Annotated in this window: 60 protein-coding genes (1 of these 60 running past the window's edge); 18 read left to right on the top strand and 42 right to left on the bottom strand. The window is 50.7% G+C overall.

The window, feature by feature from the left end; genetic code table 11:
- A protein-coding gene (locus IKQ95_05725) for an aquaporin family protein (GenBank protein ID MBR4196196.1) crosses the window boundary here: on the bottom strand, positions 1–196 show its 5' end (the start). It extends 560 nt beyond the left edge of the window; the window shows 196 of its 756 coding nt (coding positions 1–196); the start codon lies at positions 194–196; its stop codon lies off the left edge, out of view.
- Between the two features lie 37 nt (positions 197–233).
- Here IKQ95_05725 and IKQ95_05720 point away from each other — a divergent pair, with 37 nt between their 5' ends.
- Positions 234–377: a hypothetical protein gene (locus tag IKQ95_05720; protein MBR4196195.1), complete on the top strand. Its 144-nt coding sequence runs from the start codon at positions 234–236 to the stop codon at positions 375–377.
- A gap of 71 nt (positions 378–448) precedes the next feature.
- On the opposite strand, the gene IKQ95_05715 is transcribed toward IKQ95_05720, so the two are convergent.
- The 14 genes from IKQ95_05715 to IKQ95_05650 all read right to left on the bottom strand — a co-directional run bounded on the left by IKQ95_05715 (position 449) and on the right by IKQ95_05650 (position 15,108).
- Positions 449–2,068, bottom strand: a complete 1,620-nt coding sequence (locus IKQ95_05715) for a bifunctional metallophosphatase/5'-nucleotidase (protein ID MBR4196194.1) — start codon at positions 2,066–2,068, stop codon at positions 449–451.
- Positions 2,069–2,149: 81 nt separating this feature from the next.
- Entirely contained in the window at positions 2,150–2,593 is a 444-nt protein-coding gene (gene dut, locus IKQ95_05710; GenBank protein MBR4196193.1) for a dUTP diphosphatase, read from the bottom strand.
- Entirely contained in the window at positions 2,593–4,932 is a 2,340-nt protein-coding gene (locus tag IKQ95_05705; GenBank protein ID MBR4196192.1) for a polyribonucleotide nucleotidyltransferase, read from the bottom strand. The genes dut and IKQ95_05705 overlap by 1 nt, the downstream gene beginning before the upstream one ends.
- A 61-nt stretch (positions 4,933–4,993) precedes the next feature.
- Entirely contained in the window at positions 4,994–5,812 is an 819-nt protein-coding gene (gene rsmI / locus IKQ95_05700) for a 16S rRNA (cytidine(1402)-2'-O)-methyltransferase (GenBank protein MBR4196191.1), read from the bottom strand.
- Positions 5,812–6,879, bottom strand: a complete 1,068-nt coding sequence (locus IKQ95_05695; protein ID MBR4196190.1) for a metallophosphoesterase — start codon at positions 6,877–6,879, stop codon at positions 5,812–5,814. Before IKQ95_05695 ends, rsmI begins: the two co-directional genes overlap by 1 nt.
- An 18-nt stretch (positions 6,880–6,897) precedes the next feature.
- Complete coding sequence (locus IKQ95_05690) at positions 6,898–7,662, bottom strand: methyltransferase domain-containing protein (protein ID MBR4196189.1); 765 nt, start codon at positions 7,660–7,662, stop codon at positions 6,898–6,900.
- Positions 7,646–8,239 (bottom strand): RdgB/HAM1 family non-canonical purine NTP pyrophosphatase, encoded by a 594-nt coding sequence (rdgB, locus tag IKQ95_05685; GenBank protein ID MBR4196188.1) that lies wholly within the window; start codon positions 8,237–8,239, stop codon positions 7,646–7,648. The genes IKQ95_05690 and rdgB overlap by 17 nt, the downstream gene beginning before the upstream one ends.
- A complete protein-coding gene (locus IKQ95_05680; GenBank protein MBR4196187.1) occupies positions 8,236–8,997 on the bottom strand; it encodes a GerMN domain-containing protein in 762 nt (253 codons plus the stop codon). Before IKQ95_05680 ends, rdgB begins: the two co-directional genes overlap by 4 nt.
- A gap of 19 nt (positions 8,998–9,016) precedes the next feature.
- Positions 9,017–11,173, bottom strand: coding sequence for an N-acetylmuramoyl-L-alanine amidase (locus IKQ95_05675; GenBank protein MBR4196186.1), 2,157 nt, complete (start codon positions 11,171–11,173; stop codon positions 9,017–9,019).
- A 5-nt stretch (positions 11,174–11,178) separates the two neighbouring features.
- Positions 11,179–11,697 carry a purine-binding chemotaxis protein CheW gene (locus tag IKQ95_05670; GenBank protein MBR4196185.1) on the bottom strand — a complete coding sequence of 173 codons (519 nt, stop codon included), beginning with the start codon at positions 11,695–11,697 and terminating at the stop codon, positions 11,179–11,181.
- Between the two features lie 96 nt (positions 11,698–11,793).
- A complete protein-coding gene (locus IKQ95_05665; protein ID MBR4196184.1) occupies positions 11,794–12,693 on the bottom strand; it encodes an ROK family protein in 900 nt (299 codons plus the stop codon).
- Positions 12,694–14,406, bottom strand: a complete 1,713-nt coding sequence (gene ptsP, locus IKQ95_05660; protein MBR4196183.1) for a phosphoenolpyruvate--protein phosphotransferase — start codon at positions 14,404–14,406, stop codon at positions 12,694–12,696.
- A gap of 4 nt (positions 14,407–14,410) precedes the next feature.
- Entirely contained in the window at positions 14,411–14,668 is a 258-nt protein-coding gene (locus IKQ95_05655) for an HPr family phosphocarrier protein (protein MBR4196182.1), read from the bottom strand.
- A 107-nt stretch (positions 14,669–14,775) separates the two neighbouring features.
- Positions 14,776–15,108 (bottom strand): hypothetical protein, encoded by a 333-nt coding sequence (locus tag IKQ95_05650; GenBank protein ID MBR4196181.1) that lies wholly within the window; start codon positions 15,106–15,108, stop codon positions 14,776–14,778.
- Between the two features lie 171 nt (positions 15,109–15,279).
- Between IKQ95_05650 and IKQ95_05645 the strand changes: the two genes are divergently transcribed.
- Entirely contained in the window at positions 15,280–16,245 is a 966-nt protein-coding gene (locus IKQ95_05645; protein MBR4196180.1) for a Gfo/Idh/MocA family oxidoreductase, read from the top strand.
- Between the two features lie 263 nt (positions 16,246–16,508).
- Here IKQ95_05645 and dnaK read toward each other — a convergent pair whose 3' ends face one another.
- Genes dnaK through hrcA form a run of 5 tightly spaced genes read right to left on the bottom strand, consistent with a single transcriptional unit; the run spans position 16,509 to position 20,598 of the window.
- On the bottom strand, positions 16,509–18,335 hold the full coding sequence (dnaK, locus tag IKQ95_05640) for a molecular chaperone DnaK (protein MBR4196179.1): 1,827 nt from the start codon (positions 18,333–18,335) through the stop codon (positions 16,509–16,511).
- A 17-nt stretch (positions 18,336–18,352) separates the two neighbouring features.
- Positions 18,353–18,631 carry a hypothetical protein gene (locus tag IKQ95_05635; protein ID MBR4196178.1) on the bottom strand — a complete coding sequence of 93 codons (279 nt, stop codon included), beginning with the start codon at positions 18,629–18,631 and terminating at the stop codon, positions 18,353–18,355.
- Positions 18,628–19,050 carry a 5'-methylthioadenosine/S-adenosylhomocysteine nucleosidase gene (gene mtnN / locus IKQ95_05630; GenBank protein ID MBR4196177.1) on the bottom strand — a complete coding sequence of 141 codons (423 nt, stop codon included), beginning with the start codon at positions 19,048–19,050 and terminating at the stop codon, positions 18,628–18,630. The genes IKQ95_05635 and mtnN overlap by 4 nt, the downstream gene beginning before the upstream one ends.
- A 1-nt stretch (position 19,051) precedes the next feature.
- The gene (locus IKQ95_05625) at positions 19,052–19,579 is read right to left on the bottom strand and encodes a nucleotide exchange factor GrpE (GenBank protein MBR4196176.1); all 528 of its coding nucleotides are present in this window, start codon (positions 19,577–19,579) and stop codon (positions 19,052–19,054) included.
- A gap of 5 nt (positions 19,580–19,584) precedes the next feature.
- Entirely contained in the window at positions 19,585–20,598 is a 1,014-nt protein-coding gene (hrcA, locus tag IKQ95_05620) for a heat-inducible transcription repressor HrcA (GenBank protein ID MBR4196175.1), read from the bottom strand.
- A gap of 152 nt (positions 20,599–20,750) precedes the next feature.
- Here hrcA and IKQ95_05615 point away from each other — a divergent pair, with 152 nt between their 5' ends.
- Complete coding sequence (locus IKQ95_05615; GenBank protein MBR4196174.1) at positions 20,751–21,500, top strand: glycosyltransferase; 750 nt, start codon at positions 20,751–20,753, stop codon at positions 21,498–21,500.
- A gap of 60 nt (positions 21,501–21,560) precedes the next feature.
- Here the strand turns inward: IKQ95_05615 and IKQ95_05610 are convergent, their stop codons facing one another.
- The 9 genes from IKQ95_05610 to IKQ95_05570 form a co-directional block, all read right to left on the bottom strand.
- Positions 21,561–21,698, bottom strand: a complete 138-nt coding sequence (locus IKQ95_05610; GenBank protein MBR4196173.1) for a hypothetical protein — start codon at positions 21,696–21,698, stop codon at positions 21,561–21,563.
- A gap of 104 nt (positions 21,699–21,802) precedes the next feature.
- A complete protein-coding gene (gene trxB, locus IKQ95_05605; protein MBR4196172.1) occupies positions 21,803–23,005 on the bottom strand; it encodes a thioredoxin-disulfide reductase in 1,203 nt (400 codons plus the stop codon).
- 19 nt (positions 23,006–23,024) lie between these two features.
- The gene (gene budA, locus IKQ95_05600) at positions 23,025–23,798 is read right to left on the bottom strand and encodes an acetolactate decarboxylase (GenBank protein ID MBR4196171.1); all 774 of its coding nucleotides are present in this window, start codon (positions 23,796–23,798) and stop codon (positions 23,025–23,027) included.
- Between the two features lies 1 nt (position 23,799).
- Positions 23,800–24,900, bottom strand: coding sequence for a selenide, water dikinase SelD (selD, locus tag IKQ95_05595; GenBank protein ID MBR4196170.1), 1,101 nt, complete (start codon positions 24,898–24,900; stop codon positions 23,800–23,802).
- An 88-nt stretch (positions 24,901–24,988) separates the two neighbouring features.
- Positions 24,989–26,869 (bottom strand): selenocysteine-specific translation elongation factor, encoded by a 1,881-nt coding sequence (gene selB / locus IKQ95_05590; protein MBR4196169.1) that lies wholly within the window; start codon positions 26,867–26,869, stop codon positions 24,989–24,991.
- A complete protein-coding gene (locus IKQ95_05585; GenBank protein MBR4196168.1) occupies positions 26,862–28,256 on the bottom strand; it encodes an L-seryl-tRNA(Sec) selenium transferase in 1,395 nt (464 codons plus the stop codon). Before IKQ95_05585 ends, selB begins: the two co-directional genes overlap by 8 nt.
- A 133-nt stretch (positions 28,257–28,389) precedes the next feature.
- Positions 28,390–29,961 carry a BCCT family transporter gene (locus IKQ95_05580; GenBank protein MBR4196167.1) on the bottom strand — a complete coding sequence of 524 codons (1,572 nt, stop codon included), beginning with the start codon at positions 29,959–29,961 and terminating at the stop codon, positions 28,390–28,392.
- A gap of 86 nt (positions 29,962–30,047) precedes the next feature.
- A complete protein-coding gene (locus IKQ95_05575; protein ID MBR4196166.1) occupies positions 30,048–31,364 on the bottom strand; it encodes a glycine/betaine/sarcosine/D-proline family reductase selenoprotein B in 1,317 nt (438 codons plus the stop codon).
- A 20-nt stretch (positions 31,365–31,384) separates the two neighbouring features.
- Positions 31,385–32,695 (bottom strand): glycine/sarcosine/betaine reductase component B subunit, encoded by a 1,311-nt coding sequence (locus IKQ95_05570; GenBank protein MBR4196165.1) that lies wholly within the window; start codon positions 32,693–32,695, stop codon positions 31,385–31,387.
- A 389-nt stretch (positions 32,696–33,084) separates the two neighbouring features.
- Between IKQ95_05570 and IKQ95_05565 the strand changes: the two genes are divergently transcribed.
- The 5 genes from IKQ95_05565 to IKQ95_05545 all read left to right on the top strand — a co-directional run bounded on the left by IKQ95_05565 (position 33,085) and on the right by IKQ95_05545 (position 37,117).
- Entirely contained in the window at positions 33,085–33,423 is a 339-nt protein-coding gene (locus IKQ95_05565) for a thioredoxin (protein ID MBR4196164.1), read from the top strand.
- 211 nt (positions 33,424–33,634) lie between these two features.
- Positions 33,635–34,111 (top strand): glycine/sarcosine/betaine reductase complex selenoprotein A, encoded by a 477-nt coding sequence (locus tag IKQ95_05560; protein MBR4196163.1) that lies wholly within the window; start codon positions 33,635–33,637, stop codon positions 34,109–34,111.
- A gap of 83 nt (positions 34,112–34,194) precedes the next feature.
- Positions 34,195–35,739 carry a glycine reductase gene (locus IKQ95_05555; GenBank protein MBR4196162.1) on the top strand — a complete coding sequence of 515 codons (1,545 nt, stop codon included), beginning with the start codon at positions 34,195–34,197 and terminating at the stop codon, positions 35,737–35,739.
- A 1-nt stretch (position 35,740) separates the two neighbouring features.
- On the top strand, positions 35,741–36,889 hold the full coding sequence (locus tag IKQ95_05550; GenBank protein MBR4196161.1) for a glycine reductase: 1,149 nt from the start codon (positions 35,741–35,743) through the stop codon (positions 36,887–36,889).
- Positions 36,890–37,117, top strand: a complete 228-nt coding sequence (locus tag IKQ95_05545) for a DUF3343 domain-containing protein (GenBank protein ID MBR4196160.1) — start codon at positions 36,890–36,892, stop codon at positions 37,115–37,117.
- A 45-nt stretch (positions 37,118–37,162) separates the two neighbouring features.
- On the opposite strand, the gene IKQ95_05540 is transcribed toward IKQ95_05545, so the two are convergent.
- Positions 37,163–37,837 (bottom strand): lipid-binding SYLF domain-containing protein, encoded by a 675-nt coding sequence (locus IKQ95_05540; protein ID MBR4196159.1) that lies wholly within the window; start codon positions 37,835–37,837, stop codon positions 37,163–37,165.
- 186 nt (positions 37,838–38,023) lie between these two features.
- On the opposite strand from IKQ95_05540, the gene ilvC reads away from it, so the two are divergent.
- From ilvC to IKQ95_05500, 8 genes are all read left to right on the top strand, one after another.
- Positions 38,024–39,043: a ketol-acid reductoisomerase gene (gene ilvC, locus IKQ95_05535; GenBank protein MBR4196158.1), complete on the top strand. Its 1,020-nt coding sequence runs from the start codon at positions 38,024–38,026 to the stop codon at positions 39,041–39,043.
- On the top strand, positions 39,027–40,694 hold the full coding sequence (gene ilvD, locus IKQ95_05530; protein ID MBR4196157.1) for a dihydroxy-acid dehydratase: 1,668 nt from the start codon (positions 39,027–39,029) through the stop codon (positions 40,692–40,694). Before ilvC ends, ilvD begins: the two co-directional genes overlap by 17 nt.
- Before the next feature lie 106 nt (positions 40,695–40,800).
- Positions 40,801–43,200 (top strand): hypothetical protein, encoded by a 2,400-nt coding sequence (locus IKQ95_05525; protein MBR4196156.1) that lies wholly within the window; start codon positions 40,801–40,803, stop codon positions 43,198–43,200.
- A gap of 106 nt (positions 43,201–43,306) precedes the next feature.
- Positions 43,307–43,519: a 50S ribosomal protein L28 gene (locus IKQ95_05520; protein ID MBR4196155.1), complete on the top strand. Its 213-nt coding sequence runs from the start codon at positions 43,307–43,309 to the stop codon at positions 43,517–43,519.
- Positions 43,509–44,948 (top strand): leucyl aminopeptidase, encoded by a 1,440-nt coding sequence (locus tag IKQ95_05515; GenBank protein ID MBR4196154.1) that lies wholly within the window; start codon positions 43,509–43,511, stop codon positions 44,946–44,948. The genes IKQ95_05520 and IKQ95_05515 overlap by 11 nt, the downstream gene beginning before the upstream one ends.
- Positions 44,949–45,046: 98 nt before the next feature.
- A complete protein-coding gene (locus tag IKQ95_05510) occupies positions 45,047–45,760 on the top strand; it encodes a 2-C-methyl-D-erythritol 4-phosphate cytidylyltransferase (protein MBR4196153.1) in 714 nt (237 codons plus the stop codon).
- Positions 45,748–46,812, top strand: coding sequence for an NAD-dependent epimerase/dehydratase family protein (locus tag IKQ95_05505; protein ID MBR4196152.1), 1,065 nt, complete (start codon positions 45,748–45,750; stop codon positions 46,810–46,812). The genes IKQ95_05510 and IKQ95_05505 overlap by 13 nt, the downstream gene beginning before the upstream one ends.
- The gene (locus IKQ95_05500) at positions 46,809–47,363 is read left to right on the top strand and encodes a hypothetical protein (protein ID MBR4196151.1); all 555 of its coding nucleotides are present in this window, start codon (positions 46,809–46,811) and stop codon (positions 47,361–47,363) included. The genes IKQ95_05505 and IKQ95_05500 overlap by 4 nt, the downstream gene beginning before the upstream one ends.
- A 44-nt stretch (positions 47,364–47,407) precedes the next feature.
- Here the strand turns inward: IKQ95_05500 and IKQ95_05495 are convergent, their stop codons facing one another.
- From IKQ95_05495 to IKQ95_05445, 11 genes are read right to left on the bottom strand one after another with little or no spacing between them, the layout of a single operon-like run.
- Positions 47,408–48,901 carry a hypothetical protein gene (locus tag IKQ95_05495; GenBank protein ID MBR4196150.1) on the bottom strand — a complete coding sequence of 498 codons (1,494 nt, stop codon included), beginning with the start codon at positions 48,899–48,901 and terminating at the stop codon, positions 47,408–47,410.
- A complete protein-coding gene (locus IKQ95_05490; protein ID MBR4196149.1) occupies positions 48,898–50,403 on the bottom strand; it encodes a hypothetical protein in 1,506 nt (501 codons plus the stop codon). The genes IKQ95_05495 and IKQ95_05490 overlap by 4 nt, the downstream gene beginning before the upstream one ends.
- On the bottom strand, positions 50,400–50,834 hold the full coding sequence (locus IKQ95_05485; GenBank protein MBR4196148.1) for a cation:proton antiporter subunit C: 435 nt from the start codon (positions 50,832–50,834) through the stop codon (positions 50,400–50,402). The genes IKQ95_05490 and IKQ95_05485 overlap by 4 nt, the downstream gene beginning before the upstream one ends.
- 2 nt (positions 50,835–50,836) lie before the next feature.
- Positions 50,837–51,871, bottom strand: coding sequence for a hypothetical protein (locus tag IKQ95_05480; protein MBR4196147.1), 1,035 nt, complete (start codon positions 51,869–51,871; stop codon positions 50,837–50,839).
- A gap of 22 nt (positions 51,872–51,893) precedes the next feature.
- On the bottom strand, positions 51,894–52,298 hold the full coding sequence (locus tag IKQ95_05475; protein MBR4196146.1) for a putative toxin-antitoxin system toxin component, PIN family: 405 nt from the start codon (positions 52,296–52,298) through the stop codon (positions 51,894–51,896).
- The gene (locus IKQ95_05470) at positions 52,295–52,564 is read right to left on the bottom strand and encodes an AbrB/MazE/SpoVT family DNA-binding domain-containing protein (protein MBR4196145.1); all 270 of its coding nucleotides are present in this window, start codon (positions 52,562–52,564) and stop codon (positions 52,295–52,297) included. Before IKQ95_05470 ends, IKQ95_05475 begins: the two co-directional genes overlap by 4 nt.
- Before the next feature lie 56 nt (positions 52,565–52,620).
- Positions 52,621–53,415: a sel1 repeat family protein gene (locus IKQ95_05465; protein MBR4196144.1), complete on the bottom strand. Its 795-nt coding sequence runs from the start codon at positions 53,413–53,415 to the stop codon at positions 52,621–52,623.
- An 18-nt stretch (positions 53,416–53,433) separates the two neighbouring features.
- Entirely contained in the window at positions 53,434–53,691 is a 258-nt protein-coding gene (locus IKQ95_05460) for a DUF4040 domain-containing protein (protein MBR4196143.1), read from the bottom strand.
- Complete coding sequence (locus tag IKQ95_05455) at positions 53,688–54,095, bottom strand: monovalent cation/H(+) antiporter subunit G (GenBank protein MBR4196142.1); 408 nt, start codon at positions 54,093–54,095, stop codon at positions 53,688–53,690. The genes IKQ95_05460 and IKQ95_05455 overlap by 4 nt, the downstream gene beginning before the upstream one ends.
- Positions 54,092–54,385 (bottom strand): sodium:proton antiporter, encoded by a 294-nt coding sequence (locus IKQ95_05450; GenBank protein ID MBR4196141.1) that lies wholly within the window; start codon positions 54,383–54,385, stop codon positions 54,092–54,094. Before IKQ95_05450 ends, IKQ95_05455 begins: the two co-directional genes overlap by 4 nt.
- Entirely contained in the window at positions 54,378–54,854 is a 477-nt protein-coding gene (locus tag IKQ95_05445) for a Na+/H+ antiporter subunit E (GenBank protein ID MBR4196140.1), read from the bottom strand. Before IKQ95_05445 ends, IKQ95_05450 begins: the two co-directional genes overlap by 8 nt.
- 114 nt (positions 54,855–54,968) lie before the next feature.
- Between IKQ95_05445 and IKQ95_05440 the strand changes: the two genes are divergently transcribed.
- A complete protein-coding gene (locus IKQ95_05440; protein ID MBR4196139.1) occupies positions 54,969–55,418 on the top strand; it encodes an ACT domain-containing protein in 450 nt (149 codons plus the stop codon).
- Positions 55,419–55,499: 81 nt separating this feature from the next.
- Positions 55,500–56,069 (top strand): hypothetical protein, encoded by a 570-nt coding sequence (locus tag IKQ95_05435; protein MBR4196138.1) that lies wholly within the window; start codon positions 55,500–55,502, stop codon positions 56,067–56,069.
- Positions 56,070–56,158: 89 nt separating this feature from the next.
- Here IKQ95_05435 and IKQ95_05430 read toward each other — a convergent pair whose 3' ends face one another.
- Positions 56,159–57,415 (bottom strand): sugar transferase, encoded by a 1,257-nt coding sequence (locus tag IKQ95_05430; protein MBR4196137.1) that lies wholly within the window; start codon positions 57,413–57,415, stop codon positions 56,159–56,161.
- Positions 57,416–57,671 lie beyond the last annotated feature (256 nt).

Genomic DNA, 57,671 nt, shown 5'->3' with positions numbered 1-57,671 from the left:
CCTGAGGTGAGCCGAGACCATTGGCCGCGAAAACTCCGAGTCCTACTGCCCAAGCCCAGCCCCAGCAGATATGTACCCAGTTTGAGCCGTTAGCCTTTGAGTCTTTGAGTACGAGGTTTGCTACATTGCCGTCTCCGAATACCACAAGGACGAGCGTCCCGAAAAACTCGCCTAATATCGGTCCAGGTGTAAACATGTCAAATGATTCCTCCTGTGTGTGAAAGTTTTTGCTGATGACTCTTCCTGCAAACATGGCCGGAATTTTCACGGAGCCTCAAGCCCCCGCTGAGAGTCTCACGGAAAAATCGCAGTCAGAATTTGCAGTGGTAATTTGTGGATTGATGGGTAATATTTTAGTGCATTCAGGCAAGGTATGAATGAGAAATTTTGCGGTTGTTGCTGAAAAAAAAATCCCCCTCACATTTTCTGCAAGGGGGGAAAAGTTTTCTTACTTCACGAATTTGATTCGCCCTTCTGCGTTTCTGTATTTCTCCGGGAGAGTCTCAAACTGTTTCACGTAGTTTGCTAATGTCTGGTCATAGGCTATGTAGTCAGGCTCGATTACTTTTGCGCCCCTGAACATATGCCCGTCGCCATTCATGTAAAGAACGTAGCTTGTTGATACGACCTTGTACATTTTCGCGGGGTCAAGCGGTTCGCCGTTCACTTTCACGTCTCTGACTCTCCTGTCGCCCGAAACCGCAACGAGCATATTTTTGTCGTCAACGATAACAGGAGTCGGGATTGATGAGTCGACCGTGTATGTCATTCCCGAAACGTGAAGAAATCCGCCGTTATTGTCGGGAAGAGACTGCGCTCCGAGTTCGAGTTCGTCAAGAAGACTCTGCCCCGGCACTTCGCAGATGCACACGGTGTTGTTGAAGGGGAGAACGCCCAACACATCGCTGTACGTTATCTCGCCTGCTTTGATGTCCGTCCGGAAGCCTCCTGCATTATTGACAGCTATATCCGCTTTTCCTGTCTTTGTCTTCTTTGCTGAATCGAGGAAGGCATCTGTTATGAGGTTGCATAAATTCGTCTCGCTGTTCCTCACAAGCCAGTTTCCTTTTTCGTCCTTTGCAAGAAGATCAAAGCTCGTATGACTGAGACGTTTGCTCAATGTACTTTCGAGGATGGCTTTTTTCTCGTTGATGAGCGCGGTGATTTTCGCGTCTTTTCCGTCAACTTTGTTAATAAGCTCTGTAGTGATTCTGCCTTCTTTGCTGATTGTGAGCTTTCCGACATTGTTTAATTTCGTTCCTGTCTGAGTAACTATTACGTCTTTGCTTTCTGCGTTCTTGAAGACAAGAGACGGCGTAATCTCATGCGAATGACCGTCAATGAACACATCGATTCCCTTTGTTCGCGGCGCAATAAACGGAACAGCCCATACATCTACAACGTCGTCATACTCGCCGAGATGCCCGACAACAATAACGTAGTCAGCACCTTCAGCCCTGGCTGAGTCAACGGCTTTCTGTATCGAGGCTATGAGCTTCTGCCCGGTATGCTCGCCGTCAAAATCGTAGATGTATTTCCCATTCTCGTCCATGAAGTAATAGGGAGTTGATGTAGTAATTGACTCAGGAGTAGCGACTCCGACAAAAGCGACTTTCACATCGCCGTACGTTAAAATCCTGTAGGGCTTGAAGACTAATTCACCCGTCCGCAGGTCTCTCAGGTTGCAGCAAATGAATCCGCACTTGAGATTCTTTGCGAAATTCTCGAACTGACTCCAGTTGTAATCAAACTCATGATTTCCCGGCACCGCTATGTCATACCCGACTGCGTTCATGATTTCGAGGATGTAACGCCCCTGCGAGATCGCGCCGATTGTACCGCCCTGCGCCCAGTCTCCCGCGTCAACAAGAGTAACATACGGGGATTCTTTCCGCACCTCGTCAGCACAAAACGCAAAGCCTGCATAGCCGATATTCTCATCGACTCCGCAATGAACATCGTTTGTGTACAGGATGATGATGTCCTTGTCCGGTGCTTTTGCGAATGAAGGCTCACCAAAAACGCACATAACCGCCAATAACATGACCAGCGTAAAAAGTTTTTTCATGTAAAATATCACCTCACGCGGAATTATAGCGCAAAAAAACTCAACAAAAATCCCCCTCACGTTCTCATGAAGGGGAAAAATTTATCTCGTTCCTGTACTGCCGAAACCGCCTGCCCCGCGTTTTGTCGCTGACAGTTCTTTGACTTCCTGAAATTTTGCCCGCGCTACAGGCACAAACACAAGCTGCGCTATCCTGTCGCCGAATCTCAATGTGAACGGATCCTCGCCCATGTTCAGCAGCAGGACTCGAATCTCCCCGCGGTAATCGGAGTCGATTGTTCCCGGGCTGTTCGGGATGATTATTCGGCTGTTCATGGCAAGGCCACTGCGGGGGCGTATCTGACCCTCGTAGCCTTCAGGGATTTCGAGATATATCCCCGTTGAGATTAACGCCATTTCGCCCGGCTTAATCATGCAGTACTTCATAGAGCAAAGGTCAACACCCGCAGACCCCGGAGTCGCGTATTCGGGTATGGCTATCGTGTTGGCCTCGCGCTTTATCTTCACGGTGATTTCGTCCGGCATCAATAATCCCTCCTGCCCCTGTCGCGCCTTCCGCGCCCCTCGCGGTCGTAATCGTTCCTTGTGGCGCGGTTGGAGGAGTAGCCCCGCTCAAGATATTTTGTCGCTGAGGAAACACCGCCCATTCTGTCGCGCATGGAGAAGCTGCCGTAGCCCCTTTCACGGGAGGCAAGAGTCGTGATGAGATTGTCGCGCTCTCGTTCGTCAGGGAGGGCATAAGCGAGTCCGGCTGACCTGATTTTGTCCTCATTCGCCATAATCCTGCGCCTTGTGAGATTCGCCCGGCCCTGCTCGTCAATTTCCTTCACCATGACTAGCACCCTGTCGCCAGGCTTGAATACGTCCTCGACTCTTGGGACTCTGGCTGTGCTTACCTCGCTGATGTGGAGGAGTCCTTCTTTCCCCGGCAGGCATTCCACGAACACGCCGAAATTCACCATCCGCGTAACAGTCCCGTAATACACCTCGCCCGGCGCAAGCTCCCGCGTTAATGCCATGACGATTGCGTGAGCGTCCTCAACCTGCGCCATTGTCGGCCCGGAAATCGTGATTACTCCGTCATCCTCGATATTCATTTTCACGCCCGTGCGCTGTGTAATGCTCCGTACAACCTTGCCGCCTGAGCCGATTACGTCGCGTATCTTGTCCGGGTCAATCTCGAACGATATTATTCTCGGTGCGTCAGGTGAAATCTTGTTCGGAACCGGGATAACGGCTTCCATTTCTTCAAGTATCTGGAATCTTGCCCGCCTTGCCTGCCCTAATGCCTTTTCGAGAATCTCGCGGGTAATTCCTCCGGCTTTGTTGTCCATCTGAAGAGCCGTAACCCCTGCCCTTGTCCCGGCTACCTTGAAATCCATATCCCCGTAATGATCCTCTAGTCCCTGTATGTCTGTGAGAATCTGAACTTTGTCGCCCTCTTTGATGAGTCCCATTGCGATTCCGGCAACGTGGCAGCGAATCGGGACTCCTGCGTGCATCATTGACAGACTTCCGCCGCAGATACTTGCCTGTGAGCTTGAGCCGTTCGACTCTAATATGTCCGACACAACGCGGATAACATACGGAAATTCCTCCTCAGACGGTATCACGGGCAATAATGCTCTCTCCGCTAATGCCCCGTGCCCGATTTCACGCCGTCCAGGTCCGCGAATCGCTCTGACTTCTCCGACAGAATACGGCGGGAAGTTGTAGTGTAGCAGGAATCTTTTCGCAGGCTCATTCAGCTTTATGCCGTCCTGAATCTGGTCATCCTCGCCGATCATGCCGAGCGTTGTTGTGGCCAATGACTGAGTCTCGCCGCGTGTGAATATCGCAGAGCCGTGTACTTTCGGGAGGACTCCAATCTCACACGTTATCGGGCGAATCTGATCCATCTTCCTGCCGTCAACCCGTATATGCTCATTGATGATTATCCCGCGCATTATGGCCTTCACTCTGCTGTCAATGTACGCGCTTATGTATTCTTCTTTCGCTGGGTCTTCTTTGATTAGTTCGCTGAAATGTTCGTTGGCCGTGTCTTTCACTGAATTGATTTTCTTCTCGCGGGGCTTCTTCTCATGGATTCTGACTGCTGAGTCTATTTCGCCGTCTAAATTCTCGCGTATCCATTCGTCTATCTCCGGCAGTTTTTCGGGCAGTTCTATTTCAAGCTGAGGCTTCCCGATTTCGTCCTTCATTCTGCGGAAGAGGGCTATAATCTTCCGTATCTCATTGTGTGCAAGCTCTAAAGCGTCAACAAGTAATTCCTCTGAGACTTCATACGACCCTGACTCTACCATTGTTATGCCGTCATCATGGCCGGCGACAATAAGATTCAGCATGGAGTTAAGCATCTGCTTTTCTGTCGGGTTGACGACTAAATTTCCGCCGATGAGTCCGATTCTGACAGCTCCAACGGGGCCACCCCAGGGGATTCCTGAGATTGAGAGAGCCGCGCTTGCCGCGTTTATGCCGAGAATGTTCGGGGGGTACACCTGATCCATAGCAAGCACGGTGTTCACTATCTGCACATCGTTCCGCATTTCGTCAGCAAAAAGAGAGCGTATAGCCCTGTCAGCGACTCTTGAGCCTAATATAGCCGAGTCCGCCGGTTTCCCCTCACGCTTAATGAACCCTCCCGGAACTTTCCCTGCCGCGTAATATCTCTCTTCATAGTCGACTACGAGCGGGAAGAAGTCTATTCCTGTCCTTGCTGTGTCAGACATGCAGGCCGTTGAGAGCATGACCGTATCACCGTGAGAAGCTATGACGGCTCCGTTTGCCTGCTTTGCCGCGTGTCCTGTCCTGAACACGAGTTCTTCCGCTCCGATTCTTACCGAGTATACTTTTTCCTGATCCAAAATCTATTTTTCCTTCCTGTAATTTTTACGGGGTATATTTTACTCATATATACGCAAAAAATCACGTTAAGCGCGACTCTGACAATATATATTTCTTTATGTCATTCTTAGGGACTCCGAATCTTTCTGAGACTGACGAGGCAATATCCTTCACGCTTAGGCCGGACTCATACATTGAGCGGGCTTCTTCCTTCCATGAGTCATTAATGCCCTCAGAATTACAGCCCGAAATCACAAGCACTAATTCACCTTTCACGCCGTCATTAATTTTCGCGAGAATGTCATTCAGAGTCCCGCGTATAGTCTCCTGGTACACCTTGCTGATTTCCCGCACTAACGCCGAGTCCCTGTCCCCGAAAACTTGAAGCATGTCGGCAATGTCCCTCGCTATTTTGTGCGGTGAGACGTAAAAGCATAATGTCCCGGCAAAATCCTTCACGCCCTCAAAGAGTCTGACTCTCTCCCCGTGTTTCTCAGGCGGGAATCCCATGAACATGAACGGCTGAGGATTGAGTCCCGACAGAAGCACGGCAGGTATTACGGCGTTCGGGCCGGGGAGAACATCGGCGGGGAGTCCCTCATCTATCGCCCGGCGCAATAATATCCATCCCGGATCGGAGATTCCCGGAGTCCCTGCGTCAGAAATCACCGCGATATTTGCCCCCTCCCGGAGTTTTTGCAGGAGGAAGGGAAGTTTGTCGTTCTCGTTGTGAATGTGAAATGATGTCAGCGGCCTGTGAATGTCGTAGTGCTGAAGAAAGATTGATGAAGTCCGCGTGTCCTCGCAGGCTATAATGTCGGCCTCACGAAGGACACGGAGCGCACGCAAAGTTATATCTTCAAGATTCCCGATCGGGGTCGGGACTAGAGTCAGCGGCATTATTTTTCCCGCACAATATCAACAATCGTAACTTCAGGCGGAACAAACAATCTCATTGCGGCCTGGTTGAACCCGGCACCGTTGCTGACGTAGACATATCCCCCGGCTTTCTGTGTGAGACCCTGCCGGCTGTGGAGTGCCATGTTCTTGAAGTAGCCCAGCGGCCAGAACTGCCCCCCGTGAGTATGCCCCGAAAGCATGAGGTCAAAATTTCCGTCCGCGTCATTCGGGACTCCGGGGCGGTGTTTCAGGAGGAGGACGAATCTTTCTTTGTCTTCCGGCTTGAGGTATGGCCGAATCCAGCCGTATTTGACATCATCGAGTCCCAAAACCGTAATGCCGTGAGTCTCCCTGCGCTCGTTTATGAGAAGGTCATAGCCGCATTCACGGATAACGCCTTCAACATTCACATCAAGAATAATATAATGCTCGTGATTCCCGTTGACCGCAAAAGCTCCGTAACGCGCATTTTTCGCCGCCTCACGCAGTAATTCAAGCTCCTGCTTCCTGCATGACATATCCCCGTCAAGAATATCACCGCCAAGCATCACTATATCCGGGCTTGCGTCTGAGACAATTTTCATGACCCGCTCAAGATGATTCAGAGTCGATACTCCGCCTATATGAACGTCAACAAGGAACGCGACTCTGATTCTGTCCGTGCCTGCGGGAAGTTTCTTTGTCGGGACTGTAATATATCTCGGCTGAATGTTATACGCCTCCCACATGCTGTAGACCGTAACAATAATCATAAGAATGACGGAGCATAATGCTTTCTGTTTCGTGAACGGCGCGAATCTCGCAGCAATGCACACAAGAAGGAACGCAATAAAACCGTAAAGCGTAATGATAATGACATTCATATTCAGGGCGCGTACAATCTCCGCAAAATGATAGGGGAAAAAGTCATATTCCGCGTTTCTGAAATCAAATCCCGCAGCGAATCCCAGCGCAAGCCACAAAATCAGAATCACCGCAAAAATATTCAGCGCGGTTTTCGGGACTCCCGCCTCATTAAGTTTGCGTAAAATAAATAACAGTGCGCCTAATGCTAATGCCTCGTACATAATGTAAATAGAGCCTCCCTATATATTTCCGTCAGGCTGGTACGCCTTCAGGATTTCGGATGTATAATTCCCGCTCCCGTCCCTCACATAAAGCGGGGGAAGCAGGCTGAGTCCTTCTCCGCCGTCCTTCACGCACTCAAGTAGGAATATCCCGGAATTGTGATTTATATCCGGGTAAACGGGGCGCAGTCTCTTGGGTATTATGCGGTGATTTCTCATTGCCGACAAAAATCCGTCAAGCCTCAAACTTGCGAACACCGCAAAGAGTCTCCCCCGGCTCTTGAGGACTCTCCGCGCTAATTCTCCGACATCATCAGGGGCGCATGAGACTTCAAGACGGGCTGACGTTCGTGACTCATCGGGGCTTTCACGCCCGGCCATGACGGACGAATACGGCGGATTAATCACGAGAGCGTCAAATTTCCCGGAAGGCAGAAGACTCTTCACGCGGAAATCTCCCGCAATGAATTTCACCCTGCCTGAAAGATTATTATTCTCCGCGTTGATTTCGGCTATCCTCACTAATTCCGGCTGAATGTCGACTCCTGTAACATGAATATTCCCGTAACGCTGTGCGAGTATCAGAGACACCGCCCCGGACGCGCACCCGGCCTCTAATATCTCGTGCGTCCCTGAGCGGACTTTCACCCACGCCGACAATAAAACCGTGTCCATGTTCACACGCGGGCCTGTGAGGGGCTGTATCATTCTCACGCTCCCGAAAAGAACATCATCGAACGTTGTCTCACTCATAAATTTCTTGGGATTATTTCTGAACGGCAAGCTGTATTTTCCTGAATGCGTCTGCCCTGTGGGAGATATTATTCTTGACATGGCCGGACAATTCCGCGAATGTCTGATTGTAGCCGTCCGGCAAAAATACAGGGTCATAGCCGAATCCGTCATAGCCTCTTGCTGACTCGGTGATATTCCCCCGGCATTCTCCTTCCGTGATGAGCGTATATTCTCCCGGAACGCACAAGCATAATGCCGCGGCGAATCTTGCCGACCTTTTCGCGACTCCTTCAAGCTGACCGAGAAGCCACGAAACTTTATCCGAGTCCCCGCCCTGAATCACTCTTGCGGAATACAGACCCGGCGCACCGTCAAGCGCGTCAACCTCAAGCCCGGAGTCATCAGCAAGGCACGGAAGCCCGGAATATTCAGCCCATGCGCGAGCCTTCAGCATAGCGTTTTCGGCGTAAGTCTTCCCGGTCTCGTCAACAATCATCCGCGAAATTTCAGGGGCAAAAATTATCTCATCAGCAAAATTTTCACCCGCTACTCCGCGTATTATCTCGGTGAACTCCCTGTACTTGTTCTGATTTCCTGTCGCTATGATTAATTTTGTGAATGTCATGATTTTTGCGGGAGCTTCCATACTGATGAGAGGTCTACAATTCCGCCGTTGCTGGGAGACTTTGAGTCGAGCAGGAATCTTACTTCCGATACGGGCGAAAAGTTTTCCTGCAGTGTCCGCACTATGCTTGTGATAAGGAGAAGTGATTTCTGCTTGCCTATAACGTTAAGGGAGGAGGCAAACTGCCCCGGCATGTCAAGAAATGCTGTATCCTCATTCCTGAACACGTGAAGCAGCCTTATCCTGTCGGCGTTCGGGACACCGCTTAATGAAATTATTTCGTTGACGGCATCCCGCATGTTATCTTCTCTTGTCTGTACGAGGAAATTCCGCCTGACCTCAGCTATAGTGTCATCTTTGACGTGATATATATTGATTGAGACCTGCTGAACGTCAGCCCCGGACATAAGAGCTTTGCGGGCGGCCTGTTCTCTTTCTGACTCTTCAAAGCGCGACAAGTCTTCCTGATTCTCGATTCTGTTTTCGGGCTTGAGGAATAATTTTTTGTTGAGGAAATCCACAACCCACGACGTTCCCAGATAGCCAAGCACAAAGCAAAGCAGTATCACTCCCAGTAATGACAATATCCGCAGGAGGAGCGGAGTCGGTTTTTCCTCGTCATAATCCTGCGGGAGCGGTCTCGGCTTTTTGTGCTGAAGAATGCGCCTGCGTGCTTCCGCTTCTGCCATAGCCTGCTGTGCCTGCCTGCGCCTGTTGGGAATCGGTCTTCCTGTGTCATTTCGTCTTAAAGGCGGCATGAATTATCACCTTCCTGTATCACTTTATGTAGTTTGCGATTCCTTCAGACATCGCGGCCGCTATTCTCTGCTGGTATTGCGGTGTCGTAAGAATCCGGGACTCGTTTGCGTTTGTTACGAATCCTATCTCAAGCAAGACCGCCGGCATTCCCGCGCCACGTAACACAAAGAAAGGAGCCTGCGCGACTCGTCTCATCGGGAGTCCGCTTCTCACTCCGGCATTGTAGAGCATGGCCGCAAAATCTGTACTCTCGGAAATTTTGTTGTTCTGCTGAAGGTCGCCCAATATACGCAGGAGCATTTCTGTTTTCCTGTCTACGTTCTCTGTGTCCATTCCTTTGCCCTCGACATATTCGCGGTTCTCGGCTTTCGCGAGGTTCATTGCGTCCTTGTCTGTAGGAAGAGCCATGATATAAATCTCGAATCCCGTCATTGATTTCTTGTTTGGCAGGGCGTTTACGTGAACGCTTACGAACAAATCAGCTCCGACATTATTGGCTATGTCTGTGCGTTCCTGTAGCTTGAGATAAATATCTGTGTCCCTTGTCATTACGACGTTGTAGCCTTTTTCGGTTAAAGCGCGTTTCAGTTCGAGTCCGACAGCGAGATTCACATCTTTTTCGCGGACTCCGTTGTCCATTGCGCCGGGGTCTTTTCCTCCGTGCCCTGGATCAATTACGACAGTTTTCCTGCCGTTGTTGATTCGGCCTAACCTTTGAGCGGCCTGCGGGCTTGTGGGAATTGTGATAGTGCTGGGAGGGGTCATGACCGCGGGGAGTTTGGCGGGGGGTTCGGGCTTAGGGTCAGCGGTAATTTCCGGGTCAGGCGCGGAAGGAGTCTGCGCTGTCTGAGTCTCTGACACCTGCCCGGGAAGGCGTATATTTTCGGGTGCTGGCTTTGGTGCAGTGCCGATTATGTTCGCGTCCTCCGGGTAAAAGAAATCGAACACTATACGGCGGGGATTATTCAGCACGAGCTTTTCGGCCTTAGTGATTCCCTTTGGCGTGAACACTAAATCAACGCCATCGGAGGCGGATTTGATTTCGGCTTTGATATTTTCGGCAAACGGAGAAGCGATGCTCTTTGAGTTTTCGAGGCTTGACTCAAACAGCGCGTGAAGTTTCCCGTTATCCATATAGACCTGCGGATCTGACTCTTCACCGGCCATGATTACGGCGCGGATTTTCTTGTTTGTGCCTTCCTGTGATGTCCATCGTATGCCCTGAATCACTCCGCTGTAGTTGCTGCCTCTCTCTGATTTCGAGTCGCCCGGCTCAAATATCTGCATACGGGGCTGAGGCTTTCCGGCGTGTTTCTTGGGTGATGATTTTTCCGGGAGCTTTTCGGGCTGTTCTGTCTGTGAAGGCTCTGTGATTGTCTGCTGTGATGATTTTTCCGGGAGCTTTGCTGTCTGCGGCTGTGAGGGCTGTATGTCCTGCGAGGCAGTCTGGGCTGATTCGGCCTGAGTCCTTTCGCGCAGTGCCTCCAATAATATCGCGTCAAGGTCTATGTCATCTTCAGCCTTTGCGGGAGTCTCAGGTTCTTTTGCGACAGTTTCGGACGGCTCCGGGACAGAAGGAGTCTGCGGTGTGGCTGTCGGGACTGCCGGAGTCGCTGCGGGGACTCTTGCGGCTTGCGGAGTCGGAGTCGGTGATGATGGCACTTGCGGAGTCTGCGCTGTGGGTGATTGCGGGGTTACTGTAGGAGTCTGCGCGGTAGTCTGAGTCCCGCTGAACTGCCCGAAATCGCCGGGGCGCGAGGCGGTGTAGCCTGAAATTTTCGCGAACCTGAGACGGTTTTCGACTCCTCTCCCCGCTAAAGCCTGAAACAATGCCGCGACACTATGAGAGTCCAGCCAGAATTTTCCGTCCTTCTCGAACGGCGCAGAGTATAACGGGACAATCGCATACCCTCTCCACCCCGCCGCAGAGCCAAGCGCGACACGGATAACCGCATTTCCCCGCGTCAGTGTAAGCTCGTCATCCTTGCGCTTTGACTTGAACCCGAAAATCCGCCCGGTGTCCTCAACAGAAACACACAGCTGCGAATTGTTGTCGACAGAAGGAACAGCCCCGATATTGTCCTGCCCCCTGTAGAGAACCGCATCAGCAAATGCGGACGCGCATAACGTCATCACGAAAATCACGAAAAACGCGCCCAGTAAAATTTTACGCATATGAATTACTCGCTGTCCTCTAAAATCTGGTCAAGCTCAAACAGGTTAGACACGTCAAGAAGCAATATTAGCCTGTCATCAGCAGGCTTGGCCACCCATAAGACATAGCGGCGATCTATCGCTGATGACAATTTCGTTGCTACTTCAAGCTGTGAGTCATATATCGTCAGCACTTCCCGCACAGAATTTACTATCATTCCGAATGTTACTTCATTGACGGAGATAACGACTATACGCGCCTCATCTGTGAGGGGATGTCCGGCCATGCCTATTTTCATGTGCATGTCGAAAACCGGCACAATCGTCCCGCGCAGATTAATGACTCCGCGTATATATGCGGGTGCGTTCGGGACTCTAGTGATGAATGACGGAACGCGCACAATCTCGCGCACCATGTTCACATCAACGCCGAAATTCTCAAGTCCCAGCTTGAACACAAGATTGATATGCTCCTCGCCGAGCGACTCTACGTCAATATCTCTGAAATCCTGATTTACTTCTTTTTTCACTGGTTCGTCAGCCATAAGAATTTTCCTCTCTGTAAGAATTGCCCTGTGCTGAATGGAGAATCCCCGCCCCGTGTCAGCAAAAAGGGCAGGGATTGTATTTTGTCCGGGATATTATTCTTCCGCCGCCATTGCAGCGAGCTTCAATGCGCCCATTATGCCCTGATTTCCGTTGAGGGCTGCGGGCGACACGTAAGCGTTCATGTTGCGGAGTTCCTTTGTGTCGATGTAATTGTTGATGTATTCCGCAAGATATTTCCTGATGAGCGGGAACAATTGAGTCTGGCTCATGATTCCGCCTCCGAGTATGATTTTCTGCGGGCTTAACACCATAGTGATGTCCGTCAATGCCTGTGCGATATATTTCGCTTCAAGCTCCCAGACCTCCGGCATGTCGGCGAGTTCCTTGCCCGGTTTGCCCCAGCGTTCCTGAACAGCAGGGCCGCTTGCCATTCCCTCAAAGCAGGCTCCGTGCGAGGGGCAGTGTCCCTTGTAGTCGTCGCCGTCAACCCTCACCATGAAGAGATGACCTGCCTCCGGGTGAAGCATTCCGTGAATGAGATTTCCGCCTGACATCGCGCCCATTCCGATCCCTGTGCCGATGGTGAAATATACCGCGTCCGTGAGTCCCTGAGCGCAGCCCCATGTAGCCTCGCCGAGAAGTGAGCCGTTCACGTCCGTGTCAATGCTGACGGGAATATTCAGCGCGTCTTTCAGCGTTGTGAGGATGGGATAATTGCGCCACGGAATTTTGGGTGTGTTGAGGATGTTGCCGTAAGTTTTCGATTTCGGCCTCACGTCAACAGGCCCGAAGCAGGCGATTCCGAGAGCTGTAATTCTGTCTTCCTCCGGGAGATCTGGCGATACTTTTGCTTTGAAGTACTCGATGATTTTCGGCATAGTCTCGTCAGGTGTCGTTGTAGGAATTGACTCCTGATCTAATATTTGTCCGTTTTCGTTGCCGACAGCGCAAAGCATTTTTGTTCCGCCGGCCTCTAATGCTCCGTATAACATCTAGCTAAACAACCTCCCAAAAAATCCCTTCTGCTTGGGTGCCTGTACTGTTTCGGGCTTTTCCTCAGCTTTCGGGGATTCAGTTTTGTATTTCGACAGGTCAACATTCCGCACATTTCCGCGCAGGGGTAAAATGCTTTTCGGGTTGACTGAAAGCTCATCGACTCCCCATTTCAGGAAATCTTCCGTCAATGTCGGGTCAGCTCCCAATTCACCGCAGATTCCCACCCATGTGTTATGGCGGTGTCCTGCCTCTATTGTTTCGCGTATGAGCCTGAGAACAGCGGGGTGATGTGTGTTGGCGAAAGGCTCAAGACTCGCGCTCTGTCGGTCAATAGCGCACGTGTACTGCGTCAAGTCGTTCGTTCCGAGCGAGAAGAAGTCAACCTCCTCGGCTAATTCGTCAGCGCACAAAGCCGCGGCGGGTGTCTCTATCATTATACCGATTTGGTACTCGCCAATCTTCACGCCCTCCGACTCAAGCTCCTTTTTGCACTCGTTCAGAATCTCCTTGCATTTCACGACTTCCCAGCGGGATATTATCATCGGGAACATGATACCGAGATTGCCGAACGCTGAAGCCCGGAGCAGTGCGCGTAACTGACGCTTGAAGAAATCCGGCCGGGTAAGGCAGATTCGCACAGCCCTGAAACCGAGCGCGGGATTCTCTTCTTTGTCGAGATTCATATAGTCGATTGTCTTATCCGCGCCAATGTCGCACGTTCTTATGATTACCATACGGGGCGCGAGTCCCTCAAGCACCTGCTTGTACGCTTTGAACTGCTCTTCCTCTGTCGGGTCTGTCTTGCTGTTGAGGTAAACGAACTCCGAGCGGAACAAGCCGACTCCCTCTGCGTCATTCTCGATTACGGCTTTAACGTCTTTCGGCCCGCCTATGTTGGCGTAAAGTTTGACTTTCCTGCCGTCTTTTGTAACGCTGGGCTGTCCTTTGAGCTTCTGCAATTCCTCTTCTTTGCGCTTGTCCTCGGCCTGCTTTGCTGAAAGCTCGTCAATGATTTTCTGCTCCGGCTCAATGTAAATGCAGGAGTTGTAGCCGTCAAGAATGGCAAATTTTCCGTCCCAATCGTCTGCTATATCATGGCACTGAATCAGAGTCGGCCAGTTCATAGAGCGGGCTAAAATTGCGGTGTGGCTGTTGGAGCTTCCGAGACGTGTAACGAGTCCAAGAAGTAAAGACTTGTCGAGCTTGACGGTTTCGGAGGGGGCTAAATCTTCCGCTACGAGGATGGCGGGTTCTGTCCCCTGAAGGCTTGAAGTGTCAGCACCGAACAACACATCAAGCATTGAGTTTTTGAGGTCGACAACATCCGCGCTTCTTGCCCGGAAGTATTCATCTTCCATTTCGCTGAACTGCTTTGCGGCCTCGTCAAATGCTTCTCTCACGGCGTATTCTGCTGTATGACCCTCGGCCATGATCTCTTTGCACGGGTCTATGAGGGTGTCCTCATCGTCAAGCATCATTGCGTGAGCCTCGAATATTCCGGCGGTGTCCTTATGTCCGGCTTTCATTTCTTTGTCATAAAGTGCGTTCTGATCCTCCTGAACTTTGACGCGGGCGGCCTCGAAACGCGCTAACTCCGCTGAAATGTCGCTGACAAGCTCCTCACTTATTTCGTAGACGGGAGCCTTGTAGATTTTTATTTTGCCGATTGCTATCCCGTTTACGATTTTCGTGCCTTTGAAGGTTTTCATGGCACTAGAAATTCTCCTTCATGAACTTCTCCAAGGCGGCGGCGCAGGCTTCTTCGTCTTCCCCCTCGATTCTCACGAGGACTTCATCACCCTGCTTGATTCCCATTCCCATGAGCTTCATGAGGGCGGTTGCTTTTGCTGACTTCTCGCCTTTGATGAATGTTGCTGTGCTCTTGAAGTTCTTTGCCTCTTTGACGAGGAGTCCGGCGGGGCGTGCGTGGATGCCTACAGGGTCGGTGATGGTGTACGTAAATTCCTTCATGACTGTGTGCTTCCTTTCTGTGTGATATGAATAAAGCTGTGCAATTTGTACCGGGATATTGTTACGGGAAATTATAATACAAACAGCGGGATTTTTGCGCCTATGTGCTACAGTGCCTGCCTGTTTTCCCAGATGAGTCCTCCTGCCTGGCACGCGGGGCATATGCAGTACTTGTTGCCCTTAGTTTTTGACTCCCTTGCTTGTTCCGCCATAGCTTTGGCTTTCTCAGCTCCGAAAAATTTTGCGCCCGACTCAGATTCGCAAAGCCCTATAAGTTCGTCCACCGAGCGTACATCAGCCTCAAGAGCTTTCACGAGAGCCTCCGCCGATTCTCTGTCCTGATTCTTGACGTAGGACTCTGCCGCTGACTTTATACTTTTGCAGACTGACGGAGCCGCGATTAACTCTTTGACTTTCGCGAGGATTTCCTGTTTTGTCATAATGATTCACTCTCTCTGATTTGGGATTTTGATTTATGATACCACACCGCCGAATTTGCAAAGTCAGTGAGAAAAAAATATAATCATGAAAATTTCCGTGCCACAAAAATTACGTATTTTGTGATAAGTAACAATAGAGATATTTTTCACAAGGGGAAGGATTCGCAAATCATGACAAAGAAAGTAGCGGTTATAGGTGTAGGGCATTTAGGCCAGCATCATGCGAGGATATACACGGAGCTTCCTGACGCACAGCTTGTAGGGGTTGCCGACAGCGACATAGACCGGGCAAGATTCATCGGCGAACATCTCGGAGTCCCTGCTTACGGCTCACTTGACGAATTAATCACCCGAAAATCGCCTGACGCAATATCGGTAGTTGTCCCGACGAGCCAGCACTACGAAATCGCAAAGAAAGCACTTGAGGCCGGGATTCACGTCCTTGTCGAAAAACCTGTAACTGTGAAACCTTCAGAGGCCGGAGAATTATTAGAGCTTGCCGACAAAAAGAATCTCGTGCTTCAGGTCGGCCACATTGAACGCTTCAACAGCGCAATACGCTACATATCACAGATACCCTGCCGCCCCGTATATCTTGACGCGAGGCGCACAGCACCATTCACGCCGCGAATCAATGATGTAGGAGTCGTTCTTGACCTTATGATTCACGACATCGACATAGTGATGTCCCTTGTTCCGTCAAGAATCGCGAGGATTGCCGCGACGGGGGCATGTGTTTTCACGGAGCATGAAGACATTGCCGACGCTCACATAACGTTTGAGGACGGGACACTGGCGCATATACTGACATCGAGGTGCGCACAGAAGAAATGCAGACAGCTTGAGGTTGTCGAGCGCGAGAGACAGATTACGGTGAACTATGAGCTTCAGACGGTGCAGATTTCGCGGTGCGTGAACAATCCTGAAGGCCAGGTAGAGATCAGAGAGACTCCCGTTTTCCCGAAAAGCGAGCCGCTGAAGTTGGAGCTTGCCGATTTCGTGCGGTGCGTGAGGGAACATAAGCAGCCTGTTGTAGGGGGCGGGGACGGCAAGAAGGCTCTTGAAGTTGCCGTAGAGATTCTGAGGCAGATACATGACGGAGAGTCGCAGGGAGCAAAATTTCCTGCGGCGGTTTGACGGCTGAACATCACACAATAATTTCTGCGTTGTATTTTGGGCGGGGATTGCTTCTGAGTGTAGGAGCGTCCCTGCTTTCGTTGAGGGGCTTCACTGTTTCTCGGCCATGCTGTCAGCGCGATTCCTGAATTTTTTGCCAATGCGGGGAGTCTTCTTGCGGAGTAAGATAAAAATAAGGCAGTAAAGGACTTGAAGATAGGGGAATGGGAAAGTCCTAACTGCCACACATACCGCGATAGGCGCGGGGATTATGTCAATTTACACTAATTTTTGTCGCTGAACTCCGCGTCTACTGTGTCATTGTCATTTGCCTGATGTCCCGGATTCGCGCCCGCATTGGGATTCGCGTTCGGATTCGGGCCTGCCTGCTGATAGAGCCTTGCGCCGAACTCCTGCATTGTTTTCGTGAGGTCATCTTTGCCCGACTTCATTCCGGCTTCATCGTTGGACTCAATTGCTTTCTTGAGCGCGTCAATTTTCGTGTTGACCCGGCCTTTCTCTTCCGGGGTCATTTTCTCGCCTAAGTCCCGCATTAACTTTTCTGCCTGGAACACTGCCGCGTCTGCCTCGTTCTTTGCCTCTGCGCTGGCGCGTTTCTTTTCGTCATCGGCGGCGTGGTCTTCCGCGTCTCTCTTCATGCGCTCGATGTCATCTTTTGACAGGTTGGACGACTGTATAGTGATTTTCTGCTCCTTGCCTGTTCCCTTGTCCTTTGCTGAAACGTTGAGTATACCGTTCGTATCAATGTTGAACGTTACCTCAATCTGCGGTATTCCTCTCGGAGCGGGGGCGATTCCGTCAAGCGTGAACTGTCCGAGCTTCACATTGTCCTGCGCCATTGGCCTTTCGCCCTGGAAGACAGCTATCTCAACCTGCGGCTGATTGTCCGCTGCTGTCGTGAAGACCTGCGAAGCCTGCGCGGGGATTGCGGTGTTGCGCTCAATCATCTTTGTCATGACTCCGCCGAGCGTCTCAATACCCAGAGTCAGCGGCGTAACGTCAACAAGCACTATGTCTTTGTGATCCCCCTTGAGGATTGCGCCCTGAATGGCGGCTCCTGCTGCGACGCATTCATCCGGGTTGATTCCCTTTGTGGGTTCTTTGCCGAGAAGGTCAACAATTTTCTTCTGCACCATCGGCATACGTGTTGATCCGCCTACCAGTAATATTTTGTCGACTTCTGACGCGCTGAGGCCGGAATCCTGCAATGCTCTCTGTGTCGGCTTGATTGTGCGGTCAAGAAGATCTGCCGTCATGCTCTCGAACTGCGCCCGCGTCAATTTCATCTCCAAATGTTTCGGGCCGGTCTGATTCGCCGTAATGAAGGGAAGTGAGATTGTTGTCTCGGTCATGTTGGACAGCTCAATTTTTGCCTTCTCTGCGGCTTCTCTGAGTCTCTGCATGGCCATTGAGTCTTTTGACAGGTCAATGCCTTCTGCTTTCTTGAACTCAGCCGACATCCATTCTACTATCCTGTTGTCCCAGTCATCACCGCCGAGCCTGTTATCGCCCGCAGTCGCAAGAACCTCGAACACTCCCTCGCCGACATCAAGAATACTTACATCAAACGTTCCTCCGCCCAAGTCAAACACAAGAATTTTGTGCTCGTCCTTCTTGTTTTCGCCGTAAGCAAGGCAGGCCGCTGTAGGCTCGTTGATGATACGGAGAACTTCAAGCCCGGCGATAGTCCCTGCGTCCTTTGTGGCCTGTCTCTGTGCGTCCGTGAAATATGCCGGCACTGTGATTACTGCCTGCGTTACAGTTTCGCCGAGATAGTCTTCCGCGTCGCGTTTGAGCTTCTGTAGAATCATCGCTGAGATTTCCTGGGGAGTATATTTCTTGCCGTCAATTGTTACGCGGTAATCCGTTCCCATTTCGCGCTTGATTGACATTATTGTGCGGTCTGCGTTGACGATTGCCTGACGTTTCGCGAGCTGTCCCACGAGCCTTTCGCCGTCTTTCGTGAACGCTACCACAGAAGGAGTCGTCCTTGCTCCCTCGTTGTTTGCGATTATTGTTGTCTGGTCGCCTTCCTGAACCGCTATGCATGAATTTGTTGTGCCTAAATCTATTCCAACTACTTTAGCCATGTTTATATTGTCTCCTTCTACATGTGTAAATTTTCTGCCATATATTTTGTTACTGAGGCGCATAACCTTGCTATATCGGCCTCAACTTTCTTGTAATCCTCAACAGGCGTTCCGATTTTGTCAGAAATTGCCCGGACTGAAACGAACGGTATATCATTCAGGCAGCAAACCTGCCCTATCGCGCCCGCTTCCATCTCTATGCAGTCCCCTTTGAACGCTGAAATTATCGCGTCAAAAATTTCCCGCTTTGAGTGGAACTGATCCCCGGAGCAAATACGCCCCTCGATGACATTCACCCCCGGTGCGACAGCGTGAACAGCCCGACAGCTTCCGCCCTTAATGCCCCGTCAGCCTCAAACGCAATTTTCCCCGTGTAGGGAATCTCCCCGGCCCTGAAGCCTATGTGCGTTACGTCAAAATCATCCTGCACCGCGTCAACGGACACTACAATGTCGCCGATGTTGAGACTGTCATTCAATGCCCCTGCAACGCCCGTGTTGATGATGTGAGTCGCGCCGAAAGTGTCAATCAGAATCTGCGTACAGACTCCCGCGTTGACCTTGCCCATTCCGCATTTTGCGATTACTGCCTCATTGCCGCCTAATTTCCCCTCGGTGAAAATCATTCCGGCTTTGACTGTTTCGCGGGTGATATTCATTGCTTCCCTGAGCAGGCTCACTTCAGAGTCCATAGCTCCGATTATGCCGATCTTCACACTATTCACCTGTTTTTTTGCCGACTATGACCTTTGCCGGGCGCAAAACCCTGTCTTTTGTCCTGTAGCCTTTGAGGACTTCCGCGACTATAACGCCGTCAAGCGAGGGGTCATCAACATTCTCCGTGCCTGTTGCGTCATGAAGTGAGGGGTCAAACTTTTCGCCGTCTGTCTTTATGACGCTGACTCCGAGTCCCTCAAGAACTCCGACAAACTGACGCTGTACCATCTCGACTCCCTTCACGATTCCGGCGGGGTCATCACTGCTTGCCATCAATGCCCGGTCTAAGTTGTCGAGAACAGGCAAAAATTCTGTTACTGCTTCCTCTTTTGCGCGGGTTCGAGTCTCGGAACGCTCTTTGATTGTCCGCTGACGGAAGTTGAAGAAATCCGCCCTCACTGTTTTTATTTCCGTTTTGAGGCTGTCAATTTCTTTCTTCAGCTTGTCGGACTCGGAGTCTTCCGGCTCGTCATTCTCTGTAATTTCCGGCTGTGCTTCTTCTTCCTCCTCTAATTTTTCCTCGTCCAATGTCATCACCTCCCTGATGAGTCCTCGTCAAGAATGTCTGCTACAGTTTCAAGAACGCTTATAGATTTCTCGTAGTCCATTCTCAGCGGCCCGATTAGACCTAACACGGCTTTTTGCTGACGGGGGCGCGCTGGTATGAGGATCATTGCGTTGTCCTCCATGCCCTCGGTTTCGTTTTCCTCACCAAGCGTGATATTAAGGGCTTTGCTTTTGCGGCATTTCTCTATCATCTGGGCAAGGGGCTTTTCCTGCTCTAGGAGATTCAAGACGGCCTGAATCCGTGAGACTGTCTGAAACTGCGGTAAGTCAAGAATATTCCTTGCGCCTGAGCTGAAAAACTTGTAATTCTGCTCCGTCAAAAATCTGTCAAGCTCCCTTATTGCGTCCCTGCATGAAGTCTCAGCCTCAGTGAGTCCCGATGAAGCGTACTGATACAGAATCTCTTTGACCTCGCTCCACGAATGCCCGCCCGCAAAGGCGTTAATCCTCCTGCTGAACTCCTCAAGCGTTTTCGCGTCAACCTCATACGGAAGCGTGAACTGCGAATGATGGACGAGTCCGCCTTTAAGCACAATCAGCGCAAGAATGTTGTTGCCTCCCATGAGTATGAAGTCGATGTGCTGAATCTCTGCGTTCTCAAGTGCCGGAACCGCCGCGACCGCCACACAGTTTGTGAGGCGCGCCATAAGGTGAGTCACGTGCCTGAGAAGGGACTCGATTCCGCTCTTGCTGCCGAGAATTTCCTGCTTTATGTCTTCAGACTGCGAATGATTCCGCGCCCTTGACGTTACGGAGTCGACATAAACCCGGTAAGCCCTCGCTGTAGGGAGCCTCCCTGATGACGAATGCGGCTGATAGAAGTATCCCATCTCTTCGAGGTCTGCCATCTCGTTGCGGATTGTGGCGGGGCTGAGTCCCTTTATGTATTTTCGGACAATCGTGCGCGACCCGGCCGGCTCTCCTGTCTTTATGTACTCATACACTACCGCAAGAATTATGCTTAACTGCCTTTCCGTCATTTGATTTTTCACCTCCTGTTATGATTTTAGCACTCACACACAAAGAGTGCCATTACGATTTAGCGCGGATAAGATTAGCAGAGAGACTCTAAAATGTCAACATTAACGGGAAAACTAATCTGCTATAATCGCGGCATTGAATCCAAAATGAGGTGATAAAAATCGCGCTGCCTGTTACAGTTCTGACTGTCTCATATAATGCTGAGGCAACTATATCGCGGACAATAGAGAGCGTTATGAGTCAGACATACGAGAATATAGAGTACATTGTGATTGACGGAGCCTCGAAAGACGACACGGCCATGATAGCGGAGTCGTATGTGGAGAAATTCTGCGCGAGGCCGGGAAGAGTCATGCGCGTGATTTCCGAGCCTGACCGGGGAATGTATGACGCTCTCAACAAGGGAGCGCGACTCGCTCACGGTGTCATTGTCGGGCAGATTAACGCGGATGACTGGTACGAGCCTGACGCGGTTCAGACGATGGCGGAGCTTTACGGGCGAGAGAAATACGACCTTGCGTGGGGAAGCCTGAACGTTATCACGGGGAAGGGGAACATCATAAAGCACGCAAAACGCGGACTCTTCTGGTCAACGTCTCACTGGTGCCACCCTGCGGCGTTTGCGTCCCGTGAAATATTGCTGAAGTATCCCTATCCGCTGATTAATTCGCACGATGATTTTGACTTTGCGACTCATCTTTATGTTGACGGGAAAAAGTTAATCCCGGTCGACAAGGTAATCAGCAATTTCACATTCGGGGGAATGAGTACAAAGAAGAGTCTGTGCGAGGCAAAAAGGCGGCTTGATGAGATTTACGGTATTCACAAGAAGTACGGCATGAGCAGGTTATATTATGTCTACAGATTAATCTTTGAGGCCGTGAAGTATATATTGACGTAAGACCGGGCATATACGCCCGACTGATACCGAAAAATCCCCAGTGTGATTATGTCGCAGGGGTCAACGTTCCATAAGCTGAGTCCCCGTCTGCCCAGCTCCTGAGCCTATAGCACGGTCTGAAATCTGCCTGCCTTCCTCATCAAATAATACCGCCTTGCACCCTGTTGTGCCTTCATCGACTCCCATTAAGTATTTCATGCTGTAACGGCATAGCTAGCTACTATTAGCCCTCAGAGTTTCACCGTGACAAAAAAGCCTCCCTCGCAAATTCACTGGGGAGGCTTTCACTTTTCACCGGGCTGTTATGCTAATGCCCCTTCAATTTCTGCCTCGCTCTTGAGAGTCGTTACTTTGTCAACAACGCCCTTCTTTATCACTGCGACTGCGGGCATTTTGTCAGCGAGTCCGAGCTTGTCGATCATTCTCGCGTTCCTGTAGCCGTCAATCACCGGGACTTTCACGCCCTTTGCTTTCGCGCAATTCTCGACAGCGTTCGACAGTTTCACCTGTGCTTCGTCAATGCTTGAGTAGAAGAACGCCTTGACCTCTTCCGGCTCTAAGAGTGTTGAGCGCAAATGAAGCTGCTCGTTGATGTATGAGCTTGCCGCCATTGCCGCGACTGCACCGTCAGCAGCTGCCGTGATTACCTGACGCAGGTATTTGCTTCTGACATCGCCCGCCGCGAAAATTCCCTCGACTGATGTCTCCATGTGGTCATTCGTAATGATCCATCCGCCCTTCTCGGACTTCACGAGACCTTTCACGCAGTCAACATCCGGCTCCTGTCCCACAAACATGAACACGCCCGAAACAGGAAGGTTTGAGATTTCCCCGGTGCGTACGTTCTTCAGCACGAGATTTTCGACCATTCCATCGCCCTCGATTTTCTCGACAACGGTATTGTAGACGGGTTCAATTTTGGGATTGGCGAGAGCCTGAGCGATTGCGGCACGGTCAGCACGGAACTCATCACGGCGGTGAATGATGTAGACTTTTGATGCAAATTTTGTGAGGTATCCGCCCTCTTCAACCGCTGTATTTCCTCCTCCAACAACGGCAACCTCTAAATCCTCAAAGAACGCGCCATCACACACAGCGCAGAAACTTACGCCCTGCCCAATATGCTCCGCTTCACCCTCACAGCCGAGCCTGCGGAAATGCGCGCCCGTTGCAACGATGATAGCTTCGGCTTCGATTTCGTTCTCTTCTCCGCCCTTTTTCGTGATGACGATTTTCTTGTCGCCGCGTAATTCTACTTTGCTGTTGTCGACCATGCGGAACTCAGTCCCGAATTTGAGCGCGTGATTCTTCAGCAAGTCGCCGATTTCCGGGCCTGTTGCGTGTGCGACACCGGGGTAATTCTCGATCTCGTCCGTGATGTTAATCTGTCCGCCTGTTGCTGCTCTCTCAAGTACGAGAACGTCAAGACCCGCGCGCCTTCCGTAAATTGCCGCCGACATTCCTGCCGGGCCTGCTCCGATGATGACAAGTTCATGCTTTTCCATTGTGGTAAATTCCTCCTTCTTAGTTTCCTTCTACCTGCTGAATTTCTTTCTGCATGTTGACGGATAAATCTTTGTCGTTGAAAGTCTTTCTGTTTGGAACAATCATAACAAACTCGCTTATTGTGTCCATTTCGAGAAGACAATTTTTTGTTGAGACGTTCAAGACATGGCCGCCCTTTGTCCCGTCTTCAGAGACAAAATGAAGGTGCCACCCCGCCGAATTGAGTCCGCGCATGTAGTTAGGGCAGTAAAGAGCTACGATTGTCCCGCGTATGTCGCTGTACTCAAATTCCCGCTGGTCAGTCTTGAGAGCGTCATTCAGCGGCTTGTAGGGTTCTTCCTGTTTAAGCTCACTGCGTACAAGGATATGAGGCATTAATCCGCTGACTTTTGCCATGTAGAACTGATTCCGGCCATGCTCGCGGGTTATCGAGGTCATAATTTCTGCAAGCGCGCTGAAATTCTCTGCTGTTACGCCGTCTTTCGATATGTCCGCGTCAAAAAATGTAACGTTCGCGAATGGGACTGTCTCATCATCTGAAGCAACTTTCACACTTCCGTCCCACAAAGCCTGATAGACTTTTCCGCCTGACATAATCAGCTCGCCATTCACGCCCTGAAATGTTCCGATGCCCGTATCGCCGTAAGACTTCAGCTCTTTCACGGTAATAACGCCGTCATATTCTCCCTGCATCAGCGACTGAAGCAACGCCGTCTGAAACAGCTCATCCCCCGCCGCAAACGCCTGACTCACCGACAACACAACAACCAGAACCGCCAAAAATTTCCTCATGTTAAAGCCTTCTTTCACTAACAATTATTCTGCCATTCCCTTTCGTGAACACGCCGATTATTTCTGCCCTTCCGAATCCCTCCTTCCTGATGTGATTCAGTACCGCCTGAGATTTTCCGGGACTCACGGCCAATAACAGCCCGCCCGATGTCTGAGCGTCATATATCATATCAATATCCGACTGATTAAGCCCGCTACTTACCCCCCTGTATCCCTTATTGGCATGGGGGACGAGAGAGTCGCCGGGGTTCTCGCCTCCCCTGCGAAAGGGGAGGGCAGGGAGGGGTCGCGGAGGGGTCGCCGCGGGGTCGCCGCAGAATCTCGGAACTACGTCAACATTGTCTTGATACATGGCCATGTTCCTATACGCGCCTTCAGGGACTAATCCCATGTCAGCAAGTTCCTTCACTCCCGCGATTGTCGGCAAAATTTTCGGATTGATTACGCAGTTGAGACTCCCGCCTAACATATCGAGAAGATGACCCGCGAGTCCGAATCCCGTAACATCTGTAGCGGCATTCACGGCCATGTGCAAATCATCAGGGAGATTCACAATGTTTAGAGTCTTCATGCTGTCAGTAGCTTCTGTTACTGTTGACTCGTCCTCAATCATTCCGGCTTTGATGGCTGTTACTGCGATCCCTGTTCCGAGGGGCTTTGTGAGAATGAGTTTGTCGCCTTCACGCGCTCCCGTTGTGCGCCAAAGTTTTAACTTCTCCGCCTCACCGTAAACAACAAGCCCGTATTTAGGCTCGTCATCCTGCACGCTGTGTCCTCCCACAAGAAAAGCTCCTGCGGTCCTCACACGCTCGAATCCTCCCTCAAGTATCGATTTCAGAACGTCAAGCTCAAGATATTTTGTCGGGAAGCATACGACATTAAGCGCAACAATCGGACGGCCTCCCATCGCAAAAACATCACTCAGCGAATTAGCCGCCGCAATCTGTCCCCACGTGAATGCGTCATCAACTACTGGCGTGATGAAGTCAACCGTCAAAATGCCGTAACGATTCTCATCAAGCTCAAAGACTGCCGCGTCCTCGTTCCCGTTCCATGAGGCTAGAATCCTGTCGCCGTAAATCTGAGGGATTCCCGATAACACTTCTTTTAGATCCGCCGGACCTATTTTCGCAGCTCACCCGCTGGAGTGTGAAAGCTCCGTGAGTCTCTTTTTGACGGCTTGCGACTCATTACAGCACGACACGAACATCACCCGCCCTTCTCGTGTAGCCTTTGCTGTCGAAATACTCAAGTATAGGGAGAATGTATTTCCGTGTGCTGCCAGTTGCGTCTCGAACCTGCGCTAATGTTACCTGGCTTCCGAGTCCGCGCAGAAGACTCCGCATTTCGTCTTCAAGCTCACGTATTAACACATAGCCTTCCGGGATTAATGCGAGTGATGAGTCATTCCTCATTGCCTGAATAATTTTCGTGAATTTTTGCCCGCCTTTTTCCGGGAGCGATAATTCTTTCCTGAGTTCGTCAAGCGTAGGGAGCTGCCATTTCCGACTCATGCAGAAATTTCTGACGGCCTCAATATTTGCGGTAAATGCCTCGTCATTCTCAGGGACAAAATCAGGCGTGTGAAGTTTGCCATCAGTCATCGCTATAATTCCTCGTTCGACAGCAAGATTTATGACTGAGCGCGAAACATTAGCCTCCTCTAGGGGCATTCCTTTTTCTGCGGGATAATGTGATTGATACTGCTTAACGGATTCTTTAAGGGAGTTCATGATTTCACCGCAGTAATTTTCCGACATAATATTGTTGTCTGCAATAACTATTTTTCCGGCTGACGATAATTTTTCAGTTAATGAGTCTAAATTCTCTTGTGTGTCCTGCAACACCTGCAACGCTTCAGACTTTTGCATGACTCCGGCTTCATTGATGAGGTATGCGAATCTTTCTGCGGGATTTTTTGCTGACTTTAGGCTGTCTATCCGCTGAAGGATTTTCGCACGCATGGCCGCTCCTCTAGGCTTGTAGGAGTAAGGGTAGATGATTTCCCCGCCTCCGATTGTGATCAGCGGGCTGTAGAATCGGAGAATGAATCTTTGTCCGTATGTGCAGACTACAGGCTCTTCAAGTACGAGCTGTGCGGGCTGAGACTCTCCCGGCTCAATCTGCTTTGTTGTGAGGAGTGATACGCGGGCTAATGCTTCCGATGTTCCTGTGCAGACGTGTACCCGCTGCCAATGCTTTATGGGTTCTTTCACGTTCGGGAGAATTTTTATGACGGCCTCAAAACATTTCGTGGGTCTGAATATTCCCTTGTGGCATACGACATCACCCCGCGAAATATCATCAATATCAATCCCCGCGAGATTCGCCGCGACTCTCTGTCCTGCGTATGCGCTCTCTACATTCTGCCCGTGAACCTGCAGCGTTCGTATTCTTCCCTCGCGCCCGGACGGTAATACTTCTATTCGGTCTGAAGGATGAGCCGTGCCGTGATACGCAGTCCCCGTTATGACAGTCCCGAATCCCGAAACAGTAAACGCACGGTCAACAGGAAGAAAGAACGCCCCGCTTCTCGGTCTCACTTTCACGCGGTCAATCAGTGCTGTGATCTCCCGCCGCAAGTCATCGAGTCCCTCGCCCGTAACACTCGACACAGGCACAACCGATTTTCCCTCAAGGAACGTTCCCCGCGCAAATTCTTTCACGTCATCAATAACAAGCTCAAGCATTCCTTCATCATCTTTAACGCGGTCGATTTTTGTTACTGCTATAAGCCCGTCATGAACGCCAAGAAGCTCCATAATCGCTAAATGCTCGCGAGTCTGAGGCATTACGGACTCATCAGCCGCAATCACGAGTAATGCCGCGTCAATTCCTGAAGCCCCCGCTACCATCTGGCGAATGAATCTCTCATGGCCGGGGACATCAATAACGCTTACGACTCTCCCGTCCTCAAGTTTCAGAGGCGCGAACCCTAACTCTATTGTGATTCCGCGCTTGCGTTCCTCTATTAGGCGGTCGCAGTTGATTCCCGTTAATGCGTTGATGAGTGCTGTTTTGCCGTGATCTATGTGGCCTGCCGTGCCTAACACTAACGATATTTCACGCATTGAGGACACCTGCCAGACTTGCCGAAATTGATTCAGCGTCAGAATCTTGAAGCGTTCGAACGTGAATCACAATCTCATTTTCACGCGCACCGCAAAGAATCGGGACATCGAGTCCGCGCAAAAGTTTCTGAATATATCCCGCCCCGTATGACTCATGCTTGACGGCGACTCCATATCCCCGCAACTTTATCTCAGGGCAGGAGCCTCCCCCGGTAGCGTCTTCAGTCTCAATGATTCGAATCTCAGCTTTCACTTTTTCCCGCAAACTTTCAGCGAGCGACTCAGCCTGTGATTTCATTCCGTCAATGTCGCGCCGTATCATTCTCAGAGTCGGAATGTCATCATATTTTCCCTGAGCGTAAAGCCTCAATGTAGCCTCGAATCCTGCTAGCGTAACTTTGTCGCACCTCAACGCCCGCGCAAGGGGATATTTCTTCAGTCGGTCAATGTATTTCTTCTTTCCTGCAATCCCGCCTATCTGAGGCCCGCCGAGTATCTTATCGCCCGAAAATGTTACGATGTCCGCGCCTGCCTCTATACATTCGCGTATGCTAATTTCCCCGCTGTTTGACGACAGGCCGATTATTTCACCGTCAACAAGCAATCCGCTTCCGGCATCTTCCATAAAGATTAGGCCGTGTTCTTTTGCGAGGCGTGATAATTCTTTGCGTTCGGGTGATGATGTGAAGCCTTCAATCCTGAAATTTGACGGGTGAATCTTCATGAGCATTTTTGTTGACTCATTGATTGCCCGCTCGTAATCGTAAAGGTGAGTGCGGTTTGTTGTGCCGACCTCGTGAAGAGTCGCGCCGGATAACTCCATTATGTCAGGGATTCGGAATGACCCGCCAATCTCTACAAGCTCTCCGCGTGAAACAATGACCTCTGAGTCTTTTGCGAGTGCCGACAATGCGAGCATGACCGCCCCGGCATTATTGTTGACGACGAACGATGACTCCGCACCAGTGAGAGCGCACAATAAATCCTCAACGTGTGAATTTCTCTGACCCCTCGCGCCGGCTTTGAGGTCGTACTCTAAGTTGCTGTAGCTCCCGGCAATTTCCGACATGGCCGAGACAGCTTCACTTGCGATTAATGAGCGTCCCAAGTTCGTGTGAATTACGACTCCCGTAGCATTCACGACGCGCCGGAGAAGGGGACGTGAGGCAGAAGCAAACGCATTCAGGCATGAGTCACGGAAATCATCAGGCGAAAAATCCCCGTCATCCTCAAGAATAGACCGCCGAATCTCTGACATCTCCCGCGTGATTATCCGCTTAACTCTCATTCGTCCGAGAGACTCTAGCCATGATTGCACCCATTCAAGTCCGAGAACTATATCCATTGCAGGAATAGCCCGGAGCTTCTGCCCTTTGTCCAATGTCAACAACTCCTTCTGATATTCTGCCTCTATGCAATTCCCTTCCCCGCAAGTCCTGTCCCCCCTGCCAAGGGGGGAGGGAGCGCAAGCGGAATGGGGGTCATCATAGGGGGAAGTTACGCTAGAATCATATCACGCGCTACAATTTGCCTTCCTTTTCGTCTTTGCACAGAGACTTCCACAATGACCAGCAAGCGCACACCATTATGATCGCAAACGGAGGAGCAGCCGTTAATGAGATTGTCTGCAAGTTCTGAAGTCCTCCCGTCATCAGCAAAACGATAGCAAGCGCGGCCATGAGGACTCCCCATACGCCCATCTTTGACTTTGACGGGTTGAGGTCGCCGTGATTCGAGTACATAGACAACACGAACGTTGCAGAGTTCGCAGACGTAACGAAAAATGTTGTGATTAAGACGAGCATTGTTACGGACATAATGAAGCCCATCGGGTAATACTTGTAGAGCGCAAAGACTCCCACAGATATATCTTTCGTTACCTGCGTGGCGATGTCGATTCCTTTAACGAGCTGGAGATGTAATGCTGACGTTCCGAAAATCGCAAACCATGTGAAGCTCCCTAACGCCGGAACAATGAGAACGCCCGCAACAAATTCGCCGATTGTCCTTCCGCGTGAAATTCTTGCGACGAATGAGCCGACGAAAGGTGCCCAGGCAATCCACCACGCCCAATAGTAGAGCGTCCAATTCTTGAGATGATCCGCGTATTTTCCTCCGTACGGTGCCATCATGAAACTCTCTTTTACGAGTCCGCTTGTGAAATCGCCGATACCTGTCATCAATGACTCAAGAATCGGGAGCGACGGCCCTACGAAAAATAACAGCACCATTAACGCGAGGCATATTACGAGATTGAGATTCGCCACAAACTTTATGCCCTTGTCGATTCCCAGAACCGCCGAACCTGTGTAAAGCACCGCAAGTATGATGATGATTGTTACCTGTATCATTGTCGTTTTGTCGATGCCGCCGATTTCGTTCAATCCGCTGTTAAGCTGTAACGTTCCGAGTCCTAATGACGTTGTGATTCCCGCGAGAGTCGCGAAGATTGCGAGAACATCAATAAATTTCCCGAACCACCCATCAACGGCCTTCTGTCCGAAAATCGGAATGAACAATGAGCTGATGAGTCCCGGTGAATTTCTCCTGAACTGGTAATAGGCCATAGGCATAGCGATTACTGCATAGCCCGCCCAAGGGTGAAGCCCCCAGTGGAAGAAGGAAATCTGCATTGCGTCTCTTGCTGCCTGAATAGATCCCGGCTCCGCTCCGAACGGCGTATTCTGGAAGTGTATCAGCGGCTCTCCTGCTCCGTAGAAGACGAGTCCGACTCCCATTCCGGCGGAGAAAAGCATTGCGAACCATGAAATATTGCTGTGCTCCGGGCGGTCTTCAGGGTTACCGAGTCTGACATTGCGGAATCTGCTGAACGCCATTACGAGGCAGAAGATGACAAACGCATTCATTGTGAGGAGATAGCCCCAGCCGAAATATTTTGTGAGTCCTCCGAAAAGCGCGTTTGCGAACCCTCCGAAATTTTCCGGCGCGAGATAGCCCCATGCTACGATTGCGAATGTGATTGCGATTGAGATTATGTAGACGGAATTAACTTTTGATGTTGACTTTTCCACGCCGCTGACTGATCCCGTTACGAGAAAATCGCGGCCTTCGTCTTTCTTTTTGTCGGACATGTGAAAAACTCAGCTCCTTTTGTGATTTTTTGCGCGTAAAAAAATGCCGGGGGCTGATTCTCACAACTCCCAGCATAATTTTTGCACTAGAATTTTGACGGGAAGACTGTCGGCTCTTCAACCGGTGTAGCAAGGGCGTTAAGTGCTGCTTCAACACGTGAAGTCCTGAGCTGCCATTCTGCCTCTTTGCTGAGTTCGGGGTCTCCGAGCGGGTAAGGCACTGATACTGTCTGCACCATTCTGTTTGACCCGACTGTTTTCGCAACATCGATAAGGTTGCACATTACTGTTACGGGGATTCCTGTACGCTCTATTTCTTTTCCCATCGTTGCACCGCAACGCGTGCAGGTTCCTCAGGTCGATGTGAGAATTACCGCGTCAACTCCCGCCTCGTGAAGCTCCTTTGCGATTTCACGGCCGAATTTCGCCGCAAATGCCTGTGTCGTTCCTGTTCCGACTGTAACATAGAACCAATCGTAGACCTTGCCGATTTTGCCCTGCTTCTCAAAGTAGCGCATAGCATCAAGCGGGATTCCTCTGTCAGGAACTGCGCACATTGCCGCCGGGTCAAATCCTGCGTGAATCGTCTTGTACACGCCTTCGGGTAAATTGTCCCTGTCTGCAATGTTGTACTTGCCCCATTTCTGAGCGGAAGCACTCTGAATCCTGTCGGGGTTGTCGACGGGTACGACTCCGCTTGACGAAACAAGAGCGATTGTAGCGTGTGCGAGATCCTTCAACGGTGCTGCGGGCGGAATCTTCTCCATGCTCGGAATGATTAACTCTGTCTGGAAAGGCTCGCCGTTAATCTTCTTGAGGAGCATATCAATAACTCTGTCAGCCGCCATGACTCCGTTAGGCTCAGGAATTTCCATACGGATTCCGCGCGGGAAATAACCTTCCTGTGCTGCCGGTAAAAGCTCTTCACCCTTTGCGATCTTTTTCGCGAATGCCGCCATCGGTGTAACGTCCTGCTTCATGAACGTAGCTTTGCGCCCGCCCTTGAAGATATACGCCGCCGCTTTGTACTCCTCAACGCCGGGGTTCTCCTCGTTCATTGAGGTGATTACAGGCACGTGATAGCGTTCTGATACGGCCTTGCAGATGATTCCGCAGCCGACTCCGTAACGCCCTGCCATGAATGCAGGCCCCGCAAAGAATATCCCGAACTCCTTTGTGTCGAGGAACGCGAAAATCTCCTTCAACGCCTCTTCCGTGTGATTCGTGATGTAGTTGTCTCCGCAGACGATCGTGTTTGTTACTTCGATGTCAGGCTTGCACATGGCATTGAGCATCATCGAGCAGCCGATTAATTTGTCGTGGAAGACCGGAGTCTGATCGGCCATTTCCTCGCCGCCGATTCCTGCAAAGAACTGGTTGATGTAATGTATAGCTTTCATGATTCTGATTTCCCCCCTTTATACTAGAAATCCGCGCATGTCCTCATGGAGTAACCGCTGATGTGATTCGCGCAGAACATTCCGTTATTCTCCATGACAAATGACCCGTCCGGCTTTATGCAGCCTTCCCAGCCGCCCGAATTGCCGTCCCTCGCAAGTGCTTCAAGCTCTCCGATAACTTCCATTCCTGCGGGGAACTCGTACATCTGCGAAACGTTGCCGGTCGTAACAAGCGCGTTAGTTGCGGGGTTCATTGACACAAGGGGCTGTGATGCTCCGTCGCGCCCTGTGCATTCGTCCGAGAGTCCTACCGTCTTGATTCCGAGTCTCTCAAGCTCAACAAGCATAGCCGTGTAATCGACATCGGGGTTGCCGTAGCCCTCTTCAGCGACAACAGCCGCCTGAACGCCGAGTGATGTTGCGATCTGCCCGGCCATTTTCACACAGCGGACTTTCTCATCCATTTTGACGTTAAGAGTCGACATTATTACGCCGAGGAAGTTTATTGTCTTTCCGTGCTGTGCGTAGAGTCTCTTAATCATCGGATTCGTCGCAAACTCGTAGGTTGAAATCTTTGATGACGTAGGCATGAATGAGCCTGACACCATACAGCCGTCAAGAAGTTCATTCGGGTGCATGAACGTGGGCAGAATGTGATTCCCGTCCCAGCCGTAAATCAATGTGTTGTAGCCCATCGCTTCCATCTGAGTCTGAGGCTGTAATACGTATACTACTCTCGGAAGTTTGTTGACTTCTTCGCTTCTCTCGTAGATTGACGGTAAATCGTAGACCTCGATATTTTCCGGCTCTAAGTCCTTTACGCACTGGCCGATGTATTCCGCGAGTCTCATTCCCGCCCATCTGAGAGCGTGATTCTTCTTCTGCTGTTCGTGCCGCTCAAAATCCTCGTCAGTGTCAGCAACAAGCACAAGATTCACCATGTCGCCGAAAATCGTATGGTGCTGGTATTTCCCGCCCATAGCGATTACGCCGTCCTGGAATCCGCCTGCGTGTTCACCGACTACGATTAATGAGCAGTCCTGAAGGCAATGTGTACGGCCTGAACCCGCTACTTCCATTTCTGACAGAACGCCGGGGAAAATTCCGTGTCCGCCTGAAACTTTGCACCGCATTTCTACGGCTTCCTTCACGGGGCAGAGTATCACGTTGTCGCCCGGGTGTACGATTCTGAAATCCGCTGTCGTTATATGCTCGTCTTCTTTTACGACCTTGAGCAGTTCTTCTTTGTTCACCGTAAGGACTCCGGCATTGTATGCTGTCTTGTCGCCGAACTTTATATCCTTGACGTGAAACGCTCCTATTTCAAGTCTCATTATTGAATTTCACATCCTTATTGTTGTTGAAACATGCACGCAGAATTTCACGCGCATAAAACCTTAACGCCCTTCCCGAATCATTATGGCCATTAACAAACCGACTCCATGAAAACCGCACCGCTGACTCTGAATCAGCTCCCGGAAATCACAGCGACAAATTCACGGCCTTTATTCCTCAGAAAGAGTCCGCCTCGTAAAAGTGAAGTGTGTGTGAAAATTTTGTTGGAATAAAAATGTTATCAGCGTCTAAAATTTTAACGGCGCGGGAAATTTTCGGCCATAACAAAAATCATTAACCGTTAATCAAATGAATCACGTATTGACGGAATCAAATCGAATCAGGAAAATACAATCATTCCATAAGGACAGCGAGGTGAAAATCAAAGATGGCAATCACCGAAATCACAAAGGAAAACTTCGAGGCCGAGTTCAAGAACAGCCCCGTACCCGCAGTGTTAGACTTCTGGGGGCCTAAGTGCGGGCCTTGCATGGCGTTAATGCCCAAGTACCACGAGTTAGCCGACAATCCCAAGTACGAGGGAAAATTCAAGTTCTGCTCAGTCGACACGTCAAAGAACAGGAGAGTCGCAATGATGGTACGCCCGGCAGTAATGGCACAGCCCACATTCCTTTTCTACAAGGACGGCGCAGAAGTGGCACGGCTCGGAGGCGATGACCTTACAATCGAGACGATAACAGCAAAGGTTGACGAGCTTATGGGCTAAACGAGGAATGCTTCGGCGACCCCTCCGCGACCCCTCCGCCTTTCAGGCACCTCCCCTTGCGCAGGGGAGGCAGGAGCAGGGAAAGCCATTAATGTCGGAGGTAATCCTCAAAGCGTTAAACGTAAAGTGAAAGTGTAAGTCAGCAAAAAATCAGCACGGAATAAAAATCAGTCAGCAAACAAAAAATTAAATGAAGGGATGGTGTCTTGACATGGGGAAACTTGCAGGTAAGAAATTATTGCTTCTCGGCGAGCGCGACGGCGTTCCCGGGCCTGCAATGGAAGCATGTCTCAAAGACAGCGGAGCGGAGATAATATTCTCAGCTACCGAGTGCTTTGTCTGAACGGCCGCAGGAGCGATGGACCTGCAGAATCAGCAGCGTGTAAAGGACGCTGGAGAGAAATACGGTACGGATTGCATTGTAATTCTCGGATCATCTGACGCAGAGGGCGCAGAGATTTACGCCGAGACAGTTACAGCAGGCGACCCGACCTACGCAGGACCCCTCGCCGGAGTTTCGTTGGAACTCCCTGTATATCACGTATTTGACCCCGTAATCAGAGCTGAGTGCGACCCCGCAGCATGGGAAGAGCAGATTAGCATGATGGAAATGGTGCTTGATCCTGAAGCATTAACCGCGGCAGTCAAAGGTATGCGCGACCAGTACAGCAAGAACGCTATTGAATAAGTAACATCCTGAAACAAAACGCCCGGGGGAATCCGTTAAAGAATCCTCCGGGCATTAATTTTACAGAAAGCGGAGAAAATATCATGTCAAAAGTCGGAATCAAAAGCTACTCATACTGCCTCAATCACGCCCCCGAAACAGGAAGCCATTACGGCGGGACACCCTATGAGGCATTCCACAGCGGAAAAGAGCAGGAGTATTTAGACGCGCTCCCGAAACATTTGCAGAGCTACGATCACGCGCTCCACTATGCGCCGAATCAGACATACATCGGCGGAATCTCCTACGAGGAATTTGAAGGACTCAAAACTCCGTGGGTTGATAACCTTCTTCCCGATGAGAAAGCGAAACGCTACGGGAAATTCGGCGAGCTTATGCCGGAAGATGAGTTTCTCGGATTAATCAGCGCATGTGATGAGTTCGAGCTTGTGTGGCTTGAGAAATCATTTGCGGAGGAAGTCAGCAAGAAATTGGCGGAAGACCCCGTAATCACAGAAGCAATCGTGAAAAGAGTCGTCCGTCCCAAGAATATGCACGATCTTGCGGAGATTGAGACGGAATACAAAGAACGCGCCGGACTCCCCCTGTATTTCGGCGGGAAGGTTGTCGGCTGTATCAGGAGCGGACATCCTACAGATCAGTGCTTGACGGCTCATGTGCTGATGGAGAATCTTGCGGGCAAAGCGTCAGGAGTCCTCGCACTTCTGCACCTCCTCAAGAACAGCGGAATGAATCCCCTTGACCTCGATTTCGTGATTGAGTGTTCAGAGGAAGGAGCCGGGGACGTAGGACAGAGGGCAGGCGGAAATTTCGCAAAGGCAATCGCTGAAGTTGCAGGCTGCACAAACGCTTCTGGCTGTGATGTACGCGGATTCTGCGCCGGGCCTGTAAACGCCATGATTAACGCGGCGGCACAGGTTGCTTCAGGTGCAAGGAAAAATATTGCGGTTGTCGCGGGCGGGTCAATTCCCAAGCTCTATATGAACTCACGCGACCACGTGAAGAAAGGACTCCTCGCGCTTGAGGACTGCGTCGGAAGTTTCGCCGTTCTGATTGTGCCTGATGACGGTACAATGCCCGTAATGCGTCTTGACGTTCTCGGAAAACACACGGTAGGCGCGGGCGGCGCACCTCAGGCCGTAACAAGTGCGCTGACGTTTGAGCCTTTGCAGAAAGCCGGACTCACGTTTGCAGATGTTGACAGATTCGCGCCGGAACTGCAGAACCACGAAATCACCGAACCCGCCGGAGCTGGCAACGTACCTTTAGCGAACATCAAAATGATTGCGGCACTCGCTGTAATGAAGAAGGCAATCGAGAAACCCGCAATGATGGACTTCATCAAGCAGCACGGCACAATAGGCTACGCACACACACAGGGACATATTCCCGCGGGCGTTCCCTTCATAGGCCCGGCATGTGAACTCATCAACGAGGGCAAAATCAAGCGCGCTATGATCATCGGCAAAGGCTCATTGTTCCTCGCGAGACTCACGAATCTTGCTGACGGTGCGTCATTCCTCATCGAGAAGCCTGAACCCGTTGCGCCTACGTCAGCAGTCAGCAAAGACGACATCAAAGCAATGATACTTGAAGCGTTAGGCGAAGTTGCCGGAAAGCTGGCCTAAAATGTCTGACGCAATCAAAAAATTAGTCGGCGAGGCTCTCAGCGAGATTATAGAGAGCGCGAAATCCGGCGGGCCTAAAGTCAGAGTCGGACTCATGGCCTCCGGGAGCGAACACGGCGCAAAGGAAATCGCAAAGGGCGCAAGATTAGCCCTTCAGACATCATCAGCAGTTATCCCCGTCCTTATCGGCCCGAAAGTTGAAGGCTACGAGGATTTAGAGTACATAGACTGCGAGGAGTGCGATATTCCCGCGAGGCTTGAAGAGGCTGTGAAGTCCGGGGAAGTCGCCGGAGCTGTGGCAATGCATTTCCCGTTCCCGCTCGGCGTAACGACAATCGGAAGAGTCTTCACGCCCGGAAGAGGCCGGCCTATGATTCTCGCGTCAACAACAGGAACATCATCAACCGTACGCGGCGAGGCAATGTTACGCAACGCAGTCTACGGAATCGCGGTCGCAAAGTCTCTCGGAATCGCAAATCCTACTGTCGGCATACTCAATGTTGACACAGCACAGCCCGTTTTCCGTGCGCTGTCCCGAATGAAGGAGAAAGGCTACCCGATAACGTTCGGTGAGTCGACCCGCGCTGACGGCGGAAGTGTTCTGCGCGGAAATGACATCTTAACGGGAGCTGTTGACGTTTGCGTTACTGACACTCTTACGGGGAATGTTCTCGTCAAAATGTTCTCGTCATTCACGACAGGCGGAAGCTACGAGGCAACCGGCTGGGGCTACGGGCCTTCATGCGGCGAGGGATGGAAGCATGTCGTCTCTATCGTCTCCCGTGCATCAGGCGCGCCAGTCATCGCGAATGCTCTTGCGTTCACAGCCGCTGTGATTCAGGGAGGATTGCCGGAAAAAGTTGCTGACGAACTCAAAGCCGCCAGAAATGCCGGGCTTGATGATGAAATTGACGGACTCACACCTAAAGCGGCTCAGGCTGAAGAGGAAGTGAAAGCACCTCCCGCAGAACCGACAGATGACGAATTACACGGAATTGATGTACTTGAGATCGACAACGCGGTGAAAGTTTTGTGGAAGGAAGGAATTTACGCCGAGTCCGCAATGGGCTGCACAGGGCCGGTAATCAAAATGCCGCGCAGACACATGGAGAAGGCCGCCGAAATTCTCAAAGCTAACGGCTATCTGTAAATGTTCTGCCTTGCCACATTCAAGACTACAAGCGCGGCGTTACTCTTTGAGCGGTCATGCCGGAAATCAGGAATCCCCGCGCGTATTGCCCCGGTGCCAAGAAAATTGTCATCATCGTGCGGATTAGCCTGCGAGTTTCCCTGCGACATGAAGGAAAATGTTGAAGGGATTGCGGGAGAAAAGAAGATTAACGTTGCGGGGTATCACGAAATAACAGAAGAGGAATAAGAATGCAGGGGGTGAAGGAATTTTGCCCCCTGTAATTTTTGCGGTCTACTTTGCTTTCTTGATGAGATTGTCGAGAGCATTAACGAGCGGAAGTATACGCTTGTCATCTGCGGGCTTGTTGAGGGCTTCTTTCGCCGTAACCTTGTCGCCCCAGTACTCTTTGTTGCGCTTCACGCTGATGCTAATCACAGAGCCGTCAAGAGAGACACCCGCGAAAAGTCCCTTTGCGATTGAGTAGCTGTAGATTGACGCTTTAATCTGCGCGTCTGTAGCAGCCTCCGCACGTCTTCCCACAGGCCCCGCGGCAATCGAGAAATCTCCGCCGAGTTTCGTTTTGCTCCCGGTGAAAGCTCCGACTCCGCGCTCGTTCGACACAGACAGAAGAAGCGCAACGCTCTGAACTCCGGCCTGAAATCCGAATGACCCTCCGCCGATGTTGTAGAAGCTAGGCCCGTACCATTTGCCGTTTTCGTGGCGGAGAATGAGTCCCTCGCCGTATTCGCCGCCGATGATGAAGCCTGCTTTGACCATTGACGGAACTATAGCTATGGCGCGGGAGGCGTTCACGGTGTCAGCCATTGAAGAAACGTCGCCCTGCGATGACATTTCCTCGATTATTGAGACCGCCCCGGTGATTATCGAGTCCGCAGTCGCCGCCGCGAATGATGTTCCCGAAACTGTGAGGACAAGAACGAATGCTAATGCCGCAAATTTTTTCATGATTTATTTTCCTCCTGCTGAAAATTGGACTGCCTGAATTATGACACAGCGCGGGCAATTTTTCACTTATTCAGAATTTCACAGGCGTTAATTTTTTTGGGACTCATATTCTGCCCTGTGTAATAAAAATTTTTCTCTGCTAAAATATTCCAAATTTCCACGCAAAAAAAAGGAGCAATAATTTTCATGGCAAGAGTTTATTATGAGAAGGACTGCGATTTAGGCAAGCTCACAGGCAGGAAGATCGCCATCATCGGCTACGGCTCACAGGGACACGCCCACGCAATGAATCTCCGCGATTCGGGCTGTGATGTCATTGTCGGACTCTACAAGGGCGGAAAGTCATGGCCTGTCGCAGAGAAAGACGGCTTTACGGTTATGACAGTCGCAGAAGCAACAAAGGCCGCCGACATCATCATGATACTCATCAATGACGAGAAGCAGGCCGACATGTACCGCGCCGAAATGCTGCCCAACCTCACAGAGGGAAAGACAATCGCATTCGCTCACGGCTTCAACATCAGGTACAAGCAGATTGTCGCACCCGCCGGAGTCGATGTCTTCATGGCCGCGCCCAAAGGACCGGGGCATACGGTGCGTAGTCAGTACGTTGCCGGGAAGGGAGTCCCCTGCCTTGTGGCCGTTGAGCAGGACGCTTCCGGGAAATGCCTCGACACCGCATTAGCATACATTGCCGGGATTGGCGGAGCGAGAGCCGGAATACTTGAGACTACCATGCAGCAGGAGACCGAGACGGATTTATTCGGGGAGCAGACTGTTCTTTGCGGCGGAGTCGTTGACCTCATGCAGTGCGGATTTGAAGTACTCTGTGAGGCAGGCTATGACCCCGTTAATGCATACTTTGAGTGCATACACGAGATGAAATTAATCATCGACCTCGTGAACAGGGGCGGAGTCGCGGCAATGAACTACTCAATTTCCGACACAGCCGAGTTCGGCGAATACGTTTCAGGGCCTCGCGTGCTTCCTCATGAGGAAATCAAAGCCAACATGCGGAAAGTTTTGCAGGACATTCAGGACGGAACATTTGCGGGAAGATGGATCGCCGAGAACAAGAACGGGCGCACTTTCTTCAACTCACGCCGGGATCAGCTCGCAAAGCACCCGATGGAGGTAATCGGCAAAGAGTTACGCGAGCAAATGTTGTGGAAGGACGGTTCAAGCCTCGATGAAGTGTCGAAGTGATAACATCAAAGCCGGAGTCGAACGCACCCCGAATGTTAGCCTGCTTTACGCTTTAGGTTTGACGAAGGAAGAAATTTCCCGCCCTATAATCGGAGTCGTTAGCTCATTCAGTGAGGTAGTCCCCGGTCATATGCACCTCGACAAAATCGCCCAGGCCGTCAAAGAAGGCATTTACGCGGCAGGAGGGACTCCGATGATGTTCCCGGCTATAGCTGTCTGCGACGGTATCGCCATGGGTCATGTAGGTATGAAGTACTCCCTTGTGTCGCGTGATCTTGTTGCTGACAGTACAGAGGCTATGGCGATCGCTCATCAGTTTGACGGACTCGTGATGATTCCCAACTGCGACAAGAATGTGCCGGGACTCCTGATGGCGGCGGCGCGTCTCAACATTCCCGCAATATTCTGCGCCGGAGGGCCGATGCTCGCAGGACATCTCAAGAACGGTAAGCGTACCTGCCTGAGTCATATGTTCGAGGCTGTCGGGGCGTATCATGCCGGGAAACTTGACGAGGCCGGAGTCGACGACTACACCGAGAACGCCTGCCCGTCCTGCGGGTCATGTTCGGGAATGTACACCGCAAACTCTATGAACTGTCTTACGGAAGCTATCGGAATGTCGCTGAAAGGAAACGGCACAATCCCCGCTCCCCTGTCAGCAAGAATCAGACTCGCGAAATTAACGGGCATGAAGATTATGGAGCTTGTGAGGGACAATATACGCCCCCGCGACATTATGACGGCCTCAGCGTTCGACAATGCAGAAGCGGTTGACATGGCTTTGGGCTGCTCCACAAACACAATGCTGCACCTTCCCGCAATCGCTCACGAAGCAGGTGTAACAATCAACCTTTCACACGCAAACGAAATCAGCGAACGCACCCCGAATTTGTGCCACTTAGCCCCGGCGGGCGATACCTTCATGGAGGACTTAGACCGCGCCGGAGGAGTCTACGCTGTCATGAATGAGCTTGCGAAAAACGGACTAATCCGCACAGACCTAATCACCGCCACAGGGAAGACAGTCGCCGAAAATATAGCGGGCTGTGAGATTCTTGACGGTGAAATAATCCGCACGGTGAAGAATCCGTACTCGTCAACAGGAGGTATTGCAGTCCTGAAGGGCAACCTTGCGCCGGATGGCTGTGTGGTGAAACGCTCGGCGGTCGCTCCTGAAATGATGACGCATGAAGGCCCCGCGAGGGTGTTTGACTCTGAGGATGACGCAATAGCCGCGATATATGCCCGGAAGATTAACCCCGGCGATGTCGTTGTGATTCGCTACGAGGGGCCTAAAGGCGGGCCGGGTATGCGCGAAATGCTGAACCCTACCAGCGCAATTTGCGGAATGGGACTCGACACAAGCGTGGCACTGATTACGGACGGGAGATTTTCGGGGGCGACGAGGGGCGCGAGTATCGGCCATGTTTCCCCGGAGGCGGCTTCAGGCGGGAATATAGGACTCGTTCATGAGGGGGATATTATTGCGATTGACATCAACAATTACAGCATAACCCTGAAAGTTTCGGACGAGGAATTAGCCGAACGCCGAAAGAACTGGACTCCCAATGAGCCGAAAATCAAGACGGGCTATCTTGCGCGTTATGCCAAGCTCGTAACGTCAGCGGACAAAGGCGCGATTCTTGAATAGGGAATAATATCCGTGATACCTTCCTGAAATTTTCGGGAGGGTATTTTTTTTGTGCGGATGAATATAATTAGCATAACAAAAATTTCCACATGAGGTGATAATTTTGTTGAAACGTTTATTTTTGGCGGTGCTTGCTGTCGTGATTGTCATGTCAGCGGGTGCTTACGGCGCAAATTTCCCGGTCTCGTATGATTTGCGGGCATTAGGGCGTGTTTCCCCCGTCAGGAATCAGGGCAACTTCGGAACATGCTGGGCGTTCGGCGTTTTCGGCGCGCTTGAGAGCAACTATCTAACGCGGACTGCAAGCGGCAAGATTGAGCCTGTAATAAACAGCAAATCCATGTCTGCGGTAGAGTCAGAAGATTTTGACCTGTCCGAGCTTCATATGGCATGGTATCTCCGCAATGACCCCGACAAGAGATTTCACGAGACTTCCATTATGCCCAGGACTCTCACCCTCGCCACAATCGCGGGTGCCAGTATCCTCCCGGCAGTCTCATACCTTACCCGGCTTGACGGCCCATTGCTTGAGGAAGAGCTTCCGTACCTGTCGACAGCAGTCCTCCGCAGCATAGGCTACAGCGGCGATATTCCGTCCAAGTGGTACGACTTCAAGCAGTATCCTTCCTACGAGCTTTTCCAGAGTGCAGCCCAATCCGCGCTTGGGCATAAGCTCCTTCCCGAACCCACCGCCGCCCCGGATGCCTCGTTTGATGTTCAGCTGAGGGTTACTGATGTTCTTTTCGGCTCGGAAGTCCCTGTATGGCTCAGCCGCGAGAGTGCTTACAGGCAGTTCATCAGCAGGGATATGGTAAAAGACCTCGTCATGAAGCACGGCGGAGTCTCGGTAAGCTATAACGCTGACGGAAGCGGACGCTTAAACGGCGGAAAGCTCGCTTACTATAACAAAGGCGATGAATTTAATCATGAAGTCGTCATAGTCGGCTGGGATGATACATTCTCGAAAGACAGGTTTGTCTTAACCGGCCCGCTTTCAGAAGACGGCGCGTGGATCGTCAAAAACTCCTGGGGAACTGACTGGCCTGAAGGTGTCGCGGACAGCAAAGACCAGGGATATTTCTACATGTCTTACTGCCAGCCCGTACAGGACGGAGCCGCGTTTATCGTCGAAAATCTGTCCTCTGACCTGAAACTCTACCAGCATGACCCGCTCGGATGGTGCGACGCTTACGGCGAGGACAGCACAACAATGTACGCCGCAAATGTCTTCAAGGTTCGCTCCACAGGAGAAGTGCTAGAGGGAATATCATTCTACACGACAGAGGCCGGGGCGACAGTTCAGTGGCAGGTTTACGACAACGGAGCAACAAAGCCGGAAGCAGGCCCCTATGTTCCCGGCGCGACTCCGCTGGCAAGCGGCACAGAGACATATAAGAATGCGGGCTACCACACAAAGAAGATGACCAGCAATATACCGCTCGGGACATACTTCACTGTTGTTACAAGAGTAACGAATCCGCACGAAAAATATCCCCTTGCAGTAGAGAGAAAAATGGAACACCGATCAGATTTCGCGGCGGTGCATGACGGAGAGAGCTGGTTCTCTGGAAGCGGCCGCACTGGTACATGGTGGGACGGAGTGAATACATACAATGCAGGAAAGCAAATCCCTATGAACGCCTGCATTAAGGCATTCACAACAGGCGGAACAGGCACGGAAGTTAAAGCCGACCAGAAGATGATACTCGGCAGGTATCTTGTCGAATACCCTGAAGCAGGCAGCGTGAAGGATGTCGAGTCAAGCAATGACGTTCGCCCGAACAAGAATATACCCGATGAGCCTCTAGCGGCAAGGCTGATATACGCGCCCAGAGACCTCAGCGGAGATACATACCCAATCGGCACGAAAATAAATTACTGGCTCGCCAACGTAACAGAAGCGCACGAATTTGTAGAGGCTTACGTCTCAGCGGCAAACACGACATATCCCACAGGAATGATTCCTTACGAAGCAAGCCGCGACTATGACCCCCTGTTTGATGAGGGCTGCTCGCCTGATGTTTTCTGGGAGGCCGGAGACGGAGCGGAGTACCCTGTATACGGGCCGTTTGTTACTTCTGTCGACGAGGACGGCTATATTTATCTCGATGTCAGCAATCTTAGGTACGAGAGCGGGGACTACGGCTCAATCCCGAAAGGGTACTATGATTTTGTCTACACAGCCAACCCGGACGATGAAGACGAATTTATGGGAAGCCTTGAGCTTAGGCTCGCCTCGACAAATCTGCCCGCCCCCGAAAGCCCTGACGTTATAATCAGCCACGATGTGATAATCAGCCGCGACATTATTACAGTAGTGAGCAGGGAAATTGAGATAAGGTACGAGAGTCATGATGTCATCCGCTACGTGAGCAGGGATGTTCCCTCAAGCGGTGATGTTGTTCTGGCGGTCGGCTCCGGCTCAGGCGGAGGGTGCGACTCAGGATTCGGACTCGCGTTCCTCGTCATGCTCGCGGGAACAATTCCGGCCATGAAGAAACGCTAAAGCCCGGAAAAATTTTGTCTCCTTGCCTGAAAACGGCAGGGAGATTTTTTTTGCCTCAATGCTATAATACCGTTCATATTTCACAAACAACGGAGGATTTTTTATCATGGCTAAATTTTGCGAGTGCTGCGGGCGCGGGCCTGCTTCAGGAAATGCCGTAAGCCATTCAAACCGTCATACCCGCAGACGCTGGAACATCAACCTTCAGACCGTGAGAATTGACGCGGGAGACGGCGAATTGATGAAGGTCAAAATCTGCACAAAGTGCCTCAAGTCCGGGTTCGTAAAGAGGGCTTCAGTCAGCGCAAATGCAGATTAACCGCCGGGACGAAAATCATTCGCCCGATTCGCTGTTAGTGCTTCTGCGTGAGGAGGACTGCAAGAATCTCGCTCCCTTTGGCGGGGAACTGGCCTGGATTCTCTCAGTCCTCATTTCGCGCAAAGACTTCACGGGGAAAAAGGACTCCCTTCTCCGCGTTCCTCTTGTTGAAGGCTGTCTGTATGTCGCCGGACTCGGAAAGAAGGAGAAATGCACCCTCAATATTATTCGTGAGGCACTTTTCAGAGGCTTGCGGAAAATCGGAAAGTCCCGCGGGAAAGTCGCAGACGTATTAATCTCCCACCTGTCAGAATATGACGGATTATCTTTCGCATTGGGCGAGGCTTGCGGGCTTTGCGCTTACGATTTCGACAGCTACAAGACAAAGGGCAAGGACTATGAGCCGTTTACACTCACGGAAATATATTCTGACGTTTACGGCGATGATGTAGATACGGGGATAAAGTTTGCGGACGCTCAGACATTCTCCCGCTCAATCGCGAATGAGCCGGGCTGCGCTGTATGTCCTGCGACAATGGCCGAGAAAGCCGAGTCCCTCGCAAAGGAATACGGGCTTGAGTGCGACATATGGGACGAATCCCGCCTGAAGTCCGAAAGGATGGGCGCGCTTCTCGCGGTCGGGAGCGGCTCAGAGAATCCCCCGCGGCTTATTCACCTTACGTACAGGCCAAAGGGAACGCCGTCAAAGAAAATTGCGTTTGTCGGAAAGGGAATAACATTCGACAGCGGCGGCCTCAACATAAAGCCCGACAATTTCATGCTCACAATGAAAGGCGACAAGACCGGGGCATGTAATGTACTCGGAATCATGAAGGGAGTCGCGGAATTAGGACTCGGAGTCGAGGTTCACGGATTCCTGTCATGCGCCGAAAATATGCCGTCGGGAAAATCATACCGCCCTGACGACATAATCACCGCCCGAAACGGAAAGACGATCGAAATCAACAATACTGACGCGGAAGGAAGGCTAGTTCTTGCTGACGCTCTTTGTGCCGCAAGCGAGCTGAAGCCGGATGTTATTGTCGACATGGCCACACTGACCGGGGCATGTGCTGTAGCGTTAGGGAAATACAGGGCGGGACTCTTCACGAACGATGACGGACTCGCCGGGAAGATTCTTGACGCTTCATCACGAGAGGGCGAACCGTTTTGGAGAATGCCTCTTGAAGATGAGCATATAGCCGAGTCGCTGAAGTCTCCTTTTGCTGACCTCGTGAACGCGGGAAACAGGTATGGCGGTGCGATATTCGCGGCGTTGTTCCTGAAGGAATTTGTTGCTGACGGAATCGCGTGGGCGCATATGGACATCGCCGGGGTAGATTTCTGCGACAAGGAATACGGAGTATACGCAAAGGGCGCGACATCTTTCGGGGTAAGGACATGCCTAGAGTATCTCATGAGGCTTTAGCACCGGGAATAATATCACACAGGCCGTGAAGGTTTTGCAGATGATGAGACTGTGAAGCCCTCGCGGTTTTTTTGTATTCACTGAAGGGAGAAATATTTATGTCAAATGTAGCAGTGCTTACGGCGGGCGGCTCAGGCAGCAGAATGCATCAGGACATCCCGAAACAGTTTCTTACGGTTAATGAGCGTCCTGTTATTGTCTATACGCTTGAGGCATTCGAGAGACACCCGGAAATTGACGCTATATGTGTTGCCTGTCTCAGAGGGTGGGAAAATGTGCTTGACGCTTACGCAAAACAGTTCAACATTACAAAGCTGAAGTATATTGTTCCCGGCGGTGCTACAGGTCAGGAGTCCATAAGTAACGGAATATTTGAGCTTGAGAAGCATTATTCCCCGGATGATATTGTAATTATTCATGACGGAAACAGGCCAATGCTCTCGCCTGAAATTATCTCCGACAATATACGTGTTGCCTGCAAGAACGGGAACGCTATAGCCGCGATACCATGCGCTGAAGTCATACTTGAGACCGAAGACGGCAAAGAGTCGGCGAAAAGCTACAGGCGCGAAACTCTCAGGCGGACTCAGACTCCTCACGCATTCAGACTCGGTGATATATGCTCTCTTCACCGCAGGGCAAAGGAGTCCGGAATAGCCAGCACAGCAGCTTCATGTGAGCTTGCGCTGAAATTGGGCGTGAAAGTATACTTTTCAGCAGGCTCAGAAAAGAATCTCAAGCTCACCACGCTTGACGACATCGATATATTCAAAGCACTTCTGAAAACGGAGCGGGCATCATGGCTGAAATAGGGAGCATTTACTCCGGGGGCTTGTGGCTCTCTGACATTGACGCGCTAATATCCTCACTCCCGGAGCTTGAGACGCTCGCGGAGAAATCCGTCCTCATCACAGGCGCGGGCGGGCTGATATGCTCAACAGTTGCCGACCTTCTCATACGATGGAACGAATCCGGCCATGACCCAATCAGAATCATCACAGCAGGAAGGAACGAGTCCAGAATCCGCGAAAGGTTCGGGGAATTTTCCGGGCGGGATTATTTCTCGTTCATGAAGTATGACGCAACGGACTCAGAAATTCCCGGCCTCACCGCCGATTACGTCATTCACGGCGCGGGCAATGCTCATCCGTCAGCCATGTCAGCAGAACCAGTTGAAACAATGTCAGCCAACATTACCGGGATGAACGCAATCCTCAAAGCGTCCGGGCATGGTGTGAAGCGTGTGCTGTACGTCTCAAGCAGTGAGGTTTACGGCAGAAGGTCAGACGGAAACACAGCACCTTTCACGGAGAACGATTACGGATATGTTGACATACTGAATCCCCGGAGCTGTTACCCCGCGGCGAAAAGGGCGGCGGAGACTCTCTGCGCGTCATATGCTGCGGAATACGGAGCTGATGTCGTCATAGCCAGACCGGGACATGTCTACGGGCCGTCAGCAGCGGAGAATGACAGCCGTGTGTCCTCGGCGTTCGCGTACATGGCCGCAAGGGGGCAGGACATCATCATGAAATCGGACGGGCTTCAATTGCGGAGCTGGTGCTACTCTCCTGACTGCGCCGGGGCAATCCTCAAGATTCTTCTTTGCGGGGAAAATGCAAACGCCTATAACATTCCGGGCGATATTATGACAATCCGCGAAATGTCAGGGATATTAGCGGAGTCGGGCGGGGTGAAAGTGATTCGCGAGGGAGCTTCCGACAGTGAGCGCAGAGCCTTCAACCCTATGAATAATTCCTCTGTTGACGGTGGAAAAATTCAGGCGTTAGGGTGGAGGAATATTTTTGACGCTGAGATGGGACTCACGCATACCGTAGAAATTCTCAGGGGAAAGATTTCATGACTCCTGAAGATGATATGCTGAAGTATGTGCGATATTCGTCCGTGTTTATGGCGGTGTTCATGACTCTGTGCCTTGCGGTGTCGGTTGCGCTGATTGTTGCGGGCGGGCTGAAGATTTCCGGGTACGCTGATTTGCCGGTGTCAAAGCTCGCTCTTCCTGTAGGGTTATTGCTGATGGGCTTTGCGTTTGTGCCGTCATTAAGTTACAGGAGAATGAAAAATTTTCTTACGAACAACGGAATATATCAGGAAGCAATTTCAGATTTCCCGTCAGCAAAATCATTTATGGATGACCGCATGAGGATGGGAGATAAATACATTTTCTGCCGGAGGAAGTGCGTCATTCTCAGGTATAGCGACATACGCAGGGTGTATCATAATTCCGACTTTGAGCGCGGGCAGGAAACAAGCCGGACTCTTTGCGCCGATGACATTTCCGGGTATGTGTGGTATCTCTGCCAGCTTGAGACTAATACCGACAATCAGCCCGGAATGAAAGAAGCCCTCGATTTCATGACAAGCAAAAATAACCTAATCACAATAGACAGTTGAGCGCAAAATAAATCCCCCTTACCATTTCGGCGAGGGGGAAAATTTTACAGCAACGCAGGAATGATTCTCGTGTTCACAAAATCTACAATGCTTCCGCCAAATATCCCCGTCATAACAGCCCCGGTAGCAAGCAACAACAGAGGCACAATCATTTTCAGCGGCAACAGCTTGAACGGTACAACGCTCGAATAGTCGTAATCATCTCCCGGGAAAAATGCGTCCGTAACAATCGGCAGCAAATATCCCGCAGTCAACAGCGCGCTAATCATCAGTATCACAATCCCGAACAAGCCGAAATTCCCAAGACCCAGCGCACCCGCGGCCATGTACCATTTCGCCGTGAAGCCCCCCGTAACAGGAAGCCCGATTAGCGAGACTGACGCAAGAGCGAAACACGTCATCGTGATTGGCAGCTCCTTTCCGACACCGCGCAATTGATCCGCGTAGTGATAATTCGCCCCCTGAAACGTGAAGTATATTACGACTCCTGCGCTGAGGAACAGACAGCTTTTCGCCATCGCATGAGCCGCAATCTGTAGCACCGCTCCCCGAATCCCATCCGGCGTAAGCAGCATCATCGCAAATACAACGTAAGAGACCTGACTCACGCTCGACCACGCAATACGCTTCTTCAAGTGAGGCTCTATATATGCCATCATCGAACCCGTGAATATCGTTAGCAGTGCCATACACAGCAGGGCGGTCTGTACCCAAGTCCCGCGCAGAAAGTCATCGCCCACAACGTAATACACTACCCGGAACATCGCAATCACTCCGGCTTTCGTGATGAGTCCTGAGAGTACCGCGCTTGCGGGAGTCGGTGCCTGCGGATGTGCTGTAGGCAGCCACGCATGAAGGGGGACAATTCCGGCCTTTGCTCCGAATCCCACGAGGGTCAAAAATGTTACAGTCAATAGCATTCCTTCATGATGTTCCGCCGTAATCCGCGCCATGTCCAAGACTCCCCCCGGCGTGAACTCCATCGATACCCCGTAAACCTGAAAGAAGAAAAATCCCCCTAACGCCATAGCCGCGCCCGTGAGAGAGTAAAGAAGGTACGAAATTGTAGCCCGGATTGACTCGCGTTTCTGTGAGTGCATTACCAGCGGGAGAGTCATAAACGTCATAAGCTCGTAGAACATGTAGAGGGTCAGAAGATTCGCAGAGGACGCAACGCCGATTAATATTCCGAATGTTGACAGGAAGAATGCATAAAATCTGTCGACAGGTGGCCGCCTCCGCAAATATTCAAACGCATACAGCGTAACAAGAGGCCATATAAACGCAACGAGGCACGAAAACGCCCGCGCAGGGTAATCCATTCTGAACGCAATAGAAAGTGTGTCAGTAATCCGCCACAAGGTTACGGCTTCCCCGTTCGTCAAAATTGCCGCCGCGAATGTTATTGCTGACGTTATGAATGTCATCACGCCTACGTAAACATGCCTGTCCTCGAAAATTGGCCGGAAGAAAAGCGCGAACCCCGTCAATATCGGAAATATTATCGGCGAAAGTATCAGTATCGAGTTGCTTATCATAGTACATTCACCCCCCGTGTAATCAGTCTCAGCAGAGGAACGCAGAACAGTCCCAAGTAGAAATTCAGCGCAAGAAATACGGACATTGATATTTTGTACGACAATGTAGGAGCATGAGCCGTGAAATTCTTTTGAGCGTCCTTATTGTGAGTCAGGACAACGATAACCGCCGGGACGTAATACAGAGCGTTTAACACGGAGCTAGTTGCAAGTGCTGTTAATGCCCATATGACTGTGGAATGATCGAATGACGCAAGAGTCAGGCTCAGTTTTGACGCAAAGCCCGCGAATCCCGGTATGCCCATCATCGAACACGCTCCCGCAATCAGTCCGAGTCCCGCCCATATGTTTACGTAGAATGTACCCATGAGAGCGTGAAGACCTTTCTTGTGTCCTGCTGCGTTGCTGAGTCCTCCTGCTGCTGTGAATAGCATGGGCTTCACGCAGGCATGAACGATAATGTGAAGACATGCCGCGGCGATTCCTGCGGTTGTGTTGAGACCGACTCCCATGAAGATATAGCCGACCTGCGCCACGCTTGACCACGCAATCATCCGCTTGACGTTCTTTTGACGGAGCGCGTGAACTGAACCCATAATCATGGCCGTGATTCCGAGAATGAATATCACCGTGTCCATTCTCAGAAGGTGAATCACATCGAGACCGTATACCCTGTAGAATATCTTGATGATGGTGAATATATGACCCTTCAGAACGAGTCCCGATAAAATTGCGCTTGAAGCGTTTGTTGATGAGCCGTGAGCGTCGGGAAGCCATGAAGCAAAAGGATATAACGCGCTCTTTATGGCGAGTCCCGCTGTGATTAAAGCGAGTGAGACTGTCAGGGGCATCATGTATCTTTTTGTCGCAACAAGCTCACCTATTGCCCGGTGCATATTCTGCATGAGTAAATGACCCGTCAAATCATACAGGAGGCATATAGCAATCATCACGAGTCCCGAACCTACGAGGCTCATAACGAGGTAACGCAATGCAGCTCTTACTGTCTCTGCGCTTTCTTTCACCGCAACGATAGCGCAAGCTGCAATAGTGTTAATCTCAATGAACACATACGCGGTGAAAAGGTCATTTGTGTACGTGAGCGCAAGAAGTGAAGCCGTCAGCAAATTCACGAGGACACAGAAAATGTTACGGCGTTTCGGTGCTATGTCCTCTGCTGTTGATGAGAAATTCCCGGTAAGCGACAATAACATAGCAACGCAGAACACTAACGACAATACAGCCTCAAGAGGCCCGGCGCGTAATTCATTGCCCCAGGGCGCGGGAAAATGTCCCATCGCAAAGTTGAAGCTGTGAGTCTGGCCTCCTGCTGTCAATGTGTAAAGGAGATATGCTGACATTAGACCGACAAACGCAACCGCAAAGCACGATAATTTTTCGGGGATTCTGTTTCTGTTCGGCAATAACGGGGTAATTATCGCGCAAATCATCATGACGAAAATACTGGCGAACGGGATATTGTATGCGAACATTCCGATCATGATAATACTTCCTCTTCCGCCTCATCGATTCGGGCTTCAATCTCGGCTTGTTCCTCCGTCATTCTCATTAGTGCCTCGTCAATATTGAGAGTCCCGTAGCTCTCGTAAAGTTTCAGAGTCAAAGCCAGCGCGAACGCCGTAACACTCACGCTCACGACAATTCCCGTCAGAACAAGCCCTGCAGGAACTGGATTCACGTAGACTGACGCGGAATTGACCCATCCCCCTGCGCCGTTCTCAATAAGAATCGGTGCTGCTCTTCCCTCAACGTAACCCTTTGCCGCGAGGAAGAGATATACAGCCGTATCCATAATGTTAAGGCCGATGATCTTCTTGATGAGATTGCGCTGTAATAACAGGTTGGTGAGTCCTATACCTGAGAGAATTACGGCGGCGGCCTCGTAATGATTGAGCAGTAATTTTTCGAGCATGTCTAAATATCCCCCTCGCTGAACAGTGCGTAAAATCCGTAAAGAGTCCCGGCAACGATTAATCCCACGCAGATATTCAGAGGGAGTATCAATCCTCCGCTGAGAATGTCGCCGATTGTGCCTTTCGGTATGATTGAGTGAATGTGATTCGCGCCCGTGAAGAATGAATAGCCTTTAGAGAGCGCGTAAATCATGAGAGCTGTTGAGCTTGAGACAATGAATGTGCGTTCATTGAAGAAGCTGTGAACACGTCCGAAACCGTAAGCATTAGCCGCGAGAATTAATGCTGTGCTGAGGATTGCGCCTCCTGAGAAGCCTCCGCCGGGGGATAAATGGCCGTTGATGACGACAACGCAGCCCATCATGAGAATGACGGGTATTGAGAGGTTAGCGACTCCGCGTAAAATTGTGTCATCTTTTCGGAGCGTTGAGATACCGCCATTTGTCTCCATGCTGTTACCTTCCTTCCGCTGTAGCTCCCTCCCCCCTAACTTAGGGGGGACACCGTTTACGGAGGGGGGTAAGAGGGGTAACGTGGAAGCGGCATTTTTCCGTGAAGCTCCCAATAACATTAGGACGCTCACAGCTGCCGTGAAGAGAACCGCCGACTCTCCGAAAGTGTCAAAAGCACGGTAATCGAGAATGAGTCCCGCAACGATATTCTGCGCTCCCGTTTCGTGTCCGCCGTGTTCAACGTAACGCCGGATAACCTCATTGTTCGCGGGATTCCTTTCATGGCCGAACGGGGGAAGCTCCGCGACAGTAGCAAGCAATAACGAGACAATGACAACGCATGTTAAGACGCTGAGTCCGGCATAAAGCACCGAGAATAAATGCAGGCCGTGAATTTCGAGCCATTGATTGTAGCGTTCCTTTAGTGTTGCCTCGTGGAAGCGTGAATATTTGTCCTTTGGTCTTTGCGTGAATGGTAAATCGGGGGGCGGTTCGGGGGGGATAACTTCATTTTCGGGTCGCGGGCCTATGCCCATTACCCAGTTGAAGAAGGACTGCCATATTCTGCGTAATTCTTCGTTCAAGGTTGTGTGTCTCCTTCCGTGTTTATGTGATGTCAAGAAATTCTGACGCGCTCATGATTTTCGGGGAGGTTATGCCGGAGCTGAGAAAATCTTTGTCGCCTGTGATGAGAATATCGGCTTTTGCGTGTATAGCGGCTCTGAGTATAGGGCGGTCTTTCACGTCCCTGACTCGGCTCTCTGAAGGGCTTATGCAGGGCGGAATAGGAACGAATATTAGCGCGGGAACGGTGTCGGACAAAAATTTTTCCAGCAGGTAAAGACGGTTGCGGAATTTGTCATAAAATGTGCTTATCATCTCGTCTATATTCTGCTGGCATATCATACCGATATTCGGGAATGAGCGAGCTTTGTAGAATGCCCTTGCCGGTTTGCTGTCAGGCCATAAAGTAGCGGAAATCAGAATGTTTGTGTCAATAAATATCTTCATCGTGAATTTCGCCGCATGTCCATAATGTAATCAACAACATCATCATCAGATGTCCATCCTGCTTCTTCAGCTGCGCCCTTCATGGCCTCCTGAAGCTCACTGAAAGCCCGTGTTGCCGGATTAACGATTCTGACTTCTTCACCGTCAGTAATGAACATGACTCTTCCGCCGTCTGATAGTCCCAGTAATTTCTGGATTTCGCCGGGAATAATGATTTTGCCGTCCTGAATGGTGCTGATATTGTCCGTGAATGTCTGTGTGTTCATTGTGCGAGTCTCCTTTCGTCGGGCTACCATGATTGACCTAGTTCCTTTAATGCGTTCTAAGATTTAGTATGTCCCTGCTGGGCTGCCATACGCCACCATTTGAATGCCTCTGAATAATTAGGAGTTACTCCCAAACCATTAAAATACATCACTCCTAAATTGTGTTGTGCCGAAGCATCTCCCTGTTTTGAAGATTTACTATACCATTTGACAGCTTCAGAATAATCTTGTTTTACACCTCTGCCCTTGTGGTATGCGAAACCTAAGTTATATTGTGCTACAGCATTACCTTGCATCGCTGCCTTACGATACCACTTGACAGATTCAGCAAAATCTTGCCTTATTCCCCAACCATTTCCATACATGGCACCAAGATTATTTTGGGCAATCACAAATCCTTGTTCAGCTGCTTTTCGCCACCACCTAATTGCTTCAGAGCTATCTTGTTCTACCCCATAGCCTTGGTTATACATGAGACCTAGATTATATTGCGCTCCCGCATCTCCCTGTCTGGCCGCTCTTATGAGCCACTTAACAGCCTCCGTATAGTCTTGTCTTACTCCCTCGCCCTGCATATATGCGAATCCTAAACAAGATTGTGCCTTAGTATGCCCTTGTTCTGCCGCTTTCATGAACCACTTGACAGCTTCAGCGTAATTCTGATTTACTCCATCTCCGTTAATGTATGCAAGACCGCGTTTATATTGTGTCTCTGCGTCTTCGATCTGTGCTTCTCTGCTCTGGACTTTTTTGCGTCTTCCTTTTTTTGACGCTGACAACGCCGGAACAGCACAGCATACCACCATTACAACCGCCATAAATACCGCCAATACCCGAATTTTCCTGCTCATGATTATTTCCCCCTTCTGTTACTTCTCTTCCTCGTCCTTATGTCCCATCCTCCCAATCTTACGCAGTGCAAGAAAGAACAATACGCTCGTTACCCCCGCCCCTACTGCTGCTTCCGTAATCGCTAAGTCCGGCGAACGTAACAGCACCCATATCACCGCCATCACCAAGCTGTAGCTCATGAAGATAATCACCGAGTTCAATAAATTCTTCGAGATCGACACAGCTACAGCGCAAACTATCAGGAATAGCAGTAACAGCCACTCAATTATTATCATTTGCGCTCACCGCCTTTCCCTGTCTCCCCTAAGTTAGGGGGGAAACCGCCTGCGGAGGGGGGTAATTCTTCAAATGCGGGATTACAGGCGGTCAAGTCAACAAAATCGCATATCTGCTCCAAGTTCGGATTCGTCTTCACTTCCGCACGCGCCACCAAATGACTCGCCGCAGGGTTGCACAGCCATAGGAACACTATCACCAGTCCCAATTTCAGCGAGTACACCGTGAAACCCGAAAGCACTATCAGCCCCGAAAGCATTAACAGCGCGCCGAGAGTGTCGCATTTGGCCGCAACGTGAATACGGTTCAGCATCGTCGAGAACCTGAATATCCCAATCGTAGCAATTCCCAGCACAAACAGCCCCGCAAGCATTAACACTCCTGCGATTATCACCCGTATCATTCCTCTTCCCCCTCTTTCTTTTCGATGACCGAACGCGCCAATACCACGACAGACAGGAAACTTATTGCCGCGTATATCAGGCATATGTCAGCAAGGTAGCTTTCTCCCACAATCAGCGACAGAACCGCGATTAGCAGGATTATCTTTGTCCCGATTATGTTCGCCGCTATTATCCTGTCCGAAAATCTAGGCCCTAACGCCGCACGCATTAAGCACAAAAATATTGTGGCCGACAGAAATACCGCACTCCCAATTAACAGGACATTACGCAAACTTTCAGCACTAGGCATTGAATTTACCCTCCATTCCCGCTAAAAGCCTCTCGAATATGCTGCCCTGAAGGCCGTCTGCTATTTCACGGTTCAGAGCGTGGACAAGAAGATTATCACCCTCAAGCGATACCGTTATTGTTCCCGGTGTCAATGTGATTGAGTTCGCAAGTGCCACCCTCGCCGCCTCTGTCTTTAACGGAGTCTTGAACTTCACTAAGCACGGCTCTACGTCAATATGAGGAGCTAGCACAAGTTTTATGATTGAGAAGTTAGCGCGGACTATTTCAGCGAGAAGCACAATGACATACAGCAGAATGTGAGGAAGAATTTTCACGGCCATGAATAATTTTCCGGCTGTCAGGTTCAGGCAAAGCACCCTGCGTATGAACACGTCAAGCGCGAATGATATTAACGCTCCGGCAATGACTATCTCAAAAGTAATCCTGCCGTTGAAGATTAGCCATAACAAGAAGTAAACGAGGCTCAATAATATACACCTCCGGCGTGATTTGTTTTGTGTGAAATGTGATTGATTTCTGAAATTTTAGCATAGCACGTGTAAAATTAACTCATCACAATTTGCAGAAGGAGAAAATTTTTCATGCACGATATTACATTCAATGAAGAGTGCGTTCACGTTGTCTTTTTGGGACTGCCGAATGTCCCGGGAATCGCCGCTGAGATTTTCGGGGCATTGTCGGCTCACTTTGTCGGGGTCAGCATGGTAACTCAAAACACAATGCGCGGAGGACGCTCGGATCTGTCATTCCTCATCCCGAAAGAAAGACTCGATGACGTTATCCCGATATGCCGTGAAGTGTCTGAGAGGGTCGGCGGGCAGGGCGTGTCCTTCATGTCGGAAGTCGCCGCAATAACTGTCGCGCTGAAATCTCCGGCTGACTCGGCTCATGTCCTGGCGAAAGTTTTCAGGGTGCTGGCCTCCGCAAATGTCAACATCGAAATCATCAACTCAACGGCAGAGAGTGCCATATGCGTCGTAAGCAAGACACATGCCCGCGAGGGACTCGAAGCGTTAAGGCAGGCGTTTTAATGTTCGGCATTGTGCCTAAATGTTTGTTTTCTGTGCTACAATAACGCCTGATAATTTACACGAAAGGCTGTGCGTAAAATCATGAAGAAATTTACAGTATGCGCGTTAATTCTCGGACTTGTTGCCCTGATGGCTGTTCCCTCGTTTGCATGGGACGCGGCGAAACAGAAGCAGTTAGGCCAGGACAAGAACAAAATGACATGGTATATCCTCGATTACGGCAAGGATGCAAACGGAGTCCCCTTTGCGGTCTCACGCAAATACTACACCAATCCCACAATCAAGAACGACACAATCGAGCTTCTTATGTCAAAGTTCGGTCTGTCGCCTGAGAAAGCCGGAAGCCTCTACTTTACTGAATACGGCTACGAGTACACCCCCGACGGGAAGCAGTTTGCACAGACATATGTCCGCCACTATGACATGCTCGGCAATGAGATTCACGGCACTGTCTACGATGACAGCTCAGAGGCCACAAAGAAAGAGTTTATAGCCCTATCAGCGGTTGCAGGCTCAACTCCGGCCAAAGCCGCCCAGTATGCACTCGGAAGGTCTGTAGCGTCAGAGACAAAAGCAACAGCAAAGAAATCCACCGCAAAGAAATCCAGCACAGTCCCTGCGAAAAGAGTCGTCCGCGCCAAGAAAAAGTAACATAGGCACTCAGGGGAAAAAAAACTCCTCCCAAAATTAACGGGGGGAGTTTTTTTTGTGCGCCTTTCGGGAAAAATGCGGGCTTACTTTTACGGTTTTATCCTGAATACCGCAATGAGAATTGTCTTCATGATAATCACCATGTCGAGCCACAATGACCAGTTCCGTATGTAGTATATGCTCATCTCACCGCATATTCTCATGTCGTCCTTCCGCAGACTTATCTGCCATAATCCTGTTATGCCCGGCTTTACCGCTGATATTTTCCGGGTAGCCTCTTCGCCGTAAATGCGCGTCATGTATTCCGGCGTTAATGCCTGCGGGCCTACAATCGACATTTCACCCCTAAGAACGTTAAACAGCTTGGGCAGGCCGTCAATGTATGGGTGCCGGGAATTTCCGTCCTCTGATGACCTGAATTTGTACATCATGAATGTTTTTCCGCCAAGCCCTGAGCATTTGTACCGTGAAAATATTTCCCCGCCGTATTTCCGTTTCATCTTCAGCGCGAAATATATCATCATCGGCGATGTTATCAGAAGCCCGGCCAGTGCCGCGATGTAATCGGCAAAAGACTTCACCGCACGGCTGACAGGACTCAGCAACCCCTGCGAGGCTGATATAACCGGCATTCCGCCGACATCCCTGACCGATGATGAGAACGTAACAAGCATGTACATGTCCGGGATATAATGCACCTGCCTTACGCGGAACTCAACAAGGCTGAGTATATGCGTCAGAAGGTCGCGGGAGGCTTTTGATATAGCTACGGCTACTTCGTCTATCCTTTCCCGCTCACAGACTTTCTCGAAATCATCAATAGCTCCAAGAACTTTGAACCCTGCGACCTTTCTGCCCCTCTTTGACTTGTCATCGTCAAGAAAACCAATCACATGGGCAAGCGTGAAAGGGTGATGGGTGATTTTTCTCGCGAATATTTCGCCTGTCTGCCCCGCTCCCAGTATGATTATGTTTGTTGACAGAATGCCCAGCGCAAATAATACCCTCCTGAAAATATAGCGGGACATTGAACACAGCGGTATGAAAATTATTGTCCCCGCCGACATCATGAAGCGCGAGAAGTCAAAGCCCTGCGAGTAAAAATAAAGCACGACAACCAAAAGTATCAGCACGGAAGATTTCAGGATAGCTTTCATTTCGTCCCATAGCTGCCACGTCTTGAAGGCGTAAAGCGAATTGGAGTAGAACACGGCAAGCATTGTACATGTGAAAAGCGTATTGGCCTCCGGCGAGAAGGGGTGCATATTTCTCCATGCCATGAAGAAATTTACCGCAAGCCTGAAACTTAGCCGGAAAATTAGAACGTCAAGCGCGGCCTGAAACAAAGCAGCAGTTATCCTAGTAAAATTTTTCTGATGTCTCATTGCAATTTACATATGCCTTTCTGCGGAATTTTTGCTAGTATATCATGAAGCATTATCAGGAGGCATATTTCAGTCCGTAACCTCACGGCTAAAGCCGGAGGCTTGTAAAAGCCTTGACTGACTAGCCTTAGCGTAAGCTACGTTGCCTGCGAATATATAGGCACCTACGGACGTAAATCCTAATCTGTAGCACTGCGGCTTGTGATTAAACAGTTCT

The sequence above is a fragment of the Synergistaceae bacterium genome, from assembly GCA_017540085.1.
In the GTDB taxonomy this organism is placed as follows: domain Bacteria; phylum Synergistota; class Synergistia; order Synergistales; family Aminobacteriaceae; genus JAFUXM01.
The sequence above is the reverse complement of the archived record's forward strand: the minus strand, read 5'-3'. Positions and strand labels throughout refer to the sequence as shown.

Coding starts and splice junctions, on each gene's coding strand:
- IKQ95_05650 (MBR4196181.1), bottom strand. CDS start 15,108: ATGACAAAACAGGAAATCCTCGCGAAAGTCAAAGAGTTAATCGCGGCT.
- hrcA (MBR4196175.1), bottom strand. CDS start 20,598: ATGACGGAAAGGCAGTTAAGCATAATTCTTGCGGTAGTGTATGAGTAC.
- IKQ95_05520 (MBR4196155.1), top strand. CDS start 43,307: ATGGCTAAATTTTGCGAGTGCTGCGGGCGCGGGCCTGCTTCAGGAAAT.
- ptsP (MBR4196183.1), bottom strand. CDS start 14,406: ATGAAAACCTTCAAAGGCACGAAAATCGTAAACGGGATAGCAATCGGC.
- IKQ95_05580 (MBR4196167.1), bottom strand. CDS start 29,961: ATGTCCGACAAAAAGAAAGACGAAGGCCGCGATTTTCTCGTAACGGGA.
- ilvD (MBR4196157.1), top strand. CDS start 39,027: ATGAAGTGTCGAAGTGATAACATCAAAGCCGGAGTCGAACGCACCCCG.
- IKQ95_05510 (MBR4196153.1), top strand. CDS start 45,047: ATGTCAAATGTAGCAGTGCTTACGGCGGGCGGCTCAGGCAGCAGAATG.
- IKQ95_05460 (MBR4196143.1), bottom strand. CDS start 53,691: ATGATAATAATTGAGTGGCTGTTACTGCTATTCCTGATAGTTTGCGCT.
- IKQ95_05695 (MBR4196190.1), bottom strand. CDS start 6,879: ATGTACGAGGCATTAGCATTAGGCGCACTGTTATTTATTTTACGCAAA.
- rsmI (MBR4196191.1), bottom strand. CDS start 5,812: ATGCCGCTGACTCTAGTCCCGACCCCGATCGGGAATCTTGAAGATATA.
- IKQ95_05675 (MBR4196186.1), bottom strand. CDS start 11,173: ATGCGTAAAATTTTACTGGGCGCGTTTTTCGTGATTTTCGTGATGACG.
- IKQ95_05680 (MBR4196187.1), bottom strand. CDS start 8,997: ATGCCGCCTTTAAGACGAAATGACACAGGAAGACCGATTCCCAACAGG.
- IKQ95_05655 (MBR4196182.1), bottom strand. CDS start 14,668: ATGAAGGAATTTACGTACACCATCACCGACCCTGTAGGCATCCACGCA.
- IKQ95_05455 (MBR4196142.1), bottom strand. CDS start 54,095: ATGATACGGGTGATAATCGCAGGAGTGTTAATGCTTGCGGGGCTGTTT.
- IKQ95_05545 (MBR4196160.1), top strand. CDS start 36,890: ATGTTCTGCCTTGCCACATTCAAGACTACAAGCGCGGCGTTACTCTTT.
- IKQ95_05670 (MBR4196185.1), bottom strand. CDS start 11,697: ATGGCTGACGAACCAGTGAAAAAAGAAGTAAATCAGGATTTCAGAGAT.
- IKQ95_05550 (MBR4196161.1), top strand. CDS start 35,741: ATGTCTGACGCAATCAAAAAATTAGTCGGCGAGGCTCTCAGCGAGATT.
- IKQ95_05665 (MBR4196184.1), bottom strand. CDS start 12,693: ATGTTATACGGAGCATTAGAGGCCGGCGGAACAAAAATGCTTTGCGCT.
- IKQ95_05475 (MBR4196146.1), bottom strand. CDS start 52,298: ATGAAGATATTTATTGACACAAACATTCTGATTTCCGCTACTTTATGG.
- budA (MBR4196171.1), bottom strand. CDS start 23,798: ATGAGGAAATTTTTGGCGGTTCTGGTTGTTGTGTTGTCGGTGAGTCAG.
- IKQ95_05450 (MBR4196141.1), bottom strand. CDS start 54,385: ATGCCTAGTGCTGAAAGTTTGCGTAATGTCCTGTTAATTGGGAGTGCG.
- IKQ95_05440 (MBR4196139.1), top strand. CDS start 54,969: ATGCACGATATTACATTCAATGAAGAGTGCGTTCACGTTGTCTTTTTG.
- IKQ95_05720 (MBR4196195.1), top strand. CDS start 234: ATGACTCTTCCTGCAAACATGGCCGGAATTTTCACGGAGCCTCAAGCC.
- IKQ95_05515 (MBR4196154.1), top strand. CDS start 43,509: ATGCAGATTAACCGCCGGGACGAAAATCATTCGCCCGATTCGCTGTTA.
- IKQ95_05540 (MBR4196159.1), bottom strand. CDS start 37,837: ATGAAAAAATTTGCGGCATTAGCATTCGTTCTTGTCCTCACAGTTTCG.
- IKQ95_05465 (MBR4196144.1), bottom strand. CDS start 53,415: ATGAGCAGGAAAATTCGGGTATTGGCGGTATTTATGGCGGTTGTAATG.
- IKQ95_05470 (MBR4196145.1), bottom strand. CDS start 52,564: ATGAACACACAGACATTCACGGACAATATCAGCACCATTCAGGACGGC.
- IKQ95_05565 (MBR4196164.1), top strand. CDS start 33,085: ATGGCAATCACCGAAATCACAAAGGAAAACTTCGAGGCCGAGTTCAAG.
- IKQ95_05610 (MBR4196173.1), bottom strand. CDS start 21,698: ATGAAATACTTAATGGGAGTCGATGAAGGCACAACAGGGTGCAAGGCG.
- IKQ95_05505 (MBR4196152.1), top strand. CDS start 45,748: ATGGCTGAAATAGGGAGCATTTACTCCGGGGGCTTGTGGCTCTCTGAC.
- IKQ95_05490 (MBR4196149.1), bottom strand. CDS start 50,403: ATGATCGGAATGTTCGCATACAATATCCCGTTCGCCAGTATTTTCGTC.
- IKQ95_05500 (MBR4196151.1), top strand. CDS start 46,809: ATGACTCCTGAAGATGATATGCTGAAGTATGTGCGATATTCGTCCGTG.
- dut (MBR4196193.1), bottom strand. CDS start 2,593: ATGCCGGACGAAATCACCGTGAAGATAAAGCGCGAGGCCAACACGATA.
- IKQ95_05645 (MBR4196180.1), top strand. CDS start 15,280: ATGACAAAGAAAGTAGCGGTTATAGGTGTAGGGCATTTAGGCCAGCAT.
- dnaK (MBR4196179.1), bottom strand. CDS start 18,335: ATGGCTAAAGTAGTTGGAATAGATTTAGGCACAACAAATTCATGCATA.
- selB (MBR4196169.1), bottom strand. CDS start 26,869: ATGCGTGAAATATCGTTAGTGTTAGGCACGGCAGGCCACATAGATCAC.
- ilvC (MBR4196158.1), top strand. CDS start 38,024: ATGGCAAGAGTTTATTATGAGAAGGACTGCGATTTAGGCAAGCTCACA.
- IKQ95_05485 (MBR4196148.1), bottom strand. CDS start 50,834: ATGCTCGAAAAATTACTGCTCAATCATTACGAGGCCGCCGCCGTAATT.
- IKQ95_05495 (MBR4196150.1), bottom strand. CDS start 48,901: ATGATAAGCAACTCGATACTGATACTTTCGCCGATAATATTTCCGATA.
- IKQ95_05570 (MBR4196165.1), bottom strand. CDS start 32,695: ATGAGACTTGAAATAGGAGCGTTTCACGTCAAGGATATAAAGTTCGGC.
- IKQ95_05715 (MBR4196194.1), bottom strand. CDS start 2,068: ATGAAAAAACTTTTTACGCTGGTCATGTTATTGGCGGTTATGTGCGTT.
- IKQ95_05555 (MBR4196162.1), top strand. CDS start 34,195: ATGTCAAAAGTCGGAATCAAAAGCTACTCATACTGCCTCAATCACGCC.
- trxB (MBR4196172.1), bottom strand. CDS start 23,005: ATGGAAAAGCATGAACTTGTCATCATCGGAGCAGGCCCGGCAGGAATG.
- rdgB (MBR4196188.1), bottom strand. CDS start 8,239: ATGACATTCACAAAATTAATCATAGCGACAGGAAATCAGAACAAGTAC.
- IKQ95_05435 (MBR4196138.1), top strand. CDS start 55,500: ATGAAGAAATTTACAGTATGCGCGTTAATTCTCGGACTTGTTGCCCTG.